At 55.4% G+C, this 56,859-nt stretch carries 57 protein-coding genes and 1 tRNA gene (2 of these 58 cut by a window edge); 26 read left to right on the top strand and 32 right to left on the bottom strand.

Annotated features, from left to right (window positions below; all coding sequences use genetic code 11):
• Window positions 1–147, top strand: partial view of an ATP12 family chaperone protein gene (locus PYL13_RS11655; RefSeq protein WP_275641489.1) — the end only. 648 nt of this gene lie to the left of the window's left edge; 147 of the gene's 795 nt are visible here — the last part of the coding sequence; its start codon lies off the left edge, out of view; its stop codon occupies window positions 145–147.
• 63 nt (window positions 148–210) lie between these two features.
• On the top strand, window positions 211–801 hold the full coding sequence (locus tag PYL13_RS11650; RefSeq protein ID WP_368077680.1) for a hypothetical protein: 591 nt from the start codon (window positions 211–213) through the stop codon (window positions 799–801).
• 299 nt (window positions 802–1,100) lie between these two features.
• Here PYL13_RS11650 and fghA read toward each other — a convergent pair whose 3' ends face one another.
• The 9 genes from fghA to lipB form a co-directional block, all read right to left on the bottom strand.
• Window positions 1,101–1,934: an S-formylglutathione hydrolase gene (fghA, locus tag PYL13_RS11645; protein WP_275641488.1), complete on the bottom strand. Its 834-nt coding sequence runs from the start codon at window positions 1,932–1,934 to the stop codon at window positions 1,101–1,103.
• A gap of 24 nt (window positions 1,935–1,958) precedes the next feature.
• Complete coding sequence (locus tag PYL13_RS11640; RefSeq protein ID WP_275641487.1) at window positions 1,959–2,621, bottom strand: DUF1345 domain-containing protein; 663 nt, start codon at window positions 2,619–2,621, stop codon at window positions 1,959–1,961.
• Between the two features lie 21 nt (window positions 2,622–2,642).
• The gene (locus tag PYL13_RS11635; protein ID WP_250981683.1) at window positions 2,643–3,083 is read right to left on the bottom strand and encodes a YaiI/YqxD family protein; all 441 of its coding nucleotides are present in this window, start codon (window positions 3,081–3,083) and stop codon (window positions 2,643–2,645) included.
• Window positions 3,080–3,538: a GNAT family N-acetyltransferase gene (locus PYL13_RS11630; protein ID WP_275642027.1), complete on the bottom strand. Its 459-nt coding sequence runs from the start codon at window positions 3,536–3,538 to the stop codon at window positions 3,080–3,082. The genes PYL13_RS11635 and PYL13_RS11630 overlap by 4 nt, the downstream gene beginning before the upstream one ends.
• Window positions 3,538–4,665: an S-(hydroxymethyl)glutathione dehydrogenase/class III alcohol dehydrogenase gene (locus PYL13_RS11625; RefSeq protein WP_275641486.1), complete on the bottom strand. Its 1,128-nt coding sequence runs from the start codon at window positions 4,663–4,665 to the stop codon at window positions 3,538–3,540. The genes PYL13_RS11630 and PYL13_RS11625 overlap by 1 nt, the downstream gene beginning before the upstream one ends.
• Before the next feature lie 162 nt (window positions 4,666–4,827).
• Window positions 4,828–5,535 (bottom strand): hypothetical protein, encoded by a 708-nt coding sequence (locus PYL13_RS11620; RefSeq protein ID WP_275641485.1) that lies wholly within the window; start codon window positions 5,533–5,535, stop codon window positions 4,828–4,830.
• A 388-nt stretch (window positions 5,536–5,923) separates the two neighbouring features.
• Window positions 5,924–6,835: a DMT family transporter gene (locus PYL13_RS11615; RefSeq protein WP_275641484.1), complete on the bottom strand. Its 912-nt coding sequence runs from the start codon at window positions 6,833–6,835 to the stop codon at window positions 5,924–5,926.
• Window positions 6,836–6,923: 88 nt separating this feature from the next.
• A complete protein-coding gene (locus PYL13_RS11610; RefSeq protein ID WP_275641483.1) occupies window positions 6,924–7,988 on the bottom strand; it encodes an NAD(P)-dependent alcohol dehydrogenase in 1,065 nt (354 codons plus the stop codon).
• Window positions 7,989–8,065: 77 nt separating this feature from the next.
• Window positions 8,066–8,788 (bottom strand): lipoyl(octanoyl) transferase LipB, encoded by a 723-nt coding sequence (gene lipB, locus PYL13_RS11605; protein WP_250981679.1) that lies wholly within the window; start codon window positions 8,786–8,788, stop codon window positions 8,066–8,068.
• 191 nt (window positions 8,789–8,979) lie between these two features.
• Here lipB and PYL13_RS11600 point away from each other — a divergent pair.
• Window positions 8,980–9,064 (top strand) — tRNA-Leu (locus PYL13_RS11600).
• 189 nt (window positions 9,065–9,253) lie between these two features.
• On the opposite strand, the gene PYL13_RS11595 is transcribed toward PYL13_RS11600, so the two are convergent.
• The gene (locus tag PYL13_RS11595; RefSeq protein ID WP_275641482.1) at window positions 9,254–9,700 is read right to left on the bottom strand and encodes a hypothetical protein; all 447 of its coding nucleotides are present in this window, start codon (window positions 9,698–9,700) and stop codon (window positions 9,254–9,256) included.
• Between the two features lie 34 nt (window positions 9,701–9,734).
• Complete coding sequence (locus tag PYL13_RS11590) at window positions 9,735–10,583, bottom strand: hypothetical protein (RefSeq protein WP_275641481.1); 849 nt, start codon at window positions 10,581–10,583, stop codon at window positions 9,735–9,737.
• Window positions 10,584–10,772: 189 nt separating this feature from the next.
• Between PYL13_RS11590 and recX the strand changes: the two genes are divergently transcribed.
• Window positions 10,773–11,342, top strand: coding sequence for a recombination regulator RecX (gene recX, locus PYL13_RS11585; RefSeq protein ID WP_275641480.1), 570 nt, complete (start codon window positions 10,773–10,775; stop codon window positions 11,340–11,342).
• Window positions 11,343–11,353: 11 nt separating this feature from the next.
• Here the strand turns inward: recX and PYL13_RS11580 are convergent, their stop codons facing one another.
• Entirely contained in the window at window positions 11,354–11,761 is a 408-nt protein-coding gene (locus PYL13_RS11580; RefSeq protein ID WP_275641479.1) for a c-type cytochrome, read from the bottom strand.
• A 192-nt stretch (window positions 11,762–11,953) separates the two neighbouring features.
• Here PYL13_RS11580 and PYL13_RS11575 point away from each other — a divergent pair, with 192 nt between their 5' ends.
• Window positions 11,954–12,850, top strand: a complete 897-nt coding sequence (locus PYL13_RS11575; RefSeq protein WP_192488767.1) for a LysR family transcriptional regulator — start codon at window positions 11,954–11,956, stop codon at window positions 12,848–12,850.
• 39 nt (window positions 12,851–12,889) lie between these two features.
• On the opposite strand, the gene PYL13_RS11570 is transcribed toward PYL13_RS11575, so the two are convergent.
• Both PYL13_RS11570 and PYL13_RS11565 read right to left on the bottom strand, forming a co-directional pair.
• On the bottom strand, window positions 12,890–13,765 hold the full coding sequence (locus PYL13_RS11570) for a methylenetetrahydrofolate reductase (RefSeq protein ID WP_441296637.1): 876 nt from the start codon (window positions 13,763–13,765) through the stop codon (window positions 12,890–12,892).
• Between the two features lie 84 nt (window positions 13,766–13,849).
• Window positions 13,850–14,662 carry a formyl transferase gene (locus PYL13_RS11565; RefSeq protein WP_275642026.1) on the bottom strand — a complete coding sequence of 271 codons (813 nt, stop codon included), beginning with the start codon at window positions 14,660–14,662 and terminating at the stop codon, window positions 13,850–13,852.
• 171 nt (window positions 14,663–14,833) lie between these two features.
• Here PYL13_RS11565 and PYL13_RS11560 point away from each other — a divergent pair, with 171 nt between their 5' ends.
• Window positions 14,834–14,995, top strand: coding sequence for an entericidin (locus PYL13_RS11560; protein ID WP_192488769.1), 162 nt, complete (start codon window positions 14,834–14,836; stop codon window positions 14,993–14,995).
• 96 nt (window positions 14,996–15,091) lie between these two features.
• Here PYL13_RS11560 and PYL13_RS11555 read toward each other — a convergent pair whose 3' ends face one another.
• Complete coding sequence (locus PYL13_RS11555; protein ID WP_275641477.1) at window positions 15,092–15,805, bottom strand: ParA family protein; 714 nt, start codon at window positions 15,803–15,805, stop codon at window positions 15,092–15,094.
• A 291-nt stretch (window positions 15,806–16,096) separates the two neighbouring features.
• Here PYL13_RS11555 and PYL13_RS11550 point away from each other — a divergent pair, with 291 nt between their 5' ends.
• Complete coding sequence (locus PYL13_RS11550) at window positions 16,097–16,780, top strand: phosphodiester glycosidase family protein (RefSeq protein ID WP_275641476.1); 684 nt, start codon at window positions 16,097–16,099, stop codon at window positions 16,778–16,780.
• Between the two features lie 9 nt (window positions 16,781–16,789).
• On the opposite strand, the gene PYL13_RS11545 is transcribed toward PYL13_RS11550, so the two are convergent.
• Entirely contained in the window at window positions 16,790–17,140 is a 351-nt protein-coding gene (locus tag PYL13_RS11545; RefSeq protein WP_192488771.1) for a hypothetical protein, read from the bottom strand.
• Window positions 17,141–17,837: 697 nt separating this feature from the next.
• Here PYL13_RS11545 and PYL13_RS11540 point away from each other — a divergent pair.
• On the top strand, window positions 17,838–19,241 hold the full coding sequence (locus PYL13_RS11540; RefSeq protein WP_259146063.1) for an L-serine ammonia-lyase: 1,404 nt from the start codon (window positions 17,838–17,840) through the stop codon (window positions 19,239–19,241).
• Between the two features lie 122 nt (window positions 19,242–19,363).
• Window positions 19,364–19,801 carry a DUF1489 family protein gene (locus tag PYL13_RS11535; RefSeq protein ID WP_192488774.1) on the top strand — a complete coding sequence of 146 codons (438 nt, stop codon included), beginning with the start codon at window positions 19,364–19,366 and terminating at the stop codon, window positions 19,799–19,801.
• A gap of 232 nt (window positions 19,802–20,033) precedes the next feature.
• On the opposite strand, the gene PYL13_RS11530 is transcribed toward PYL13_RS11535, so the two are convergent.
• From PYL13_RS11530 to PYL13_RS11520, 3 genes are all read right to left on the bottom strand, one after another.
• Complete coding sequence (locus PYL13_RS11530; RefSeq protein ID WP_405049399.1) at window positions 20,034–20,639, bottom strand: transglutaminase-like cysteine peptidase; 606 nt, start codon at window positions 20,637–20,639, stop codon at window positions 20,034–20,036.
• A gap of 573 nt (window positions 20,640–21,212) precedes the next feature.
• Entirely contained in the window at window positions 21,213–21,824 is a 612-nt protein-coding gene (locus tag PYL13_RS11525; RefSeq protein WP_275641475.1) for a PilZ domain-containing protein, read from the bottom strand.
• Window positions 21,825–21,937: 113 nt separating this feature from the next.
• Window positions 21,938–22,492: a PAS domain-containing protein gene (locus PYL13_RS11520; RefSeq protein ID WP_275641474.1), complete on the bottom strand. Its 555-nt coding sequence runs from the start codon at window positions 22,490–22,492 to the stop codon at window positions 21,938–21,940.
• 336 nt (window positions 22,493–22,828) lie between these two features.
• Here PYL13_RS11520 and PYL13_RS11515 point away from each other — a divergent pair, with 336 nt between their 5' ends.
• Window positions 22,829–23,578: a rhomboid family intramembrane serine protease gene (locus PYL13_RS11515; RefSeq protein ID WP_275641473.1), complete on the top strand. Its 750-nt coding sequence runs from the start codon at window positions 22,829–22,831 to the stop codon at window positions 23,576–23,578.
• Window positions 23,579–23,711: 133 nt separating this feature from the next.
• The gene (locus tag PYL13_RS11510; protein ID WP_275641472.1) at window positions 23,712–24,146 is read left to right on the top strand and encodes a CBS domain-containing protein; all 435 of its coding nucleotides are present in this window, start codon (window positions 23,712–23,714) and stop codon (window positions 24,144–24,146) included.
• A gap of 142 nt (window positions 24,147–24,288) precedes the next feature.
• Here the strand turns inward: PYL13_RS11510 and PYL13_RS11505 are convergent, their stop codons facing one another.
• The 3 genes from PYL13_RS11505 to folE all read right to left on the bottom strand — a co-directional run bounded on the left by PYL13_RS11505 (window position 24,289) and on the right by folE (window position 26,474).
• A complete protein-coding gene (locus PYL13_RS11505) occupies window positions 24,289–25,239 on the bottom strand; it encodes a patatin-like phospholipase family protein (RefSeq protein ID WP_250981669.1) in 951 nt (316 codons plus the stop codon).
• A 113-nt stretch (window positions 25,240–25,352) separates the two neighbouring features.
• Entirely contained in the window at window positions 25,353–25,808 is a 456-nt protein-coding gene (hisI, locus tag PYL13_RS11500; RefSeq protein WP_250981668.1) for a phosphoribosyl-AMP cyclohydrolase, read from the bottom strand.
• Window positions 25,809–25,847: 39 nt separating this feature from the next.
• Complete coding sequence (gene folE, locus PYL13_RS11495) at window positions 25,848–26,474, bottom strand: GTP cyclohydrolase I FolE (RefSeq protein ID WP_275641471.1); 627 nt, start codon at window positions 26,472–26,474, stop codon at window positions 25,848–25,850.
• Window positions 26,475–26,751: 277 nt separating this feature from the next.
• Here folE and PYL13_RS11490 point away from each other — a divergent pair, with 277 nt between their 5' ends.
• From PYL13_RS11490 to thrS, 3 genes are all read left to right on the top strand, one after another.
• A complete protein-coding gene (locus PYL13_RS11490; protein ID WP_192488783.1) occupies window positions 26,752–27,213 on the top strand; it encodes an iron-sulfur cluster assembly scaffold protein in 462 nt (153 codons plus the stop codon).
• A gap of 3 nt (window positions 27,214–27,216) precedes the next feature.
• Window positions 27,217–27,579 (top strand): membrane protein insertion efficiency factor YidD, encoded by a 363-nt coding sequence (gene yidD, locus PYL13_RS11485; RefSeq protein WP_250981665.1) that lies wholly within the window; start codon window positions 27,217–27,219, stop codon window positions 27,577–27,579.
• 122 nt (window positions 27,580–27,701) lie between these two features.
• Entirely contained in the window at window positions 27,702–29,717 is a 2,016-nt protein-coding gene (gene thrS / locus PYL13_RS11480; protein ID WP_275641470.1) for a threonine--tRNA ligase, read from the top strand.
• Between the two features lie 106 nt (window positions 29,718–29,823).
• Here thrS and PYL13_RS11475 read toward each other — a convergent pair whose 3' ends face one another.
• Window positions 29,824–30,801 (bottom strand): hypothetical protein, encoded by a 978-nt coding sequence (locus PYL13_RS11475; RefSeq protein WP_192488786.1) that lies wholly within the window; start codon window positions 30,799–30,801, stop codon window positions 29,824–29,826.
• A 108-nt stretch (window positions 30,802–30,909) separates the two neighbouring features.
• Here PYL13_RS11475 and PYL13_RS11470 point away from each other — a divergent pair, with 108 nt between their 5' ends.
• From PYL13_RS11470 to PYL13_RS11460, 3 genes are all read left to right on the top strand, one after another.
• Window positions 30,910–31,485 carry a nitroreductase family protein gene (locus PYL13_RS11470; protein WP_275641469.1) on the top strand — a complete coding sequence of 192 codons (576 nt, stop codon included), beginning with the start codon at window positions 30,910–30,912 and terminating at the stop codon, window positions 31,483–31,485.
• Between the two features lie 4 nt (window positions 31,486–31,489).
• Window positions 31,490–32,089 carry a flavin reductase family protein gene (locus tag PYL13_RS11465; RefSeq protein ID WP_275641468.1) on the top strand — a complete coding sequence of 200 codons (600 nt, stop codon included), beginning with the start codon at window positions 31,490–31,492 and terminating at the stop codon, window positions 32,087–32,089.
• A 272-nt stretch (window positions 32,090–32,361) separates the two neighbouring features.
• Complete coding sequence (locus PYL13_RS11460; protein ID WP_275641467.1) at window positions 32,362–33,501, top strand: DUF2336 domain-containing protein; 1,140 nt, start codon at window positions 32,362–32,364, stop codon at window positions 33,499–33,501.
• Window positions 33,502–33,524: 23 nt separating this feature from the next.
• On the opposite strand, the gene PYL13_RS11455 is transcribed toward PYL13_RS11460, so the two are convergent.
• Window positions 33,525–33,962 (bottom strand): hypothetical protein, encoded by a 438-nt coding sequence (locus PYL13_RS11455; protein ID WP_259146072.1) that lies wholly within the window; start codon window positions 33,960–33,962, stop codon window positions 33,525–33,527.
• A gap of 119 nt (window positions 33,963–34,081) precedes the next feature.
• Here PYL13_RS11455 and PYL13_RS11450 point away from each other — a divergent pair, with 119 nt between their 5' ends.
• Window positions 34,082–34,537, top strand: coding sequence for a GNAT family N-acetyltransferase (locus PYL13_RS11450; RefSeq protein ID WP_275641466.1), 456 nt, complete (start codon window positions 34,082–34,084; stop codon window positions 34,535–34,537).
• Window positions 34,538–34,585: 48 nt separating this feature from the next.
• Here the strand turns inward: PYL13_RS11450 and PYL13_RS11445 are convergent, their stop codons facing one another.
• The gene (locus PYL13_RS11445) at window positions 34,586–35,791 is read right to left on the bottom strand and encodes an AI-2E family transporter (RefSeq protein WP_275641465.1); all 1,206 of its coding nucleotides are present in this window, start codon (window positions 35,789–35,791) and stop codon (window positions 34,586–34,588) included.
• Window positions 35,792–36,023: 232 nt separating this feature from the next.
• Here PYL13_RS11445 and PYL13_RS11440 point away from each other — a divergent pair, with 232 nt between their 5' ends.
• Window positions 36,024–37,748, top strand: a complete 1,725-nt coding sequence (locus PYL13_RS11440; protein ID WP_259146074.1) for an ABC transporter ATP-binding protein — start codon at window positions 36,024–36,026, stop codon at window positions 37,746–37,748.
• A 397-nt stretch (window positions 37,749–38,145) separates the two neighbouring features.
• Here the strand turns inward: PYL13_RS11440 and parE are convergent, their stop codons facing one another.
• Window positions 38,146–40,227, bottom strand: coding sequence for a DNA topoisomerase IV subunit B (gene parE / locus PYL13_RS11435; RefSeq protein WP_275641464.1), 2,082 nt, complete (start codon window positions 40,225–40,227; stop codon window positions 38,146–38,148).
• A 175-nt stretch (window positions 40,228–40,402) separates the two neighbouring features.
• Here parE and PYL13_RS11430 point away from each other — a divergent pair, with 175 nt between their 5' ends.
• The 4 genes from PYL13_RS11430 (at window position 40,403) to PYL13_RS11415 (ending at window position 44,609) form a co-directional block, all read left to right on the top strand.
• Complete coding sequence (locus PYL13_RS11430) at window positions 40,403–41,284, top strand: alpha/beta hydrolase (protein ID WP_275641463.1); 882 nt, start codon at window positions 40,403–40,405, stop codon at window positions 41,282–41,284.
• Between the two features lie 237 nt (window positions 41,285–41,521).
• A complete protein-coding gene (tpiA, locus tag PYL13_RS11425) occupies window positions 41,522–42,292 on the top strand; it encodes a triose-phosphate isomerase (RefSeq protein ID WP_192488794.1) in 771 nt (256 codons plus the stop codon).
• Between the two features lie 103 nt (window positions 42,293–42,395).
• On the top strand, window positions 42,396–42,827 hold the full coding sequence (secG, locus tag PYL13_RS11420; RefSeq protein WP_275641462.1) for a preprotein translocase subunit SecG: 432 nt from the start codon (window positions 42,396–42,398) through the stop codon (window positions 42,825–42,827).
• 144 nt (window positions 42,828–42,971) lie between these two features.
• Window positions 42,972–44,609, top strand: coding sequence for a CTP synthase (locus PYL13_RS11415; protein WP_368077679.1), 1,638 nt, complete (start codon window positions 42,972–42,974; stop codon window positions 44,607–44,609).
• A gap of 912 nt (window positions 44,610–45,521) precedes the next feature.
• Here PYL13_RS11415 and PYL13_RS11410 read toward each other — a convergent pair.
• The 4 genes from PYL13_RS11410 to bcp form a co-directional block, all read right to left on the bottom strand.
• On the bottom strand, window positions 45,522–45,932 hold the full coding sequence (locus tag PYL13_RS11410) for an NUDIX domain-containing protein (RefSeq protein ID WP_275641460.1): 411 nt from the start codon (window positions 45,930–45,932) through the stop codon (window positions 45,522–45,524).
• A 59-nt stretch (window positions 45,933–45,991) separates the two neighbouring features.
• Window positions 45,992–47,491 carry a DEAD/DEAH box helicase gene (locus PYL13_RS11405; RefSeq protein WP_250981649.1) on the bottom strand — a complete coding sequence of 500 codons (1,500 nt, stop codon included), beginning with the start codon at window positions 47,489–47,491 and terminating at the stop codon, window positions 45,992–45,994.
• A 271-nt stretch (window positions 47,492–47,762) separates the two neighbouring features.
• Window positions 47,763–49,037, bottom strand: a complete 1,275-nt coding sequence (locus PYL13_RS11400) for a M23 family metallopeptidase (protein WP_275641459.1) — start codon at window positions 49,035–49,037, stop codon at window positions 47,763–47,765.
• A gap of 121 nt (window positions 49,038–49,158) precedes the next feature.
• Window positions 49,159–49,632, bottom strand: a complete 474-nt coding sequence (bcp, locus tag PYL13_RS11395; protein ID WP_259146081.1) for a thioredoxin-dependent thiol peroxidase — start codon at window positions 49,630–49,632, stop codon at window positions 49,159–49,161.
• Window positions 49,633–49,748: 116 nt separating this feature from the next.
• On the opposite strand from bcp, the gene PYL13_RS11390 reads away from it, so the two are divergent.
• Window positions 49,749–53,144 (top strand): DUF3971 domain-containing protein, encoded by a 3,396-nt coding sequence (locus PYL13_RS11390; RefSeq protein ID WP_250981646.1) that lies wholly within the window; start codon window positions 49,749–49,751, stop codon window positions 53,142–53,144.
• A 370-nt stretch (window positions 53,145–53,514) separates the two neighbouring features.
• Here PYL13_RS11390 and tyrS read toward each other — a convergent pair whose 3' ends face one another.
• Window positions 53,515–54,768, bottom strand: coding sequence for a tyrosine--tRNA ligase (gene tyrS, locus PYL13_RS11385; protein ID WP_250985854.1), 1,254 nt, complete (start codon window positions 54,766–54,768; stop codon window positions 53,515–53,517).
• A gap of 141 nt (window positions 54,769–54,909) precedes the next feature.
• Here tyrS and PYL13_RS11380 point away from each other — a divergent pair, with 141 nt between their 5' ends.
• Together PYL13_RS11380 and PYL13_RS11375 are read left to right on the top strand one after the other, a co-directional pair.
• On the top strand, window positions 54,910–56,031 hold the full coding sequence (locus PYL13_RS11380) for an anhydro-N-acetylmuramic acid kinase (RefSeq protein WP_275641458.1): 1,122 nt from the start codon (window positions 54,910–54,912) through the stop codon (window positions 56,029–56,031).
• A 35-nt stretch (window positions 56,032–56,066) separates the two neighbouring features.
• Entirely contained in the window at window positions 56,067–56,549 is a 483-nt protein-coding gene (locus tag PYL13_RS11375) for a hypothetical protein (protein WP_259146084.1), read from the top strand.
• A gap of 79 nt (window positions 56,550–56,628) precedes the next feature.
• Here the strand turns inward: PYL13_RS11375 and PYL13_RS11370 are convergent, their stop codons facing one another.
• A protein-coding gene (locus PYL13_RS11370) for an SDR family NAD(P)-dependent oxidoreductase (protein WP_250985857.1) crosses the window boundary here: on the bottom strand, window positions 56,629–56,859 show its 3' portion. The gene runs 522 nt beyond the window's last position; 231 of the gene's 753 nt are visible here — the last part of the coding sequence; its start codon lies off the right edge, out of view; its stop codon occupies window positions 56,629–56,631.

Here is a 56,859-nt window from a genome sequence, read left to right as displayed (position 1 = left end):
GACATCTGGACCTTTGCCCATCTGGACGAAGACTGGACCGCCGAACATTGGGGCGAAGACGAAGAGGCCACGCAGCGGCGTGCTCACCGCTTTGTGGATATGCAGGCCGCAGCCGATGTTTTTGCATCGCTGCGAAGCGGTTCTTAACGCTTCCGTAACCCTAACGGGAAATCATAGCGGCATATTCCCAGGGACGGGGTTGTCGTTATTATGAGACGTCAGTGGCAGCGCATCACAGCGTTCTGGTCGGTTTTCGTGTTCGGAAACCGGGCGGGAATTGCACGCGCGCATACTTCTGGTTCAACAGACGTTTTCGGTTTTTCCGTGCTGCGTTCCGGCGCGTTTCTGGTGTGTTGTCTGGCGTTGATGTCGTTTCGGCTAATGCCTGACGATGCCGATAAAAACAGGCTGGTCTATGATGTGCGCGGCGCCTTTGTTGCCGCCCAGCCGGAAATTTCGCACCGACTGATGCAGATGGTGCATTCCTACGTTTCTGAATCGATTGATGTCACCAGCCGCGCCACCGTGCGGCCGCGTGTGGTGCTGACCATTCGTCTGGCATCGGTGAAAAAAGAACCGTTCCTGCTGGGGGCACGCTCATCGGCACGGGTCGTGGTGCGGGCAGCGTCGGTGACGACGGGGGAAGTGATTGCCGAGGCGAAGTTTACCGCCACGGTTTACGGCCTGGACAAGGATAGCCTTGAGGGTGATCTGGCGTATGGCGTTGCCTCGCGGGTCATTCAAGAATTTCAGCTGGCCAAGCCAGCGCCGGCAACGCTGGCGACCGCACTTTTTCCTTGACATAATGGCTGCTTATATCGGGTTCATCGCACTTACGTTTTTGCATAACGTAAGGTTAGCTGCCTGTGAGCGCATATCTATGTGACGCATGCTCGCGCCACTCTTCGTCTTGCCTGTCCTCGGGTATGACCCGAGGGATGTCACAGGGATCCAGTCGCCGCGCAGACGCGCGATGAAAAGAGTATATTTTCCTTCCCAAGTCCTTGGGATGACTAGATTCCCGCAACACGTGCGGGAATGAGGGGCCTGGGTGGCGCAACGTCATTCAGGCGGAGGTGAACCAATCAGCTATTCGCCAATCAGCCCAAACGTTCAGCGTGCCACTTCAGGTGATCGTCCATGAAAGTCGAGATGAAGTAATAGGAGTGGTCGTAACGCTCGTGCATGCGCAGCGTCAGGCCGATATCCGTTCCCTTAATCGCTTCTTCAAACAGCCATGGGCGCAGGCCGGTTTCCAGGAAGCTGTCTGCCTTGCCCTGATCGATCAGGAATTCAGGGAAACGGGCGCCGTCCTTGACCAGTTCGCAGGCATCGTATTTGCGCCATGCCGCCTTGTCCTCACCGAGATACTTTTCCAGTGCCGGTGCCGACCAGTCAGCGCTTGTTGGTGCAACGATGGGTGCAAAGGCCGAGCAGCTCTTGAAACGTTCCGGGTTTTTCAGGGCGATGGTCATCGCGCCATGGCCACCCATGGAATGGCCAAAAATGCCCTGACGGTTCATGTCGATGCGGAAATGCTGCGAGACGAGGGCAGGCAGTTCCTCGGTGATGTAGGTGTACATCTGGAAATGTTCGGCCCAGGGCTTTTCGGTGGCGTCAAGGTAGAAGCCAGCGCCTTTACCCATCTGCCAGTTGGTCAGTTCGTCCGGTACGTCATTGCCGCGCGGGCTGGTGTCCGGGCAGACGACGATCAGGCCCAGTTCCGATGCCATGCGGCGGTATTCGCCCTTTTCCATGACGTTGGCATGGGTGCAGGTGAGGCCGGAGAGATACCAGACAACAGGGCAAGGCTCCGAGATCGCCTTCGGTGGCACATAGACCGCAAAGGTCATTTCGGATTTGCAGCTTTCGGAATCATGGGCAAATACGCCCTGCATGCCGCCGAAGGATGTGTTCTGGGAGATGATTTTCATGCAATTTTCCTTGGAGTGTAGGGATCAACCGGCCAGTGACACCGCAGCGTTGACGAAGGCTGCGACAAGCACGGTGTTGAAGAAAAACGAAACGATGGAATGGGCAAGCGTTGCCTTGCGCATTACCGTGGTGGTGACACCAACGTCGGAGGTTTGCGCCGTCATGCCAATGACGAAGGCGAAATAGAGAAACTCATAAACGCCGGGATCTTCCGTGTCTGGAAAATCCATGCCGCCCTTATGTTCGGTATGGCCAGCGCGACCGGCCGGCCGCCAGAACAGGTGGGCGTAATGCATGGCGGCCATGGTGTGGATGGTCACCCAGCCAAGCAGCACGGAAGCAAATGCCATGGCAAGCGCCGGCAGTTTTTCACCATCGGTGTGATTCAGTGCAATAAACAGGGAGACAACCGACACGGCAACGGCAATCAGCGTCACGGCAATGATGGCAATGGCTGGTGCATCATCACTATCGGCATGGGCCTTGAAATGGGCTGCCGTCAACAAATGCAGGCGTCGCGCGATCTGCGCCAGATAACTTAAGAAAAAGATCAGCGCGGCAATTTCGATGGCCAGTTCGGGGATCAGGTAAAGGGAGGCGGGCAGGGAGAGCGCCGCCAGCAAAAGCGCGATCAGGAACGGGCGATGACGCCTGTCTATGCCGTGCCGTTTTCCGCCTTCACGCATGGCTTTCCCCTGTTTGCAGGTTTATTTTTTGACCCTGCGGCAAAGACGGTCAAGTGTCTCGAGAAAAGCTGAGCGGTCACGCGGGCTGAAAACCGGGTTGTAACCCTTGCTTTCGCCGGTTTCGCGCAGGTGCTGGCCAAGGTCACGCATGGCGGTTGCCATGCCGATATTGGCAACATCAAATATCCGTCCGGTCGGGCCTGTCACCAATGCGCCTGCAGATACGCAGCGTCCGGCCAGTGGCACATCGGCGGTGACCACAATGTCACCATCCTTGGCGCGTTCGGCAATCCAGTCATCGGCGGCGTCAAAGCCATTGGACACAATGACATTCTTGATCATCGGATCACGCGACGGGCGCAGTCCGGAATTGGCGACGAATGTCACTTCCAGACCGTGCCGTTCGGCAACTTTGAGGATTTCGGGTTTGACCGGGCAGGCATCGGCGTCAACATAGATCATGGTACAGACCGTATCATGTCGACGTGCGGAATGCCGTCCTCGACATATTCTTCCGATGTGACTGTAAAGCCGAGCGACCCGTAAAAGCGCTGCAAATGGCTTTGCGCCGATATCTCAATGGCCTCGCCGGGATATTCGCGTTCGCAGGCGATGATGGCTTCCCGCATCAGTGCTTCGCCGAGTTTCTTGCCGCGATGATCGGGCGACACGGCAACGCGGCCAATGCGCGGCAGCACCTCATTTGAGGGCCGCCACAGCCGCGCGCAGGCCAGCAATTCGTTACCAGCCATCAACCGCAAATGCAGGCAGTCGATGTCATTGCCATCCAGCTCCGGGTAGGGGCATTCCTGCTCGACAACGAACACATCCACGCGCAGTTTCAGCATGGCGTAAAGTTCGATGGCGGAGAACTCGTTGAGCCTCCGCACATCGACTGTATAGGTTTGCGAGGTAATCAATAAACCACCACGCCGCGAATGCTTTCGCCGGAATGCATCAGCTCGAAGCCCTTGTTGATGTCTTTCAATGGCATGGTGTGAGTGATCATCGGGTCGATCTGGATCTTGCCTTCCATGTACCAGTCCACGATCTTCGGAACGTCGGTACGGCCACGGGCGCCACCAAAGGCAGTGCCCATCCAGTTACGGCCGGTGACCAGCTGGAACGGACGAGTGTTGATTTCCTGGCCAGCACCGGCCACGCCGATGATGACAGACTTGCCCCAGCCGCGGTGCGAGGCTTCCAGCGCCTGACGCATGACCTTGGTGTTGCCGGTGCAGTCGAATGTGTAGTCCGCGCCGCCAATCAGGTCGCCGTTACGCTTGGTCATGTTGACGAGGTAAGGCACGATGTCGTCGCCGACTTCCTTCGGATTGACGAAGTGCGTCATGCCGAACTTTTCGCCCCATTCCTTGCGGTCATTGTTGATGTCAACGCCGATGATCATGTCCGCACCGGCAAGGCGCAGGCCCTGCAGCACGTTGAGGCCGATGCCGCCGAGACCGAAAACGATCGCCGTCGAGCCGATTTCGACCTTGGCCGTGTTGATGACGGCGCCGATGCCGGTGGTCACGCCGCAACCGATGTAGCAGATCTTGTCGAACGGCGCGTCGGGGTTGACCTTGGCCAGCGCGATTTCCGGCAGAACCGTGTAGTTCGCGAAGGTCGAGCAGCCCATGTAGTGGTGGATCTTGTCCTTGCCGATCGAGAAACGCGAGGTGCCGTCAGGCATCACGCCCTGGCCCTGCGTGGAGCGAATCGAGGTGCAGAGATTGGTCTTGCGCGACAGGCAGGAGTAGCACTCGCGGCATTCCGGCGTGTAGAGCGGAATGACGTGGTCGCCCTTCTTGACCGAGGTCACGCCGGGGCCAACGTCAACAACGATACCGGCACCTTCGTGGCCGAGGATGGCCGGGAACAGGCCTTCCGGATCAGCGCCCGACAGCGTGAAATCATCAGTGTGGCAGATACCCGTTGCCTTGACTTCGATGAGCACTTCACCGGCGCGTGGGCCGTCAAGCTGGACGGTCATGACTTCGAGCGGTTTGCCTGCCTGCACGGCGACTGCTGCGCGTACATCCATCGGGTATCTCCTTGAGCGAATTGTTATATGTCAGACTTTTGCCTGAGCTTGTTATTCTAAACAAGGCGAAAAATGCAAAAAACTAATTCGTTATAAGGCAATAGCGGGGTTTCATGCGCCCCGTGCGAAGCTGGACCAAAGGATGTCGCACGGGGGTGGGTTTCAGGCTTTGGCGGCGTCGCCAAACAGCATGTCGGAATTGAGTTGCAGCCAGCCATTGCTTTGCATGCGGGAGGACTTGCGGGCTGACAGGGTTTTGACGGTTTCCATCAGTTCCACCCAGTCGGGATGGTTGCCATCCTCTTTGACGGCGTTATCGATATGGCGCAGCACTGCAAGCTCGGCTGCCTGGAGGGATGTTCCAGTTGTTTGCAATGGCAGGTCGATCAGGCTGGCAATATAGTCCATGTCCTGCGCGGTAATGACCGCATCATCAGAACGGAAATCTGCATAGGCGCCCTTGCGGGCAATAATGGCCAGCCGCAATTGGTTGAGCGCCAGCACCCGCAGTGACACCGGCGTATAACGGGCCTTGCGGATGATGTTTTGTAACAGTGCCAGTTTCAGCTTGTTGTGAATAATGCCTTCCGGCGCAAAGGTCGCAACAAACCAGTCGGCATTGTAAGTATCCATCGACCCTTGCGGATAGCTGTGAAAGACAATGAAGTCAGTCAGGCTATCGACAAAAAATCTGGCCCAGCCGTCCGAGTCGGGAGAAATCGTCCGGTTCAACGCAATAAGTGCCGTAACGTCTGCTGTTGTCTTGATGCCGTCTGGAAATGCTCGTTTTCGTAAAAAAGTCGTATCATCAATGTAACGCTGCCCTGTTTCCTCGCCGGGCAGCGGGAAAGCAGCACCCATATTATTCATCTTTCGTCTCTCCGTTTCATCATGAAACTGGGCAAAGCGTAGATGCGAACGGTTTACGAGATGCCAATAAAGACGGCTAATGAAGCCTTCACATTTCAGATAAAATTTGAATGATCTGTTGTTCTTGTGCCAGTCCGAGACGCGGGCTTCTGTGGCCGTAAAAGACTGTTTCAATGCCTGTGACATTGAGAGATCTAGGGCAGAAATGCACAAAGATATTTGAGAGAAATAGTACCGCACCTTTCTGCTTAATAGTTTGGATCGCCAGCAAACCGGATGATTTTTTCCGGTTTTTTCCTTGTCGAATCTTGTCCGTTATCTTGTGCAACAGCTATCTTGCTGGTGTCGGGAAATGAATTTTCCTCCCATTCATATGCCGATTTATCCTTCAGGTGGCGCGAACACGCTCCCGCCAGATGATGAAAAGGCCCGATGCAACGATGATAAGGATGCCGAGCCACTTGGACGGGCTTGGGAAATCACTGAACAGAACGAATCCCAGCGCCGTTGCCGAGATGATTTCGAAATACTGGAAGGGCGCCAAAAGCGAGATTGGGGCGAGTCGAAACGCTTTGACGACCAGCAGGTGCATATAACCGGAGATCGCGCCGAGCAGAATCAGCAGCAGCCATGCCTGGCTGTTACCAGGCAGTGATATTTCAAAATCCACGTCGCCAAGCGAATGGCCAATGCCAAGCGCCACCGCCATGAACAATGTCCCACCAATGCCGGCCATGGTCTGCATGGTCAAAGGCGTGTCGCCATCACCCATGGCGCGGTTAAGGAACAGGTAGAGTGTAAAGAGGAATGCGCATGCCACCGGCAGCAGCGACTTCAGACCGAAGATTTCAAAACTTGGCTGAATGACGATCATCGCCCCGCCAAAACCGATGACGATGGCGAGCCACCGCCGCCAGCCAACCTTTTCACCCAGAAACAGCGCCGACATCATGGTCAGCATGAAGGGCTCAACAAAGTAGATGGCAAACACGTCTGCCAGCGGCATGTATTTGACCGCCACGAAAAACATCAGGCTTGCGGCAGCATGTAGCACGCCGCGTAACAGGTTGAGAAACGGCCGGCGGGTGGACAACAGCGCTTTTGGCGACACGGCCAGCAACAGCGGTAGCGTGCAAACCAGCTGGAAAAAGAAACGGTAGAAAGTAACCTGACCCGGTGACATGCCGCCATAGGTGGCCATGTATTTGGCAATGGCATCCATGGCCGGCAAGACCACCATGCACCCGGCCATGATCATCATGCCACGGAAGGAATTGCTGCTGGAATTATCCTGCGTCATTGCCATATCTGCTGCCACCACATTTGCTGTTTGTCATCACCGAACAGCAGCGGCAGAAAAAAGGGGCGCTGGTCGCGCCCCTTGTTGCTTAAGCAGCCTGTTTGGGCAAACTCTTCATATCAATGACGAAGCGATAACGCACATCGCTTTTTATCATGCGTTCATAAGCATCATTGATCTGATCGATGTTGATCATCTCGATTTCGGCGGCAATGCCCTTCTGGGCGCAGAAATCCAGCATCTCCTGGGTTTCAGGAATGCCACCTATCATCGAACCGGCAAAGGTCTTGCGGCCGGGAATAAGGCTGAAGGCATGAACCGACAGCGGCTTTTCCGGTGCGCCAACCTGCACCAGCGCGCCATCGCGCTTGAGAAGCGCCAGATAGGCATTGATGTCGTGGTCGGCGGCTACCGCATCGATAATCAGGTCGAGGCTGGAAGCAGCCTTTGCCATCTGGTCTGCATCACGCGACACGATCACCTCGTGGGCACCAAGTTTCTTGGCGTCATCGGCCTTGGAAGTCGAGGTGGTAATCATGACAACCGTTGCGCCCATGGCATTGGCGAGTTTCACGGCCATGTGGCCAAGGCCGCCGAGACCAACAACACCAACCCGCTTGCCGGGGCCAGCCTTCCAGTGGCGCAGGGGCGAATAGGTGGTGATGCCAGCGCACAAAAGCGGTGCAGCAGCTGCTGCATCCAAAGTTTCTGGAATGCGCAGCACGTAACGTCTGTCGACAACGATATGGCCAGAATAACCGCCAAGCGTATGGGCATTGCCACCCATCGCCTTGTCCGGCGCATTATAGGTGCCGGTCATACCGTTTTCGCAATATTGCTCCAGACCTTCACGGCAGCTGTCGCAGGCGCGGCAACTGTCAACGATGCAGCCAACGCCGACGCGGTCGCCCTGTTTGAGGTTGGTGACCTTGGCGCCGATGCGGCCAACACGACCGATGATTTCATGGCCGGGCACGCAAGGATAAAGGCTGCCCGCCCATTCGCCGCGTGCCGTGTGGATATCGGAGTGGCAGACGCCGCAGAATTCGATTTCAATTTCAACATCGTTCTCACCGGGATCGCGGCGTTTGATCGAGGCGAGTTTCAGAGGGGAAGAACCGTCGTCACAGGCATAGGCTGATGTTGTGAACATGATTGTCTCTTTCCTTTTGGGGTTGTTGTAAAATCGAAAGGAGCGGGCCGGGTCCTCCACCCGTTATCAATCAGTCTTCAGGCAGTCTCGTTGATCGTCTCGCCAAATACTTCTTCAAAGGACTGGCGCAACAGCGGGTCAACATCGCTCACCATCAGAAGAAGACCGAGATCCACCAAGCTGGTGACGCCGAATTCCGAAATGCCACATGGCACTATACCGGAAAAATGTGACAGGTCAGGATCGACGTTAATGGCAAGCCCATGGAAACTTACCCACTTTCTCAAGCGAATGCCAAGGGCAGCAATCTTGTCTTCGGCAATACGTCCATCCAGCAGGCGAGGGCGCTCCGGCCGCTGCACCCACACGCCAACACGGTCTTCCCGACGTTCGCCGCGCACATTCATCTTGTCCAGCGTGCGGATAATCACTTCCTCAAGACAGCTCACATAGGCGCGCACATCCTGACGGCGGCGTTTCAGGTCCAGCATCACATAGGCAACACGCTGGCCGGGGCCATGATAGGTATATTCGCCACCACGCCCGGTCTGGTAGACGGGAAAGCGGCTTGGCTCCAGCAAATCGGCTGATGTTGCGCTTGTGCCGGCCGTATAAAGAGGCGGATGCTCCAGAAGCCAGACCAGTTCGTTTGCCTTGCCCTCTGAAATGGCGCCGACACGAGCTTCCATCTCGGCCATGGCCTCTTCATAGGGCACGGGACAGTCCGAGATTCGCCACTCAACAGGCGCTGACTCGACCGTTGGCAGCATTGTTTTTTCAAAATCGGTGCGTGTGAGCATAATATGCGTCCTTTCCACAGCCTTTTCGCAGAATGATTATAGGGCTGCAAGGCCCGGTTTCCGGGCTTCTTGAATGTAGGAATTCAGCTTCCGATTTTTAATTTCAAAAAACTGTCACGACACACTTGTGTACCGGAAATGCTTTTGCTACATGCTCGTTCGTCGCCGCAAGGACGACACTCTACCACGATGCGGTCGTGGCGGAATTGGTAGACGCGCAGCGTTGAGGTCGCTGTGGGGCAACCCGTGGAAGTTCGAGTCTTCTCGACCGCACCAGTTAAATCAACGACTTGTTGGTTTAAAAATAAAAATGGCGGCTCTGCCGCCTTTTTTATTGCCTGAATTTCAGAGGCCTTTTTTCTCCCGGAAATGATCATTATGCACTGCCGAAGGGCAGGGCGAAACGCAGTTGCGAAATCTGCCGAGCTAGTTAATGCGTTGATCAAATTGAAGCCATGTAGAGGTTCAGAGGTCACCGGCATGTTTGGGCTGTAAGTAGTATACCGTAGCCGCACCAAATTTTCGCTGTTTAGTGAAGCCTAATAACTCAAACCACCGTTGAAGCTGCTCATGAGTTCCATAGCTGCAAGCGACAACAGGAATGTTTTTATTATCGATCTGAATATGTCTAATATGACGTCGACAAAACCTAACAAAACTTGGGTTGAAGAACTCAGGCCTACCAGCAAATGTAGTGGCGATTCCTTGGCTATTTAATTGCCAAGCGATCACTGCCAATGGCTCTCCTTTTTCTGTGAGAGTGTGTGCCTGTCCGACTTTTATCGAAGCGTTGAATAGTTCTTTGATTTTGCGTGGATTGAAGCCTGCGGCAACATATTCGGTAGTCATTCGCTCATCGTTGCGTCGAAAGACCTTCGCCAAATCGCTCGCCGTTGCGATTTTGTATTCCACCTCATACCTCCAGGGTTCGTTACGGCTTTTTCGTCTAGCTATTCATCTCATCCAGTTTTGCTAACCAACGTATGTGGCCGCTTGCCTCACTGAGCATATAAATAGCGAGTTCCAAGGGAGGTTGAACTGGCTCTTCAGAACCCGGTTCGTGGCGGTAAAAGTGCGCTCCATCTATCCAGTCTTTGAGTGATGCGACGAGTTTCTGCGCCAAATTAATTGCAGGTTTTTGACCGTCATATAGCCGGTTCACAAGTGGCTCCAGATGTTTCTGTACTTCACTAGCACTTAACTGATGGGCGTTGGAAAACATCAAGCGGAATAGACATTCTGTGGCGTTGAATGAAGATCGAAGGGCAGATTTTGCGTCTGGTGGGGACTTGTCTAAGTGTAAATACGCTTCTTCATAGAGAGTTCTAACTGCAGTGTATCGTTTGGACGAGATAGTTAATATTGTTGAGGTTCGATGAGCTTCAAACTCGACATCTACGGAGAAGCGTACCCCGCCGCGGTCATCAATCTTGTAGCGAACTTGTTCTTCCTCAAAAATTCTGCGACAAGAAAATATGAAGTTATTTCTCTTATGTTGTAGCCTCTCTCGATTTGTGTCCGAAATGAAATTGAACACCACAGTAATCAAATCCAACACATCCCGAAGCTCGAACTTCTGCACTATGTTAGGCCAATAATCTTTGTAGCGCGCATTGTGTACGGGAATGCCATGCTCCCTTTCAATATGCTGACCAAGTTGCTGAAGAAAATCGGGGCCGCCTAGACTAGTTATGGCGATACCTAAGCGGTGACGCATACGTTTGCTGTCGGGCAACAGTTCAGGTTGCAGAAGGTAGACGTGGGAAAAACGCATTCCTTCTGTAGTTGCACTCATGATCCGATGATTCCCTGGATTTAATTAAGTCCGTCAAAATAAAACCCAAGAGGGTTTGCGGGGCAAGTCAGAATGTTAAAAGTTGCAATTGTTTTATCTCGTTGAGACAATCGTACTGTTTTTACTTGTTTGACCACCGCTGAACTCTAAGACTACTACCCGTCAACTCTTGAATGCCATGCGAATCCCGTGTTTGAACCTGAACCACCGCCAATCTTTGATAATGAACCAAGCACCGTGCCGACCAAGCGCATGTTGTCTTGGGCCAAGAACTCGACGCTTTATCGTTTGCAGCGGCAGATCATGTCCGAGCAGCAGTTGGCCACTGCCATCAAACGCAAGGCGCAGAAGAAGTTCGAGGGCATAACGCCGGAGCAGGTGCAGGCTTTGGCGGATGCAGCGGTCAAGATCGGCTATGATCTCAAGGCGCTGGATGATGAGGTCTTTGCCGGCATTACCACCCGCAATGCGGTGAGGAACGGCAAATCACGGCGGATGATTGCCCAGAAACTGTCGATCAAGGGTGTGGCATCAGAGACGGCAGCCGTGGCGCTGGATGAGGCGGATGATCTCTACGCCGCTGTGGTGTTTGCGCGCAAACGGGCATTTGGGCCGTTCCGGCGTGTCGATCTCGATGAAAAACGCCATGGCAAGGAAATGTCGTCCTTTGCGCGCAGCGGCTTCAGCTTCGATATTGGCAAGAAGGTATTTGCCATGAGCTTTGAAGATGCCGAAGAGGTTCTGGCCAACGGGCCGTGATCTGGCTCTGCTTATGGTTTCGGTGCCTGTTGTTCGGCGGACTGTTCTTTCAGATAGGCGATGAGGTCATCGACCTTGTCCTCAGTCCAGAAGCCGAAAAACCGCATGGATGTGCCCGGCAGGAATTTCTTCGGGCTCGCCAGGAATTGCGACAGTTGATCTTCTGACCATACAAGGCCATTGGCGCCTGCATCTTTCATTGCCTGCGAATAGGCTTTGTAGTCTTCGATTGATCCGGCAGGCCTGTCCATGATGCCGACCAGATGCGGTCCCATGCGGTTGCTTGGCTGTTCAATGGCATGGCATGGCGCGCAGATGCTGAACACCTGTTTGCCGCGGGCCGCATCACCTTCGGCATGAACAGGTATAGAAACACAGAGCAGACAAGCTGTTGTCACCAGCAGGGTACGGCGTGTCACGTCACGGTCTCCATTTGCGTTTCATCCTTGTCATATGAGAATTCCGGCCGGGATGGGAAGACGCTTCGGGGGCGTGCGACGTTTTACCACGAGTGGTTTTTAAAGTCGTGATGCCGAGTTGTGCCCGATATTGAAGTTCAGAAAAAATAATAGTAAGGTCGCTTCGTTCAAATTATTTTGAAGGCGCGCCTCATGACCGTTCCGTTTCGCCAGCCCTTGCCGTTGCTGGACAATGATATCCTGAGAACGTTTGTGGCCATTGCCGAAACGGGAAATTTCTCCACGGCGGCTGAGGTGGTGTTTCGCACGCCATCGGCGGTTTCCATGCAGATCAAGAAACTTGAGGAGCAGTTGCGCACCACATTGTTCCTGCGCGACGCGCGGTCCGTAACACTGACGGCGCATGGCGAAATGCTGCTGACCTATGCGCGGCGGATGATTGCGCTGTCCAACGAGGCGGTGTCGCGTTTCATCATGCCGGAACTGTCTGGCGTCGTGCGGCTGGGCGCGCCCGAGGATATTGGCGAGCGCGGGCTGCTGCCGGGTATCCTCAAGAGCTTTGCCGAGGTTTTCCCGGGCATCATGGTGGATGTGACGATTGATTCCAGCTCCAGCCTTTACAAGCGTATGGATGAAAAACGTCTGGATCTGGCGCTGGTCAACTGTGCTTCACACCCGCTGCGCAACACTGGTGAGGTGATGATGCGTGAAAGGCTCGTCTGGGCCGGTGCGAAATGTGGAACGGCGCATCTGCGTGACCCGCTGCCGATTTCCATCTGGGAAGATGGCTGCATCTGGCGTTCCGACGCCATTACCGCGCTCGATAAACGCAATCGCTCCTACCGCGTTGCTTATCTGAGCGGCCACACCATGGCGCAGCATGCGGCGATTGCCGCGGATCTCGCCATTGCGCCCTTGCCGCGCTCCTATGTGCAAAATGACATGGTCATTCTGGGCGATAAGGAAGGACTGCCGGAACTTGGCTGGTTCGATATTCGTCTGCTGGTTTGCGACAAGCCATCCCGGCCGATTGAGACGGTGGCTGAAAGCATTCGCAACGCCTTTGCCGAACTGGTGAAATCGGTCTGAGTGATCAAGCATCGCTTATGACGGCGATGCGCGATCATTTTATAGAGTTGCGGCGCCCTGGGTGGGGGAGAGAGAAGGTGGCCATGTGCCGCGCTCCCGCAACCACTGCGCAGAATTGACCAGACCACCAAATGGGAAAACATGCATTTGGCGGATGGCGCTGTCAGGATTGTTGAGCCAAAAATCCTCAATCGGTTTCACCACGCCTTCAGGAGAATGACGGGTGGCAAGCGCGGTCAGCGACAGGGCGTTCTTGCGCAGATAGGCAATGGAATTGCCGACGCCACACAAGGCTGCATATTTAATGAGTGTGGTCACCTTCGCCGGACCTGCCACACCAATGTGGACGGGCAGGGTAATGCCCTGTTGTTTCAGCGTTTCAGACCAGGTGATGAATTTGTCTGGTGCAAAGCCGAACTGGGTCAACAGGCGCAGTTCGGTGCCGCTGGTGTCAGCATAAAGTTGTTTCTGCTGCAGGGCCTCCTGCGCAACCGCGTCATTAAAGTCCGGGCTTCCCTCGGGGTGGCCGGCAACGGCAATGCGGTTGATGCCGTATTTTTCAAACAGGCGGCTGTTGATCAAATCCATGGCGCTGGTGAATTCACCCAGGGGTTTTGGCACACCGCCCCCGATGATAAGCACATCCTTGACCCCGGCTTCACTGGCAGAGCGTTTGATGCGGGTTTCCAGCAGTTCGCGGGATGGCATGCGGCGCGCTGCAAAATGCGGCACAGGTTCATAGCCCAGATCGCGCAGCCGCTTTGCCGCATCGATCATGATGTCCAGCGGCTCGGTGCCGATATCCGTCAGATAGACCGACGTCCCCTCGGGAAACAGGCCGGGCAAGTCTTTCGATTCGACTGCCTGTTTGGGGGAAACTTCGATTGAGGCTGCGATTTGTTTCAAAGTGTGCACATTCCTTTTTGTGAAACATGCCTGTTTCTATTGGATGCTTCTTTAATTAACACGACACTTCTATTGTAGAAATGCGACTGGCGACTACCAGATATTCCTTTTTATGCCGTGCCACAGCCAAATCCACACCGGTGGAGGGAAACGCAGCACGGACTTCCCGGCTGGATGATACGGTTTCAGGGTGCCCGACAGAGCATCTTCGATCGCAGAAATGGCGATGCCCGTGGAAACCGCCGTCAATAAGAGCGGGTAGGTGGCCATGGTATCGGCCTTATCAGGTGTGGTGCGCTGCTCATACAAAGTGCCGCCGGTGTCCACGCCCTTGTCGACCAGATGCACCGTTGCGCCAAAATTGCCGGCATCATTTTCGACCAACGACCAGTAACCACCCATCTGGCCACGATACATCGGGTTGATGCCCGCATGAAAATTGATGACCGGGCAGGGTATGGCGGCCAGGGTTTTTTCCGAAAGAATACGGCAGGAAATGGTGAAGGCCACATCGGGTTTCAGTGCTACCACCGCCCTGCGACATTCGTCACTGTTAAGTGACAGGACGTTGATGACAGGAATATCAGGGGTTTCCTCAGCTTTCAGGCCGTGCTGCGCAATGATGTGTGCCGAGCGTTTGGCAGCGACATTCTTGTAAAGCCGCGACGCAATCATCGTTGCCAGTTGGCCAAAAGCGTTGATCCAGCCAAGACGTCTGGCGCGACGTTTTACAATCTCACTTTTTGATTCCGGCCGTTCCTGGATGATGTGAATATCGGCAAAGCGATCTGACAAGGCGTTGATCATCACCTGCGGGTTGAGACCGCCGGCGGTGAATATAACGATCCGGCCCTGCACGGCTGCGGGTTGCAGCTTTTGCACGTCATCTGTCTCATTATCCGGCATCCAAATGCTCCACTGTTTGGCCAGCAGATTGCGCATGTTGTTTCAAAAATGAATTAAGCGCGCAGAGGTTTTATTTTTTCTTGTTGCCGCGGGAACCAAATGCACATCGCGACGTTACGCTTCCGCAAGTTCCAACGTTCCTTTTGAACGTCCTACACGGGGAGACATCTTATGACATCACGTAAACTTACCGCCATCGTTACTGTTCTCGCTGCCGTCACCATGCTGAGCGCCTGCGGCAATACAATTCGCGGCGTTGGCAGAGACACAGCAAATGCTGTTGATGCAACTCAGGATGCCGGTCGCAGTGTAGACCGCGCAGCATCGCGCTAAAATCTCCAGGAGATGCGGCAAACAAAAGCACCGCCCGACGTCTTTCGAGGGAACGTCGGCGGCGTTTTTGAAGTCACGGTCAGGCCGTCTGAGAAATCAGGCGGCTTTTTTCGTTGTTCTGGAAACAGCAGGCACGGACTTTGCGGTGGCTTTTGGTACAAGGGCCAGGATTTCGCTGGCGAGTGCAAATGCGTTGTCCCTGGCTTTGTCCAGATTGCTGACGCGCTCCGGGTCCATGCTATCAAGCGAACCGCCGGATACAAAGATGTCGCGGTAGGCAGCACGTTCAATCAACGGAGTGTCGAGAACATGGACCTGGCGCTCGGCCAGCAGTCCTTTGACCGCCTGCATGGAACGGGTGGTGATGATGGGGCTGATGCGCGTCAACACAACCGAATGTGGAATGTGGATGTCGCATTTTTCGGACAGGTCTTTCATCAGTTCAAGAATTTGCGCGCCGCCAATGGCGTCCATGGCGCAACCCTGAACCGGCACCATCACGTGGTTGGCAAAACCGATTGCCTTGGCCAGCAGTGGCGAGCGGCCACCGGGCAGGTCGATCAGGATATAGCCGCCGCGTTTCTTGGCGCTCTTGATGCAGTCTTCAATATTGTCGTCGGTGATACCGGATACCACGGAAAGATTCTTGGGTGCTTTTGCAAGGGCATGCCAGCGCGATACCCACTGCTGAGGGTCCGCGTCCATTAGGGTTACACGGTGGCCAAGCCGTGCAAGTTCACTGGCCACAATAACGGCAACTGTTGTTTTTCCAGCGCCACCCTTTGTATTTGCAATAGTAATGATTGGCATAATATCTGAACCTCTAGATGTGTTCGAGCCTTCTCATCGCCCGTTAAAGGCACCTTGTTCATTCATGGTGCTGAAGCGGAGTAAGCATTAATCATGGTTAACGGCTGGTTAATTTTGGTGCCTCGAAACCCGCAGATTTTGCTTTTGTTAACCACTATTGACGCATTCTTACCGCCAACCCGCCAGATTTGGCGGGTATCACACAGATGAAATGGGAGGTTTGGCGCGTTGGTTTGGTCGAGACTGGCAGTTGTTGCAGGGTGTTTTTTACTGGCGGGTGGAGTGAGTACGGTGGCCGCATGTGAAGATATTGAACATACGGGCGCAAATTACACCGTCTGCACCTTTGACCCGCGCACTGATTCTATCCGCATTTTTGACCGCGACCCGATAACAGGCCAGTTTTTTGGCTCCTTTGCCAATCTGTCGTCCTCCCTTTGGGGACGTGGACTGTTCACCAGATTTGCCATGAATGGCGGCATGTACCACCGCAACCTGTCCCCGGTCGGTCTGTATGTGGAGTATGGGCGGGAGCTGAAACGCATCAGCACCGGTTTCGGCTGGGGCAATTTTCACCTGAAACCAAACGGCGTGTTTTACCTGCAAGGCGATAAGGCAGGGGTGCTGGAAACAGATGCCTATGTGAAGAGTGGCATAAAGCCTGATTTTGCCACCCAGTCCGGGCCGATGTTGCTGATAAACGGTAATGTGCATCCGCGCTTTCTGCCGGAAAGCGACAGCTTGAACCGTCGTAACGGTGTGGGTGTGTCAGACGACGGCAAGGTGCATTTTGTCATCGTTGATGCGCTGGTGCGGTTCTATGATTTTGCAACGCTGTTCCGTGACAAGCTGAATGTGAAAAACGCGCTGTATCTGGACGGTTCTATTTCCAGTGTCGAAATACCCGAGCGCAACCGGCGCGATGATCATTCGCCGCTGGGGCCGATCATCGCGGTGGTCGAAAAGATGCCCTGAGGTTTGGGATCAGAGTGCAGATTTCGGGTAGGCTTTTTCAAGTCCGCCCGATTTGCCAAGACCTTTCTTGAAGGCGGCAAAGGCCGGATGCTGGCTGGAGCGCGAAACTTCGTTCAGGCGGATCTGCAAACGGGCGGGTGCATTGGTGCCAAGCCACTCCCCACCGGTTTCTAGTTTCAACGAGTTCAGGAAGCGGGCCGCCGACTGCTGCTCAAGGTAAAGCTGCAAACCGCCAAGCAGGCTTTCGTCCTGCTGGGCATTCTCCATCAGCAGTTTCAGCCATGCCTGATCCTCGCCCGACAGGCTGGTCAATTTCGCTGCAACGGTGTCGCGGTCTGGAAAAGAAGGGGAAGCCTGCATGGGAATGCCTCTGATGTTTAAGCCAACGAATCCGAATTAGAAAATACCGGACGCTCTGGCAAGTGCGGGAATTGGCAACGACTACAGGTGTATCACAACGATGCGTTATAAAGTCTCTGGTTGTGCAAAACTGGTCGCCTGTCACAAAAAGTGGGTCGGTTGGTTACACTTTGGACCAAAATGAGACATTTTCACTCTCATAAGGCGAGCGCAAAAGCCCCTGTAACGGCTTGATTTTTCTTATACCCATGCGCCAAGGGCATGGCTGCTTTTCAAAATTGCCTCCATTTCGCCTTCTTTTGCAATTGCATCTGTCGTGAGATTTTAATAAATGCTTCACCAACGGCGACCGCAGTGAATGCGGGCCGGAGAGTAAACAAGCTGGAGTAATCATGGAAGAAACCGCTCAGAAATCCTGCTGGGGTGTAACTATTCGCGCACTCGCAGGTTTTGCCGCTTTTCTCGCATTGACGTACATTTTTGGCAGCCCGTAATAGTCTCTCGTATTTTAGTTCTTTTAAAAAACAGCATGGCCCCAAGCCGTGCTGTTTTTGTTTTCAGAGCCATGTTGTCTGCGGCCACGCCGCTTTGGCGCTGATATGTCGCCACGAACACAGCGTCTGACGCTAATCGATGGCGAATGTCTTCGCTTTGCGCTAAAATGATTGCCGTCAATGCAATTGAATAAGGCGTAGCAATGTTTCTTTCGGTCTTCGACGTCTTCAAGATCGGTATCGGTCCGTCCAGTTCTCACACCATGGGCCCGATGTCGGCGGCAAACCGTTTTCTGGCGCTGCTGCTGACGGATGACTGGCCCAAACCCGCCACCGCAGTTGTCAGCCACATCAAGGTCAGCCTGCACGGCTCACTGGCCTTTACCGGTATTGGCCATGGCTCCGGTCGTGCCGTCATTCTGGGACTGGCGGGTGAAAAGCCCGATACGGTGGATCCTGACGCCATGGACGGCATCATCGCCAAGGTCGAGGAAACCGCGCAGGTCTGTCCGCCCGGTCACCCGGCCTATGGCTTCAAGCCGGATGAAGACCTGGTGTTCGACAAAAAGAACCCGTTGCCCGGCCATGCCAATGGAATGACGTTTTCGGCGCTCGACAAGCAAGGTCGTGTGCTGTTGAAGCGGATCTATTATTCGATCGGCGGCGGTTTTGTCGTCACCGACACCGAACTTGAGGCGCTGCGTAACGGCGGCAGTGATTCTACTAAGACCGTGCGCGTGCCGTATCCTTTCTCTTCGGCGCGCGAAATGCTGGAGATGGCACGCAGTTCCGGCCGCACCATTGCCCAGATGAAACGTGCCAATGAAGAGATCATTGTGTCGCGTGATGAGCTGAATGCCCGTCTCGACCAGATCTGGGATGCAATGAATGGCTGTATCGACCGTGGCTTGCGCAATGAAGGCATCATGCCTGGCGGCCTGAAGGTAAAACGCCGTGCCCATGACATTCACGAAAAGCTGAATGTCGAATGGCGCAGCAACCGGCCCAATCCGCTGCTCGCCAATGACTGGCTGAGCGTTTATGCCATGGCCGTGAATGAAGAAAACGCTTCCGGTGGCCGGGTGGTGACAGCCCCCACCAATGGCGCCGCGGGTGTGGTGCCGGCGACCGTGCGTTATTTCCGTCATTTCCACGAGGATGCGTCGATTGATGACGTCAGGGACTTCCTGCTGACGGCAGCGGCGATTGGCGGCATCATCAAGCACAATGCCTCTATCTCCGGTGCCGAGGTTGGTTGCCAGGGTGAGGTTGGTTCGGCATCGGCAATGGCAGCTGCCGGTTTTGCTGCCGTGCTGGGTGGTTCGCCTGAACAGGTGGAAAATGCTGCTGAGATCGCGCTGGAACACCATCTGGGCATGACCTGCGACCCGATTGCCGGTCTGGTGCAGATACCGTGCATCGAGCGCAATGCGCTCGGTGCGGTGAAGGCGGTTACTGCCGCTTCGCTGGCGCTCAAGGGCAATGGCGAACATTTCGTGCCACTGGATGCCTGCATTGAAACCATGCGTCAGACCGGCAACGACATGAGCGAGAAATACAAGGAAACCTCGACCGGCGGTCTTGCCGTCAATGTGGTGGAGTGCTGAGTTTAAAGGGACGGCACTGCCGACCTTTCCTGTCGCACGCCATGGGGCGTGCGGCCAAAGGCTTTGTTAATAAGATGCCGACATGTCTTGACGACTGCGCCAAATAGGCATTGATGAAGACCATGGCACTTCATCTTCTCAAATTATGCGTTGGCGCAGATTCGCTTCAGGATTTGCGGGATTGGGTTTCTCAGCGGTCGCTGCTGGCCATTGCTGCCGGGCTTGAGCCGCACAGCATTCACACCACACGCATGATCCCCAAGCGCGTTGAAGAGCTGCTGGATGGCGGCTCTCTTTATTGGGTGATCAAGGGGCAGGTTCTGGCGCGCCAGCGTTTTCTCGATATCAAGACCTTCAAGGGCGATGACGGCATTTCCAGATGTGATCTGGTGCTGGGACCGGAGGTCATTGAAACATCGCCAGCACCAAAACGGCCGTTTCAGGGATGGCGCTATCTGACATCAGAAGATGCGCCGCGTGATCTCGGTGGTTCGGATGGCGGTGCGGATGATCTGCCCTCTGATCTGAAGCGCGAACTGGCCGAACTCGGCCTGCTTTAAAGCCTGTCACCAGAAGACGACACGCGGCTGAAACAGCCTGCGATCGTACCGTCGTGCCCAGATTACCCAGTGATTTCGGCAGTTGACTGAGCCAAAAAAGAGTGAGCCGGTTCCGGGGCAACGGAACCGGCTCATGGCTCGGTCAGGGGACGGGGTAGGGGGACGGACCGGGCCAATTCCTCTCAAGTATAGGTATCATCCCAAACCGGCCTGCGGTCCGGGATGACATTGTTTAGTTGATACCGCCAACGGCTGTTGCGCGGCCATCCTGGATCTTTTCCCAACGGGCCGGATTGCCGGCCGACTGGCGCTTCAGATAGGTGTATTCGGTTTCCGACCAGTCCATGACCCGGTTGCGCATGTTGTCGAGAATGAAGTCACCATGGTCTGTCCGCACGGTCAGCACGGCATGGCCTTCGCCATTCGGCTGCAGAACGACTGTGATCAGCAGGTTGGAGGCTTCGATGCCCTTGTTCATCAGCATCTTGCGCTTCAGAAGAACAAAGTCTTCGCAGTCGCCCACTGTCGTCGGGTAGGCCCAACGTTCTTCCACACCATAGACTTCCATATCGGTCATCGGGGTAATGGTGGTGTTAACGGTGTAGTTGACGTCCAGAATCATCTTCCAGAGGTCTTTGTTCAGTTTGAGCGGTCCGCGATCAGCCGATGTGGCGACGCATTCGCTTTTGTAGGTCTGGCAGAATTCGTAGTGGCCAATCGGCGGATTTGCTTTTCCGATAATACGCATTGCGGCGGCTGGCGAAGCATATGCCTGAGATGTGAAGGCCATCATAAAAAGTGTAGCGGCCAAGAAACCAAGTTGTTTTTTGTTGTTCATTACCTGTCTCCCGTGTTGAGGAGACAATCGCATGCAAATTTTTAGGTCACGCAAATATTGCCGCGTAAATTTGATGTTGTTTTTCTGAAATTCTTCGACTTATTTGAATTTATATTTAAGCGTATTTGAGCTTTATTTTATGCGTATTTGACTAAAATTTTAGCGAAATTCAAAGCCCGTATTGCAAATTTTCCTTTGTTTATCTATCTGAAAATGAATGATATTTGCCTTTTTATTGCCTTGGTGTCCGGGCGGTGATGCCTGACCAGAATGCGCCAAAATGGGTCAATGTGATGGTGTGCGTTTCTGTTTTTTGCGGAAATATACTTGCAAAAACACCCCGTGGCACAGGCAAGGTGAATTTTGACCGCAAAAAATATTTTGATGTTCTCGAAAAAAAACATCAAAGGCCGTTCATTGGATGTGTGGGGTAAAAACGGTCTGTTTTCTGCCAAAACTGCATCAGACTGGTACAGGCGGACACAGTTCGGCATCGCGCGTTAGGTTATCGGCAAAAGAAAAGGCCGCATTGCGGCGGCCTTGATGTGGTCAGATCTGGTGAGTTCGGGTCTCTTAAAGGAACTCCAGCAGCGCATCGCGCGACTGTACCCGATCGAATTCGATCGCGACACCTTCCATGAAGTGGCGCACGATGCGGCCCTTCATGGCGCCAAGTCTGACGATGGTGCCCATGGCCGGGCGATCGTCAACTTCGATGGCGGCACCGGACAGTGAAAGGTCGATGATGCGGCATAAAACGACGTTGCCATCTTCCAGAGTCAGTTCGGCGCGTGATTTGCGCGGCGCCAGACGATCGTGGCGACGATCTTCCGGCAGGCCGAGCTCCTGGCGCTTGGCAATCCATGCCAGCTGCGCAGAAAGTTTTTCCCGTTTGCGTTCGGTCGCGGTAATCGAAATCGTAAAACCGGACGCGTAAATCGCAGTAATCTTGCCTTCAAGTCTACCAATGTGCTGCAGGTAGGCGATAACGCGATCGCCCTGATGTCCCATCGCCACGCAGGTGAAGTGCGCGATTTCCGAGGTCATGTCCGTGATGGTGCAGTCATATTCCTCATAGTCCGGCAGCATGATGCGGCCCGACAGATTGACGGATACAGTCTGTACCTCGCGCACCGGGTGCGCGGGTTCTGCATGTGCAAAGCTGGTGGATTTAACTGAAAACATCAATATCGCACTATGGTGATTGAACAGTGCATCTCTACTGCTGTCGAGTTAACAGACCGTTCTACTTTTCGACATGAATGCAACTGTTATGCAATAAAACCAAAATTCTCGCCTCATGCGTGGTTTTTCAGGGCATTTTCCGTCGAAACGCTCTCCAAAATACGACAGGTTTCCGGGATTAGCGTCGCCACTGGCCTAATATAGACATGCTTGCGATTTTGCGGAAACAGGCCACCGATCAATCGTGGCTCGGACGGCTGGGATGATCTGAGCGGTAACAGCAGCATTTCATAACTGATGTCATCATCCGGTGACTGATTTTTGGATAGCTCGGTTGGGTCCTGCTGTTCCACGCCGCGTACCGTGAGGATGGCAGGTATTTCCCGGTGCATCACCGTCTTGGCAATTGTCACCATGGTTTGCGCATTTTGCGGCAACCAGAGTTTGGAAAATTCAGTCTTGTGCAGTTCCCGTCCGAAAATCGAATACAGACGTGTTCCGGTAAGCCGGAAAACGGGTGATGTCTCAGCCTCGTCCGACAGGATGAAAAGATCCGGCAACAGATGGCGGATTTTTTCAGGTTCAATGTTTTGACGTACCGGGGCGGGTGTGTCACCGCGCAGGTCATTCCAGTACGAATATAGCTCCATGCTTGCTACAATGTTCATGGATCGCCTCCATATGTCTCATTCCAGCACAGGGGACACTGGTTCTGGTGGTCTTAAGGATAGCGATGCCAGTTTCGTGCCACGGGGAAATTAAGGTTAATGAATGGTTTAGATTGAGTTCGGCTGTCCGACGTGGCATTGAGATCCTGTCATTTAAGGGGAAACTCTTTCAGCACAGATTTACGGGGCGGGTTAAAACCGGGGGCTCCGAAGCCGTCCTGCCAGTCAGGGCGGCTTTTTTTTCGTCCAATGGTCCTGTATGCCGTTGATGAACCGACAGTTTTGTTGCCGACGCACCGGTTTTTGACTGGGCGGTTCGGGTAAAAGGGTGAAGTGATGACAGATAATCGCGACGATGTTCCTTCCGCAGACCAGGCGCCCGCTGAAAGACCGTCAGAACCTGTCTTCAATCTGCCGGGCTTGCTGGTCATGACCCTTGCGCTTCTGGCCGTTGTTTATCTGGTTGGTGAGTACCTGCTGTCGGACGATGGTTATGCCTGGTACCTGTTCACCTTCGGTTTTATCCCCATGCGCTACGTCGTTCCGTTTTCACAACAGGGCATGGAGTGGCTGTGGACACCGATCACCTATTCGCTGATGCATGGCAGCACCATGCATATCGTGTTCAACGGTCTGTGGTTGGCCGCCTTCGGCACCCCGGTCATGCGCCGCATCGGTGCTGTTCGTTTCATTCTTTTGTGGTGCCTCAGTGCTGCGGCGTCGGCTTTCGGCCACGCGGCCCTCAACTGGCATGACATGACCGTACTGATTGGTGCATCGGGTGTGGTTTCTGCGCTGATGGGCGCTGCCTGCCGGTTTGCATTTCCACCGCATGGTGGCGGTTTTAATCCGGCGCTTGGCCATCTTTATCCACGCCAGAGCATCATCGCGGCCTTCAAAAACCGCACGGTGGTGATCTTCACGGTCATGTGGTTGCTGGGTAACGTGCTGGTGGCGGTTGGCGTGCCGATTTTCGGCGATGCTGCAGGCGCTATTGCCTGGGACGCGCATATTTTCGGTTTCGCGTTCGGCTTCCTGCTGTTTGACCTTTTCGATCCGCTGCCACGGCAAAAACACCGCCTCTGAGATCACAGACTGCATACGTATTGTTGGAAGTTGTGTCTTGCATTCCACCGCATGCAAGCGCAGCATTGCTGTGCCGTGGGTATGGAATAGGGGAGCTTCCATATCGGAACCGGTGGATTTTGAGGAGGAATATATGCCGATATTCGTGAAGGATTTGCTGGATGCGAAAGGTCGCGACGTTGTAACCGTATCGCCTGATGTGACGATTGCTGAAGCAGCCAAAACATTGAATCATCACAAGATCGGTGCTGTCGTGGTTGTGGATGCCAAAGGTGCCATCAAAGGCATTTTCACCGAGCGCGATATGGTGCGCGCCATTGCCGGCAAAGGTGCTGCGTCACTGGAAGAAAAGGTTTCCGGGGCGATGACCAAAAACGTGATTCGCTGTCAGGAGACATCGACCACCGACCAGCTGATGGAAATCATGACCGGTGGCCGCTTCCGCCATCTGCCGGTGGAAGACAATGGCAAGATTGCCGGAATTATCTCGATTGGTGACGTGGTCAAGGCGCGCATCGGCGAAGTCGAGGCTGAAGCTGAACAGATCAAGGCTTATATAGCCGGGTAAGTAGTGGCCCGAAACATACTCTTGTCGTCATCCTCGGGCTTGTCCCGAGGATCTAGTCACACCTGCGCAAGTGTAAGGTTTGTGGCAGATTGGGTTAGGTACTCGGGACAAGCCCGAGGATAACGGCTGACGCTGAACCCAATCACCGCATCAAAACCTGCTGCATGCGTTGCAGTTCTGGAATTCGGGCACGTGTTTCCTCGTAACCACGGGTTATGGCTTCGCCGGCCCGGTGGAATTCCGACAGGCCAATATCATTGATCCGTGGATGCAGTGTCAGGTCCGGCGGATCGCCTGCCAGACGAGAACGGGAAATACGGTCCTGAATGATGTTGAAAGCCTGCACCATTACGCCGGGAAGGCCGGGGCGCTGCGCGGAGGCCGGCACGGGCAGTGGCGTCGCACCGGGTGCGCCCGCACCATGTTTGACCACGGCCGAACGCCCGAAAATGTCGTAGTTGAGGTTGACGGCAATGACCAGCGGTTGCTCATGGGCGCGGCAGACTGACACTGGCACCGGGTTGACCAATGCGCCATCAATCAATGTGCGACCGTTACAATAGACCGGTTCGAAAATGCCGGGCAGTGCGTAGGATGAGCGCAATGCGGTGATCAGATCGCCTTGATGGATCCACACCTCGTGGCCGGTCGTCAATTCGGTGGCGACCGCCACGAAAGGACGGTCCAGGCCTTCAATCGTCAGTCCCTCAAGATGCTCCTGCATACGTTTGGTCAGGCGCATGCCACCAAACAGGCCGCCGCCGCCAATCGTCAGGTCCAATAGGCCGGCAATGCGGCGCATGGTCAGGGAGCGGGCAAAACTTTCCAGCTCATCCAGTTTGCCAGCCAGATAACAGCCGCCGACCAGCGCGCCGATCGACGTGCCGGCAATCATGCCAATCTTGATGCCTGCCTCATCAAGGGCGCGCAGAACGCCAATATGCGCCCAGCCGCGGGCAGCACCGCCGCCCAGCGCCAGTGCAATACGTGTATCGCCCCGCAGTTTGGCTTCGTTTTCGGGAAATGTCGGCTCATTACCATCAATTGTGGATAATGTGCCGGTGTTGCCGCGATTGATACCCCACCCCAACATCGCTACGACACTCCTCCTGCACATTGCGAACAAGCGTCATTAAACGCTTCTGCGGTTTCAAAACGGTTATCGCATCGAAACCGGGCAGCAGAATGGAAAAATAACGTCGGGTGTTATTTGTCGCTGTAAACGGTTGCCGGATCGAAATGCCGTTCATTATCGGTAATTTTTGTAACAGCCTCGCCATTTTCAAGGGAGACAGTACGATAAAAACACGATCGGCGGCCAGTATGGCAGGTTGCGTCATGACCAGCCACGGAAACCTTGAGCCAGATGGCGTCCTGATCGCAATCGGTGCGGATTTCGCGCACGGTCTGCAGGTTGCCGGAGGTTTCACCCTTTTTCCAGATCTTGCCACGTGAGCGGCTGAAATAGTGGGCGACACCGGTTTCCAGTGTCAGGGCAACGGCTTGCGCATTCATGTGGGCAACCATCAGCAATTCGCCATCGGTCGCATCGGTGACAACAGCGGTCACCAGGCCATGGGCATCAAACTTCGGGGTGAAGCTGCCTGCGCCTTCAAGAATGGTTTTGTCGCTTGCGGGCAGGGGGAATTGTGTGCCGGTCATGTTTATACCACTGTTCAGGAAGGTGGCGAAAAGCCGCGTTTAGCGGCTGCGCACCATTGTCATGAAACGAACCTGCTCGGCAGGGTCTGTCTTGAAAGTGCCGGTGAAGCTGGTGGTCAGGGTTGAAGAACCCTGCTTCTGCACACCGCGCATGGACATGCACATATGCTCTGCATCAATCATCACGGCCACGCCGCGCGGTTTAAGAATGCCATCAATCGCGCTGGTGATCTGTGCAGTCATGTTTTCCTGCGTCTGCAGGCGGCGACCAAAAATCTCGACCACGCGGGCAATCTTCGACAGACCAAGAACGCGACCGTCGGGCAGATAGGCAATATGGGCCTTGCCGACGATTGGCACCATGTGATGCTCACAGTGGGAGAAGAATGGAATGTCGCGCACCAGCACGATGTCGTCATAACCGCCGACTTCCTCGAAAGTCGTACCGAGAACCTCTTCCGGTTCCTGTGCGTAGCCCGAAAAGAGCTCGCCATAGGCTTTGGCGACACGGCGTGGGGTGTCCAGCAGGCCTTCGCGGTCCGGGTTGTCACCGGCCCAGCGCAGGAGAACCTTCACTGCTTCTTCGGCTTCTGCCTGTGTCGGACGCGTGATTTCAACGTCAGACGTTGCGCCGGCAGCAGGAAAATTCTTCACAATGGCATCCATCTTCTATCTCCCGATGCGGTTAAAGGCCGCACCTGAACTATGCAACGTGCGTGGCCATTTCCCGCGCACTGTCTGCTATCTGGTTGTTTTGCACCGTTTTGGCAAGCGCTAACCCTGTTTTTCGATCAATTCAGCGGAATTTCACGACGGCTTGATGATGACGGGGCAAAATAACATATAATGTATTTGGTTGGGCAGAAAAGCCGTGCCAAGGGTGACGCTGTGTTTGAAAAAGATAACCGGTTTGACCTTGGGGCGTGCTGATACAGGTTGGTTGATGGACGATATTTACAACAACAAGATACTGGCTTTTGCCGGAAACATTCCGCTGACCGGCCCGATGGCCGATGCGGATGCGAGTGCGCAGAAACATTCGAAACTGTGTGGCTCCCGGGTAAAAGTGTATCTGAAAGTGGAAGATGGTGCCGTCAGTGCCTTTTCGCACGAAGTGAAAGCCTGTGCGTTGGGGCAGGCATCTTCCTCCATCATGGCGCATCATGTGGTGGGTGCCAGCGTTGATGAACTGCGTCAGGCGCGGCTGGATATGCTGGCCATGCTGACCAATGGCGGTGACGGCCCGACCGGCCGATTTGAAGACATGCGGGTGCTAAAGCCTGTCAAGGATTACAAGGCCCGCCACGCATCCACCATGCTGACTTTTGATGCGGTGGTGGATTGCCTCGACCAGATCGCGGCTCATCAGCCCGAGGCTGTTTCAGCCGCCACTGTTGCGGGCTGAGCCATGTGTGGCGCGCCCGGCTGCAACCACGAACCGCAGCCAACTCCACGCAAGACTGCCTCGCGCAACTGGCAGGGACCGTTTCGCAAGACACCTGGACGCCTGCTCGGCATGGCGTTCATCCGCTTTTACCAGCTGACCTTTTCCGGTTTCATCGGCAATTCCTGCCGCCATATCCCCACCTGTTCGGAATATGGTTATGAGGCGATTGCCCGTCACGGCTTTTGGGCCGGGGGATGGCTGACGCTGTTTCGTGTGGCGCGCTGCGGGCCAGGTGGCACCAGCGGTCTTGATCCGGTGCGCGAAACGCTTGGGGCAAACCAGCACTGGTGGGCACCCTGGCGATATTGGTCGCGTCGCCACTGATCGCATCTTTACCCTTTGCATGAACGGCGCTAAAAGGCCTGCCAGATAAGTAAAGACTTGCTTATCACACGTAAAAACCACCCGCATTGGTTGGCGGGACTGGATCAAGGAGCATTGATATCATGTCAGCAGCTATTTCCCTTACATTTCCCGATGGATCGGCCCGCGAGTTTGCGCCTGGCACCACAGGCCGTGACGTCGCAGAATCCATCTCCAAATCCCTGGTCAAGAAAGCGGTTGCCATCACCATCGACGGTGAGTTGCGCGACCTGTCTGACGTTGTGACTGCTGGCAAAATCGAGATTGTGACCCGCACCGATCCGCGTGCGCTTGAGCTTATCCGCCACGACGCAGCCCACGTGATGGCTGAAGCTGTGCAGCAGCTGTGGCCCGGCACGCAGGTGACGATTGGCCCGGTTATTGAAAATGGCTTCTATTACGACTTTGCCAAGAACGAACCTTTTACGCCTGAAGATCTGCCGAAGATCGAAGCGAAGATGAAGGAAATCATTGCGCGCAATGCTGCCTTCACCAAGCAGGTCTGGTCGCGCGACAAGGCGAAGGAAGTGTTTGCTGCCAAGGGCGAAAGCTACAAGGTTGAGCTGATCGACGCGATCCCGGAAGATCAGGATCTCAAGATCTATTATCAGGGCGACTGGTTTGACCTTTGCCGCGGCCCGCACATGGCCTCCACCGGCCAGATCGGCACGGCTTTCAAGCTGATGAAGGTTGCCGGTGCTTACTGGCGTGGTGACAGCAACAATCCGATGCTGACACGTATCTACGGCACGGCCTGGGCAACACAGGAAGAGCTCGACCGTTACCTGCATATTCTGGCCGAGGCTGAAAAGCGCGACCACCGCCGTCTTGGCCGCGAAATGGACCTGTTCCATTTTCAGGAAGAAGGTCCGGGCGTGGTGTTCTGGCATGGCAAGGGCTGGCGCATGTTCCAGGCTCTGACAAGCTATATGCGCCGTAACCTTGAGGGCACCTATCAGGAAGTCAACGCACCGCAGGTGCTGGATGCGTCGCTTTGGGAAACCTCCGGTCACTGGGGCTGGTACCAGGAAAACATGTTTGCGGTGAAGTCGGCCTATGCCTTCACGCACCCGGAAGACAAGGAAGCGGACAACCGCGTCTTTGCGCTGAAGCCGATGAACTGCCCGGGTCACGTGCAGATCTTCAAACATGGCCTGAAGTCCTACCGCGAACTGCCGGTACGTCTGGCGGAGTTTGGTACCGTTCACCGTTACGAGGCCTCTGGCGCTCTGCACGGCCTGATGCGTGTACGCGGCTTTACGCAGGACGACGCGCACGTTTTCTGCACGGAAGAGCAGATGGCAGCCGAATGCCTGCGCATCAACGATCTCATCCTGTCGGTCTACAAGGACTTCGGTTTTGATGAAATCGTCGTGAAGCTGTCGACACGCCCTGAAAAGCGCGTTGGTTCCGACCATCTGTGGGATCGCGCCGAAAGCGTGATGACGGATGTGTTGAAGACCATCGAGGAACAGTCCGAAGGCCGCATCAAGACTGGCATTCTGCCGGGCGAGGGCGCGTTCTACGGTCCGAAGTTCGAATATACCCTGCGCGATGCGATTGGCCGTGAATGGCAGTGCGGCACGACACAGGTGGACTTCAACCTGCCGGAACGTTTTGGCGCGTTCTACATCGACCAGAACTCGGAAAAGACCCAGCCTGTGATGATCCACCGCGCGATCTGCGGTTCGATGGAACGCTTCCTTGGCATTCTGATCGAAAACTTCGCCGGTCACATGCCGCTGTGGTTTGCACCTTTGCAGGTTGTTGTTGCGACGATTACCTCCGAGGCTGACGATTACGGCCGCGAGGTTGCCGAAGCGCTGCGCGATGCGGGCATGACGGTTGAAACCGACTTCCGCAACGAGAAGATCAATTACAAGGTGCGCGAACATTCGGTCACGAAGGTTCCTGTCATCATCGTTTGTGGTCGAAAGGAAGCCGAGGAACGCTCGGTCAACATTCGCCGTCTTGGCAGCCAGGCGCAGACATCCATGTCGCTGGAAGAGGCAATCACCAGCCTCGTTGATGAGGCAACACCGCCAGACGTCAAGCGCAAGCGCGCAGCCAAGGCTGCCCGCGTAACCAGCGCAGCATAAAACAGAAACGGCGCCGAAAGGCGCCGTTTTCATATCTGCTGTTAGTGTCTGGATTTGATGGTGCTTTGGGCGGTGATGCCGCAGGAAACTTGACGTTACGTCAGGATCAGAAGTCGCCGCTGCCGTCGTCGGTGTTTTCAGGCTCCTTCATCAGCACTTCCACGTCGGTATCGTGGCTTGCCTCAACGGTGAAGTTGCTCTGGTAGACCTTGTCCTTGTTACGGGCGATGGCGGTATATTCGCCTTCAGCCAGCACCATGGTGGAAAAGGCGCTGACGCTTTCGCTGACGATATCACCGCCGCTGGTCAGAACCGACCATGCGGTATCGGCAATGGCTTCGCCGCCTTTTTCAGACACCAGTTTCAGCGTTGCCTGTGCTGCGTGGTGCTGCAAAGTTGCTTCGGTCAATTTGCCAGCTTCAACCTGAATATCGGCACGGACAACGGCGTTGATGCCGCCATATTCCGACACGACATGATAGGTGCCGGCATTCAGGCGGATGATGGTGTTTGGCTTGACGTCGTTCATGACCAGCTTGCGCTCGCCATCGTCGCTGACATCGGATGAGTAGACCGAAAATTTCAGCAGATTGCCGGGGATTTTGCGGTCTGTTCCAGCCGTTGCATTCAGCACGAAGCCGCCGGCATCCAGAATGAGAACCTGCTTGTCGACCTTGCCGGACATCGGGACAACCAGCTTCTTGGTGACGCCAGCGCGGCCGAAGGTAACATTAATGAAATAGTCGCCGGGCAACAGGTGGAAGGTGGCAGTGCCGCCTTCGGAACTGGCCAGCATCGGCAGCTTGCCATCTTCACCGGGAATAGGGCTAAACACGCGCCAGGCAAGGCCTTGCTGCATGGCCTCACCATCACCGGTCAGCTTGGCCTCGAGAATGACATCAGATGCGGTTTGTGCCGGTTCGCTGGCCGATGGCGGCGTGAAGGCATTGAGCTTTGGCATCTTGGCGGTGCCGCCAAGCTGCTTGAAACCCTGGAACGCATCATTGGCAAAAACGGCATGAGACGGCATAACAATTGCGCCGACCGCGATTGCCAGACTTGCCGCAAATTTGATGGCTTTCATGATTGTTACCAATTGACTTCTGTATTTCCGGGGACCACTTGAAACCGAAGGTCATGGCTATTTCAAGACCCATACCCTTACATGCCACAGCAATGGAAGACCGTTATCATGAAAAGTGACATCACGCTTCTGGATTATCTCAATGTCCGTCGCTCAATTCCCGCTTTCCAGCTTTCAGAACCTGGCCCGGAAAAGGCCGAGATTGAAGAAATCTTGCGCCTTTCGGTGCGTGTGCCTGACCATGGCAAGCTGGCCCCTTGGCGTTTTATCGTTTACCGCGGCGAGCAGCGTGAGAAACTGGGACGTGAGATGCTGGAGCTGGCGCTGGCTGACAAGCCGGAGATGACCGACGAACAGAAGCAGGTGGAACTGACACGCTTTACCCGCGCCCCGGTTGTTGTTGCTGTTATCAGCACCGCCGGTCCGCATGTGAAAATCCCTGAATGGGAGCAGATCATGTCGGCTGGTGCAGTGTGCCTTAACCTGATCATGGCGGCCAATGCCCATGGTTATGCGGCCAACTGGTTGACCGAATGGATGGCATTTGACGCCAAGGCATGGCCGGCACTCGGCATTGACGCCAGCGAAAAAGTCGCGGGCTTTATCCATATTGGTTCCACGACATTCCCGCCGGTTGAACGTCCGCGCCCCAACGTATCAGATGTAGTGACCTGGGTGGGCTAAGGGTATGTTCTACGAGACAGCAGCGAATGCTCACGGCCTGCGACATGATCCCTTCAAGGCGATTGTCGCACCACGGCCGATTGGCTGGATTGGTACCAAGGGTAATGACGGGTCTTTTAACCTGTCTCCCTATTCCTTTTTTAACGTTGTCTCGGACAATCCCAAAATCGTAATGTTCTCGTCCAGCGGTCGCAAGCACAGCCTGCGCAATGCCGAGGAAACAGGTGTGTTTACCGCAAGTCTCGTCAGCAGAGATCTGGTGGAAAAGACCAATCTTTCCTCACGTGCTGTCGACTACGGCGTCGATGAGTTCCAGCTTGCAGGCCTGACCTCTAAAATGGGCCGTGTGGTGGAGGCGCCTTTTGTCGCTGAAGCTCATGCGGCGCTGGAATGCCGTGTCACGCAAATCCTGCAGCCGGTTGGCCTTGATGGCGAGGCGGCGGACAGCTGGATGGTGTTCGGGCAGGTGGTTGCCATTCACATTGACGATTCGATCATCCGGGATGGGCGTCTCGATATGGGCCTTGCCCGGCCGATCGGCCGCATGGGTTACATGGATTATTGTGATGGCGGTTCGGATGTTTTCGAGCTGCAAAGACCATAGGATGTTCGCGATGCACTGAAACCCTTTGGGGGTCAGTCTGTTGCGCTCGATGCCTTCCATGAAATCAGGACGCCGGGATGCTTCACCGCATTGCCGGTGTTTTTGTTTTCTTGCGCAAATTCTTATGGTTTTGCAGCCGTTAACAAGCATGGTGAACCAAACGTAAACCATTTGCTCCTAGGGTGCATGAACGGGCAGAGATGAGGCGGGACCGTTTTTCGTACGCTTCTCCTGTTCGGCCTGAAATGTGGTGATGTATTCAAGAGGCTGCTGTGATCGTTAAGGCATTCCTTCGCTGGTCTGAGACGGCAAAAGTTGCAGATAGAGCTAGTGCAGCCAATGCTCTTGGTCGCGCCTATCTCGTCGAAGGCATGAACAAGGAACAGCATGAGGCCGCCTATATGGCGTTGACCTATCTGCTGGATGATCCGTCGCCACGCGTGCGTCTTTCGCTTGCGGAAGCCATTTGTGATTCTCCTGTTGCGCCACGCGCCATTGTTTTTGCGCTGGCCGAAGACCAGCCGGAGATTTCCGGCACTGTCATCATGCGCTCGCCGGTTCTGCGCGACATGGATCTGGTTGATCTTGTCGGCCGTGGTGATGTGGCAACCCGTTCCTTTATCGCAGCACGTCCTTATCTGACCCGTGGCGTGTGCGCCGCGCTGGCGGAAGTCGCCGATCTCGGCGAACTGTTCATTCTGCTGGAAAACGAGCTGATCGATATCTCGCGCATTTCACTGCGCCGTATTGTCGAGCGTTTTGGCGAACAGGCCGAAATCCGCAATCTGCTTCTGGAGCGTGATGACCTGCCAGCTGACGCCCGCCATGCGCTGTTGAACCATGTCGGCAGTGCGCTTGCCTGTTCTGATCTGGTCAATGCCTTTGTCGACCGCTCGCGCATTGATTACGTCATTCGTGACGCCGGTGACACTGCAACCGTTGAAATTCTTGCTTCGGTGCCACAGGCCGATATGCCCGCCTTTGTCGACCATCTGCGCAAAAGCGGTGAGTTGAACCCGGCATTGCTTATTTATGCGCTGTGTGCCGGTCGCCTGAGCTTCTTCAGTGAAGCCATGTCCAATCTGTCACAGTTGGATGAAAAGCGCGTACGCTCCATTCTGGCAACTGGTCGCGTGCCCGCGGTGCAGGTGCTGTTCCATTCTGCCGGGTTGTCGAAAGACATCTGTGCCGTGTTTGTGGATGCAACGCTGTTGTGGCGTGATGCGGCGCAGTCGATTTCCGGCGTGGCGCTGGAGGATATTTGCGGCAATCTGGTTGCCAAGTTCCGTGCCCGTCACGGATTGCCGGCCGTCGTCGATGAACTTCTCGATATGCTGGAAAAGCTGCAGATGAATGAGCAGCGCCAGAGAGCGCGCTCTTATGCCAGCGGCCTGATGATTGACGCTGCCTGATCCAGGCCTTCTGGGGAAACGCCTTACTTCGTAAAGCGTTTCGCCATCCAGGAATAACTGTCCTCGACAATTCGCACCGGTTTGACAAACAGGTTTTTGACGCCTTCCGTTGATGGAAGAATACGTCTGACGCGGGTAATGGCCTGTGCGGTCAGGGACTGTTCGTGTTCAGCCGTCATCGGTGCCTGTCCGTCAGCCTCGACATGCGCTTCTGCCGTCGTTGCGGCATCTGTGGCCTTTGGCTCGCTTGTCGGAGCGCTGGCTGTCTGGGCATCCGGTGTCTGGCACACGGCAACGACAACCGGGTAGGGCGCATTGGCGTAATTGCCCAGTTCCTTTTCGGAAGCGGCATCACACAGCTCGATACTGGTCCATTGCTGCTGCAAGGTCGCCACGTGATGGCAATCGACGGCGCTGTCGTCGCAGCCAAGAATGGTCATGAGGACAAAGGCTGTTTTCATATCTCTGGCTGCCTTGAATGATGAAATCGCACCGTAGAAACTGCATTTTGGAAATTGCACGCCAATTGCAGTTACAATAGGGCAGATGAATTCTCACAAAACAGACGTGGCATAATTTTATGACGATCTCAATTCAGCTGGAACAGGCCGATCAACCGGATATCATCACGCTGCTGGAAAAGTCGGACGCCTATATGGCGTCGCTCTATCCCGCGGAAAGCAATCACCTGCTTGATGTCACCACCCTGATGGAGCCGGAGGTTTCGTTTCTGGTGGCGCGCAAGGAGGGGCAGATAGTCGGCTGCTGTGCGCTGGTGTCGCATGGTGACGGTTTTGCAGAGATCAAACGGATGTTTGTCGACCCCAATGCACGTGGTCTGAAAATCGGGCAGAAGCTGATGGACGCTATTGAAACGCTCGGTCGTGATCTTGGCCTGCGGGCCATTCGTCTGGAAACCGGTATCAGCCAGCCAGAAGCGATTGGTCTTTACCGCAAGGCGGGTTTTGAGGATGTGCCGGCCTTTGCGCCTTACAAGCCTGATCCGCTCAGTCTTTTTATGCAAAAGACCCTCTGAATGACAAACCCCGCTAAATCAGGTTTAGCGGGTTTTCTTTTGGGTCGTTCAAGAGGCCGCTTTTCGAAGTGGCGGCGGTGGTGCCTGTGTGCCGTCAGTCGATGCGGATATGTCTACTGTCTCTGTCGGGGTGGATGACAGTTCCACCTCACGCACCCATTCACGCCAGATGGCAACCAGAAGCGCCATCAGCACCGGACCGATGAACAGGCCGAGGAAACCCATGGTTTTCACGCCGCCAACCAGACCGAAGAAGGTTGGCAGAAAGGGCAGCTTGATCGGGCCACCGACCAGACGCGGACGAATGGTCTTGTCAACGATGAACAGTTCCACCGAACCCCAGACGAACAGGCCAACACCGGCTGCGACCGAACCGCTGGCCACCAGATAGATCGACACCAGCGTAAAGGACAGCGGTGCGCCACCAGGAATAAGCGCCATGACGCCGGTCAGGACACCGAGCGTGACAGGCGAGGGTACACCGGCAATCCAGTAGGCGATGCCGAGAATGATACCTTCACCGATCGCGATCAGTGTCATGCCTGTGACAGTCGAACTGATAGTGGCCGGTACAACGCGCGAAATCCGCTCCCAGCGGGTTGGCAGAATGCGCTCGCCGAGCAGGTCGACCTGTTTGGAGAAGGAAGCGCCGTTGCGATAGACGAAGAACAGCGCAATCAGCAGAAACAGCAGCGTCAGGATAAGGTGGAAGGCGCCATTACCGGCGGCCAGAACGGCGCGGTAGATGTTGCCGATGTTTGCGCCACTGACCAGTTGAATGACCTCACCGATCGCACCTGGCGTGCCGATATATTTTGTCCATTGTTCTGTCAGCCATACGCCAACACCCGGCATGCCGGAAATCCATGCCGGTACCGGTGCGCCATAACGGTTTGCCTCAACCGCCCAGCCAAACCATTCGCGAATTTCACTGGCCGTATAGGACGCGGCAATGACGATTGGCACGATCAGGAAGGTGATGATGAGAATGATGGCAATGGTGGCGCCAACGGTTGTGTTGCCGCCGACATTCTTCAGCAGCTTTCTGTACAGCGGCCAGCTTGCAAAGCCGATGACCAGTGCGGCCAGCACCGGCACTAAAAAGCCGTGAAAGAAGTAGATACCGGCAGCGACGATCAGAATTAGAAGCCAGCGAGCAGCGGATATGGAAGGTATGAGCGCCATACGGGACGGCGTGACAGGGCCGAGCCATTTCTGCTCGCTCTGTGGTCTATGGGTGTCTGCGCTGCTCACAACGAATGTCTCTTTCGCATTTCGAAATGTTTCCCTTCAGTGTCACACGGCGACGTTGTTTTGTGCAAACCTTAAAGGGTCATTCCATCGTTTTTATTGTCCTCACTTAATATAGTGAAGGATTTTGGTAAAAATAACGCAACACCCTTGGCTCAAATATATAAATATGACAATTACCCATCACTTTTCGCATGCTGCGATGTGATTGCGGCGACTACCGGAAGTAGATGAGATGCTGAAGCGGTTCTTTTCCTATTATCGCCCTTACCGGGGTTTGTTCATAATCGACTTTTCCTGCGCCGTGTTATCCGGCGTGCTGGAACTCGGCTTTCCCATGGCCGTCAAAGCGTTCGTGGACATTCTTTTGCCGCAGGGTGACTGGCCGGTTATCTTGCTGGCGTCGATCGGATTGCTGGTGGTTTACGTGGTCAATACAGGCCTGATGGCCATTGTCACCTATTGGGGACATATGCTGGGCATCAATATCGAAACCGATATGCGCCGGCTGGCCTTTGACCATTTGCAGAAACTCTCCTTCCGCTTTTTCGACAATCAGAAGACCGGCCACCTTGTTGGCCGCCTGACCAAGGATCTGGAGGAGATTGGCGAAGTGGCCCATCACGGCCCTGAAGACCTGTTCATTGCCATCATGACCTTTATCGGCGCCTTGTTGCTGATGATGTCGGTCAATGTGCATCTGGCGCTGATTACTGCCGCTGTGGTGCCAGTGACCGCCTGGGTGACCAGCCGTTACGGTGGCCGCATGACGCAGAACTTCCGCGCACTTTACGGCCGGGTTGGCGACTTCAATGCGCGTATTGAAGAAAATGTCGGCGGCATGCGCGTTGTGCAGGCTTTTGCCAATGAGGACCACGAGCGCAAACTGTTTGAAACCGACAACCAGAACTACCGCACCACCAAGCTGAATGCCTACCGCATCATGGCGGCCAGCACGTCGCTGAGCTACATGAGCATGCGTCTGACGCAGATGATCGTCATGATTGCTGGCGCCTGGTTCGTGCTGAAGGGCGACCTGACCAATGGTGGTTTCGTTGGCTTCCTGCTGCTGGTGGGCGTGTTCTTCCGTCCGGTTGAAAAGATCAATTCGGTAATTGAGACCTATCCCAAGGGCATTGCCGGTTTCCGTCGTTTCCTGGAGTTGATGGAAACTGCGCCGGATATTGAAGATGCACCCGACGCCATTGATGCACCGGCGCTGCGTGGCAATATTTCCTACAGCAATGTCGGTTTCAGCTACAGCGACAAGCGCGACATTCTTCGTGGCATCAATCTTGACATCAAGGCCGGGGAAACCGTTGCTTTTGTTGGTCCCTCGGGTGCCGGTAAAACAACGCTTTGCTCGCTGCTACCGCGTTTTTATGACGTAACGTCAGGTTCGATCTCGATCGATGGCATCGACATCAGAAAGATGAAACTATCGTCTCTGCGCAGCCAGATCGGTATCGTGCAGCAGGATGTGTTCCTGTTTGGCGGTACGGTGCGTGAAAACATCGCTTACGGACGCCTTGGTGCGACCGAGGCCGAGATCAAGAGTGCGGCGGCGCGCGCCAAGCTCGACACGGTCATTGCCGCCATGCCGAACGGGCTGGATACGGTGATTGGTGAGCGCGGTGTGAAACTGTCCGGTGGCCAGAAGCAGCGTCTGGCGATTGCCCGCATGTTCCTGAAAAACCCGTCCATCCTTATTCTGGACGAAGCGACATCGGCGCTGGATACGGAAACCGAACGGGCCATCCAGCAATCGCTGGCCGAGCTTTCCAAGGGCCGCACCACCCTGGTTATCGCCCACCGCCTTGCAACCATCCGTGATGCCTCGCGCATCGTGGTGGTGGATGAAACCGGCATTGCCGAAACCGGTAACCACGAACAGCTGATCGAGGCAAAAGGCCCTTACAGCCGTTTGCATGCGGCACAGTTCGGTCTGGCTGGCGCGTAAAGTCGGGACGACGACACTACCTTAATGACAAAAGCCCGGTCGTTTTATCGGGCTTTTTTCTGATGTTTATCACAGTTGTGGGGTTCGGCTCCAACCTAGCGCGTGGAGTGTGAGGAGCATAAAAAGGGCTTTGACCACGGTGTTTCAGTCAAAGGTTTGCTCCGTCTGCGCGACGAAAGAGTCTCTTCAGCCCAAAGACTTGGGCTGGCCTGGATTCCTGTGACCGATCCTCGGGGCAAGCTCGAGGACTGGAAAGAGCGAACCTTGAAGCTAGCACTCGCGCAAGCGCAGCAATACGCACCCGAAAAAAAGGTGTGGCGGATGGTTTTTTACAGAAAAAACGAAGTAAGCCGCAGCGGCTGTTACCCCGAAGCGGTGGCGCTTCGGGGCATATGACTTAGATGTCGAGGTTTTCGGCGAAAGCGGCGCGTTCCTGAATGAAGCGGAAGCGGGCGTCAGCCTTGGTTCCCATCAGGTTATCAACGGCCTCCCTGGTGCCTTCGAAGTCGACGTCATCGATGACGACCCGCAGCAGGGTACGCTTGGACGGATCCATGGTGGTCTCCTTCAACTGCGCAGGCAGCATTTCACCAAGACCTTTAAAGCGGCTGATTTCCACTTTGCCACGGCCCTTGAACTCTGTTTCCATCAGTTCGGTACGGTGGGCATCATCACGCGCATAGGCCGATTTTGAGCCCTGCGTGATTTTGTAAAGTGGTGGCACGGCCAGATACAAGTGGTTGCCACGGATCAGTTCCGGCATTTCCTGATAGAAGAAGGTAATCAGCAGCGATGCGATATGCGCGCCGTCGACGTCAGCATCGGTCATGATGACGATACGTTCGTAACGCAGGTCTTCATCACGATATTTGGTGCGTGTGCCGCAGCCGAGTGCCTGAATGAGATCGGCAATCTGCTGGTTGGCGGACAGCTTTTCACGGCTGGCGCTACCGACGTTGAGGATTTTACCACGTAGCGGCAAAATAGCCTGATTGGCGCGGTTACGGGCCTGCTTGGCGGAACCGCCAGCCGAATCACCTTCCACGATAAACAGTTCAGCGCCTTCGGCGGTGTTTTGCGAGCAGTCTGCCAGCTTGCCCGGCAGGCGCAGCTTGCGCACGGCCGTCTTGCGGTTGACTTCCTTTTCCTTGCGGCGACGCAGGCGCTCTTCCGCACGCTCGATCACCCAGTCGAGCAGTTTTGCTGCTTCATTCGGGTTGCCAGCGAGATAATGGTCGAACGGGTCACGCAGGGCGTTTTCAACGATACGCTGCGCTTCGACGGTTGCCAGCTTGTCCTTGGTCTGGCCGACAAATTCCGGTTCGCGAATGAACACCGACAACATGCCGACGGCCGAGATCATCACGTCATCTGTGGTGATCTGCGCTGCACGCTTGTTCTGCGTCAGTTCGGCATAGGCTTTCAGACCCTTGGTCAGCGCAATACGAAGACCGGCTTCGTGTGTGCCGCCCTCAGGGGTCGGAATGGTGTTACAATAGGAATGGATCTGTGTATCGCCACCATACCAGGTGACCGCCCATTCCATGGCGCCATGGCCGCCGGTCTTTTCCGTCTTGCCGGAGAAGATTTCGCGCGTAACGGTGAAGTCCTTGCCAAGTGTTGCGGACAGATAATCCTTCAGACCGCCGGGGAAGTGGAAAACAGCCTTTTCCGGGATCTCGCCACCGGCCTGTACCACGCCGGGATCGCAGCTCCAGCGAATTTCCACGCCGCCAAACAGATAGGCTTTCGAGCGGGCCATGCGGAATATGCGGGCCGGATCAAACCTGGCGTGATCACCAAAGATCTGTGGGTCGGGGTGAAACTTGACGCGTGTGCCGCGACGGTTGTGCACATCGCCCAGCTCTTCCAGCGGGCCCTGTGGCACACCGCGAGAAAAACGCTGACGGTACAGTTTGCGGTTACGGGCAACTTCGACCTCAAGCAGGTCGGACAGTGCGTTGACAACGGAAACGCCCACGCCGTGCAGACCGCCCGATGTTTCGTAAGCCTTGCCGTCGAATTTACCACCGGCATGCAGCTTGGTCATGATGACTTCAAGCGTCGACTTGCCCGGCACCTGCGGGTGGTTTTCCACCGGGATACCACGGCCGTTATCGCTGACAGTCAAGTTGCCCTGCGTATCCAGATGCACTTCAATGAAGTTTGCATGTCCTGCAACCGCTTCGTCCATCGAGTTGTCGATGACTTCGGCAAAAAGGTGATGCAGCGCCTTTTCGTCGGTGCCGCCAATATACATGCCCGGACGCATACGGACCGGTTCAAGCCCTTCCAGAACACGGATCGACGATGCACCATAGTCATCGCCGGATGACGATGCCGGAGGTGCAACGGACACCGCTGACGGCTTGCTGTTGGTGTTAGCAGCAGGTGAAGGCGTTTCATTGACTGTAGTGCCGGTATCGGATGGCTCTGTCACCACCGGGATACTTGAGAATAGATCGTTACCGTTATCCATGTTGCCTAATCGTTGTCGTGCGCCATCTTATGGCCATCCGAATCAGCGCGATTTTGCCACAAATGCCAATCGAGCGCGATTCCGCGCAATTTATCAGGGTTTTTCCGGATGAGGATTGCGCTGCCTTACCGTCAATGGCAAGGGAGTGGCTGTCAATCAAAATGGTTTTCGCTGCATGTCCACAGTTCATTTCGCATTTTTCGTGTTTCTTGTCACGGTATTTGGGGCTTCAACCTCCTCGGCGCAAGGCTCTGATGGTCCGCTGAAACCCTATAAGGACAACCTGTTTTCGCGCCAAAGCGTGCTGGAACAGGCCGATGGCGGTCGTTACGAAACGATCGATTACCAGGAATTACGCGACATCAACGAGCGCGATGAAATCCCCGAACGACGCGTCAAGCGCAGCTATGTCACGCCGATTGCCAGAAAGGCGCAGGCGCTGGAAACGGTGCAGGCTGACGGCCGCACCATCGAGGTGGGGCGCACCGGGCAGGCGGCGGGACAGGCCTTTACGGTAATCTTCATTCACGGTCGTGGCGGTGACCGCAGGCTTGGCATGAATGATTACAGCTTTGGCGGCAACTTCAACCGGCTGAAGAACCTGGCGCTGGACAATGGCGGCACCTATTACGCACCCAGTGTCAAAAGCTTTGACGCGCAGGGCGTGGCCGATGTTGCGGCGCTGATTTCCCATGCGCGTCAGCAATCTGGTGGTCGTCCGGTTATTCTTTCCTGCGCCTCGATGGGCAGCTTCATTTGTTATGGCATCAGCCGTGACGCGCAGGCGGTGGCCAATCTGCAGGGCATGGCACTGTTGGGTGGGGCGCCTGACCCGGAACTGCCGACCAGCGCTGCGGCAAAGGCAAAATTGCCGATCTGGTTTACGCACGGCGCCAATGACAGTGTCTATAAATCCGGCGACCAGGTGTCGATCTACCGGCAATTGCTGAAAGCCGGACAACCGGTTCGTTTCACCATGTTCCAGACGGGTTCGCATGGAACACCAGTGCGCATGAGCGACTGGCGGGCAATTCTAAACTGGATTTTGGTGCAATAAATCGCCGCAGGGCGTTTTTGACATTAATTTGAACGCGCCAGAGGCAATTTTAACCAATGTTTTGAACCAAATTTCTTATTTCCTGTACCAATTGTTTCCCGTTACAGCTAATGGGAGAGATGAGGGGGAGGCGGTACTGGATTTCATGCGCTTTACACCCCTGAATTGGTTCGTATGTGACGTTTGGTTGCCCTCGATTTTTGCTTGAGGGCGTACAAGAGCAGGAATGGAAATCTCATGACCCCTGATGTTCGCCCGCTTGTTGCGGGAAACTGGAAAATGAATGGAACTCGTTCTTCGCTGGATCAGATCAAAGCGATGGCGCAGGGCGTTAAAGGTCCGCTTTCTGAAAAAGTGGAAACACTGATTTGCCCTCCCTCTACGTTACTTTACGTTGCGACAGCTCTTTGCGACGACAGCCCGCTATTGATTGGCGCGCAGGATTGCCATGAAAAGGAATCGGGTGCCCATACCGGTGATATCTCTGCCGAGATGATTGCCGATTGCTTTGGCACGCATGTCATCGTTGGCCATTCCGAACGTCGCATCGACCACGCGGAAACCGACCATCTGGTCCGCGCCAAGGCACAAGCCGCCTATGCAGCCGAGCTGGTGGCCATTGTCTGCATCGGTGAAACCGCAGATGAGCGCAAGGGCGGCCAGACGCTCGATATCTTGAAGCGCCAGCTGTCCGGCTCTGTTCCTGACGATGCCAATGCACAAAACACGGTTATTGCCTATGAGCCTGTCTGGGCCATCGGTACCGGCCTGACGCCAACTGTGGATGATGTGCGTGACGCCCATGCCTTCATGCGTAACGAGCTTGTGGCGCGCTTTGGTGACGAAGGAAAACGTGTTCGTATTCTCTATGGCGGTTCGGTAAAACCCTCCAATGCATTGCAGCTGATGGGCGTTGAAAACGTCGATGGCGCATTGATTGGTGGTGCAAGCTTGAAAGCCGATGACTTCCTCTCCATCTACGCTGCTTATGAGCAATTGACCGCCTGATGTTCTTTAAGGTGTGTTGGGGGCTTGGAATACGCGCCTAGCTCATGTAAAGAGCGGCCAACATGTTTTTGACTGTGTCCGTTAAGGGCAAGACTGGATTACCATGCAGACCGTTTTGATTGTCATCCATCTCATGATCGTGCTGGCGCTTGTTGGCGTGGTGCTGATTCAGCGTTCAGAAGGCGGCGGCCTTGGTATTGGCGGCGGTTCCGGCTTTATGTCGGCCCGCGGTACGGCCAATGCCTTGACGCGCACAACCGGCATTCTTGCCGCTTTGTTCTTCCTGACGTCTCTGGGCCTTGGCCTGTTGACCCGTTATGAAGCGCGTCCGACCGACATTCTCGATCGTATTCCTGCAACGCAGGGTCAGGGCAACGGCATTCTCGATACGCTCGGCCCGGCAACGACACCTGCCGCACCTGCACCAGCTGGTAACGGCGTTCCTAACAGCTCTGAAGGGTCAGCAGCTCCGGCGCAATCGACACCAGCGCCTGCGGCACCAGCCGACCCGACAGCAGTTCCGACCGGTCAATAATCCCGGTCAGCGCATAACACTCCGGCAGGCCAAAACCTGCCGGTTTTCTTTTGTCCATATTCCGGCCGGTTGCCTCGTTTTCCACGTGTGATTTCGGGGTTCGAAAAATTTGGGCTGGCGGAATCAATAAAATGAAGGTATCCGGTGAATCCCATGGCGCGATATGTATTCATCACAGGCGGCGTGGTCTCTTCCCTTGGTAAGGGCATTGCAGCCGCAGCACTCGGAGCATTGTTGCAATCCCGTGGATATCGGGTGCGGCTTCGTAAACTCGACCCCTATCTCAATGTCGATCCCGGCACCATGAGCCCGACACAGCACGGTGAAGTGTTTGTGACGGACGATGGCGCAGAGACCGATCTTGATCTTGGTCACTATGAACGTTTTACCGGACGTTCGGCCACCAAGACCGACAACATCACCACGGGTCGCATTTATAAAAATATCATCGACAAGGAACGTCGTGGTGACTACCTCGGCGCGACAGTGCAGGTCATTCCGCACGTTACCAATGAAATCAAGAACTTCGTGATCGAAGGCAATGACGAATATGATTTCGTCATCTGTGAGATTGGCGGCACGGTGGGCGACATCGAAGCCATGCCGTTCATGGAAGCCATTCGTCAGCTTGGTAACGACTTGCCACGTGGCACTGCCATTTACGTTCACCTGACATTGATGCCGTATATTCCGGCAGCAGGCGAGTTGAAGACCAAGCCAACCCAGCACTCCGTCAAGGAGTTGCAGGCGCTCGGTATTCATCCTGACATTCTGCTGGTGCGTGCAGACCGCGAAATTCCGGAAGCGGAACGTCGCAAGCTTTCCCTGTTCTGCAATGTGCGCGAATCTGCCGTTATTCAGGCGCTGGATGTGGCAAACATCTATGACGTGCCGATGGCCTACCACAAGGAAGGTCTCGACAATGAAGTGCTGGCTGCCTTTGGCATCGAGCCTGCACCGAAGCCACGCCTTGAGCAGTGGGAAGAGGTTTGCAACCGTATCAAGACGCCGGAAGGCGAAGTTACGATTGCCATTGTCGGCAAATATACCGGCCTCAAGGATGCCTATAAGTCCCTGATCGAGGCCCTGCATCACGGTGGCATTGCCAACCGCGTCAAGGTCAAGCTGGAATGGATCGCATCCGAAGTCTTCGAAAAGGAAGACCCGGCACCATACCTGGAAAAGGTCAATGCGATCCTGGTTCCAGGCGGTTTTGGCGAGCGTGGTTCGGAAGGCAAGATCCGGGCGGCACAGTTTGCGCGTGAGCGTAAAGTTCCTTATTTCGGCATCTGCTTTGGTATGCAGATGGCGGTTGTGGAAGCTGCACGTCATCTGGCTGGCATCGAAAACGCATCCTCGACCGAGTTTGGCCCGACAAAGGAGCCGGTTGTTGGCCTGATGACCGAATGGGTCAAGGGCAACGAACTGGAGAAGCGTTCATCCAAGGGTGACCTTGGTGGCACGATGCGCCTTGGCGCATACAAGGCTGCGCTGAAAAAAGACACCAAGATTGCCGATATCTATGGTTCGACCGATATCTCCGAGCGTCACCGCCACCGTTACGAAGTGAATGTGGACTACAAGGAACGTCTGGAGAAATGCGGTCTGGTATTCTCGGGCATGTCGCCGGATGGCGTTCTGCCGGAAACGGTTGAATATCCTGACCATCCTTGGTTTATCGGCGTTCAGTACCATCCGGAACTGAAGAGCCGCCCGCTCGATCCACATCCGCTGTTTGCCAGCTTCGTTGAAGCGGCGCTGGAGCGTAGCCGTCTGGTCTGATTTTCACAGACAGATATGACATTTAAACGCCGCCCGACAGATATGCCGGGCGGCGTTTTTGTTTTTGATTTTTTGGGGGAGGGAGAGGTTGGGGCGTCGGTTTGGAGTTGCTGAGCTTACGCTGCGCCCACCCGCTATTTACCAACGCTCACGGTCTGGCTATGGACGCCGATCATTTGGCTCCAGCAGGCCCAACAAGTTTTCCTCATGCCTTGTGCTTGTCACAGGCATCCAGTCGACGCGCGTCTGCGCGGCGGGAAGGGTCTTTTCCATCCCCAAGACTGGGGATGACTGGATCCCTGTTACAGGCACAGGGAAGAGGGAGGTCGTAGTTGGCGTCGAAGTCAAACAATAACCGGTGAAACAACCCCTAACTTGCGATTTCTAACACTTAAGGGCTTTACGCCTTAAGATGTTGAAATCGCTTTCTCTCCCACAAGGGGAGAGATGGGTGGCGCCGCGCCTTTTCAGCAAGTCAGCGCCAATTGCAATACACCTCGAGCACTGCTGGTGAAATGGAAGAGCGTAACTTGGCGCCCCTAACCTCTACCCTTGTGGGAGAGGAAGAAAAATCATGGTCTTGGCTTTAGCCAAGTCATAGATTTTTCAGGTGAGGGGTTGGTGTACCTGCACACCGTCAATTGTTTGATGCGGACGCTTCTCACCAAATATCCCTCAACGCTGATTGTCTGGCTCCAACCGTTCCCACACGCGGCCCTCATGCCTCGTGCTTGTCGCGGGGATGCAGGTCAGTCCCAGTCCTGGAGCTGTCTTTTGACGCGCAGACGCGCGTCTGCTGGATCCCTGTGACGGGCACGGGAAGAGGGTGGTTGAGGTGACTGTCGCGGCAAATGACCCTGCCAAGCGATAAACGTCAATGCAGATGTACGACGGCCTGCAAGGCAATAAACCTCAACGCAAATGCGCGAAGGCCTGGGCGGCAAAGACCGACATGGGTTGCGGCGGGTTGTCGAGATCAAACCAGCCGATTTCAGACAGCTTGTCCGGTTCCGTCAGTATGGCGTCACCAGAGGCGTCATCGGTCACGTAGATAAACGCGACCCAGTGCTGTTTTTCGTCGGGAATGATCTGTTCGGTCACGCAGAGGAAGGAAACTTCGCCGATTTGCAGGCCGGTTTCTTCGTTGGCTTCACGCCGTGCCGCTTCAAAGGCCGGTTCGAGGTGATCCACCTTGCCACCGGGAATGCTCCAGTGGCCGGATTCCGGTGCTTTCATGCGACGGCAAAGTAAAACCTTGCCGTCACGTCTTATAACAAGCCCACAGCCGACGCCGGGAAAATTAATGCCGGGAAGACCGTTCATGCCATTCTCACTTACATGTTTTCCAATCAGCCCTGAGGCCGAAGGGATAATGCGACCAATCAGGCCTTGGCGTTGGCCACAATCAGCATGAAGGCGGGAATGTCGTCGCCGAAACCGACAGGTGTCGGGCCATCATCATTGTCACGATAGTGGCGGCGGCGGTCGCGGTTGTCATTATTGGCGTTGTCGCCATTATTCTGACGGTCAAAATGACGGGGTGCCCTGTCAGTTCTCTGTTCGGATTTCACCCTTGTCTCTCCCGTAGGTTCTGGTGTTGTAACAACGACTGCTGCCGGTTGTTCGGCTGGTGCTGCTTCGCTCGGACGGCGGGGTTTCTCGCGGCTCTTGCTGCGATCACGGTCCTTGCCACCACGGCCGCGCTTCTGGCGGTCGTTGTCGTAGCTTTCCATCGGCTCGGGCAAAGCGGTCAGGTCACCGCTCATCCATTCGAGTTTTTGACCGGTCATCTTCTCGATGGCATCGAGGAACTTGGTGTCTTTTGCTGTCACAAGGCTGAATGCCTTGCCGGAACGACCGGCGCGGCCGGTTCTGCCGATACGGTGTACATAATCTTCAGAATGGATCGGCAGGTCGAAATTGAAAACGTGGCTCACATCAGGAATGTCGAGACCGCGTGCAGCAACGTCGGATGCGACGAGCAGCTTGAGATTGCCTTCCTTGAAGCTGGCCAGCATATTGGTGCGCGAACGCTGGTCCATGTCGCCGTGCAGGGCACCCACGGAAAAACCATGACGGTCCAGCGAACGGAACAGATCTGCAACGTCTTTTTTGCGGTTGCAGAAAATGATCGCGTTCTTCAGGTCGTCTTCTTCGCTCTTGATCAGATCGCGCAGCACAGCGCGCTTCTCGTAATCCTTGGCGTTGGCCGCAACGATACGCTGCGTCACCGTCGTGGCGGTCGAAGAGGGCTTTGCCACTTCGATGCGGACTGGGTTCTGCAGGAAGCGATCGGCCAGCTTCTGGATTTCTGCCGGCATGGTGGCCGAGAAGAACAGTGTCTGGCGTGTGAACGGGATCATCTTGGCGATGCGTTCGATATCGGGGATAAAGCCCATGTCCAGCATGCGGTCGGCTTCGTCGATAACCAGAATTTCAACGCCGGTCATCAGCAGCTTGCCGCGCTCACAGTGGTCGAGCAGACGGCCGGGGGTGCAGATCAATACGTCTGCGCCGCGCTCCAGCTTACGGTCCTGCTCTTCAAAGGAAACGCCACCAATCAGAAGCGCAATGTTGAGCTTGTGATTCTTGCCGTATTTTTCGAAGTTCTCGGCAACCTGTGCTGCCAGTTCGCGTGTCGGCTCGAGAATGAGAGTGCGCGGCATTCTTGCACGGGCGCGGCCCTTTTCAAGCAGTGTCAACATAGGTAGCACGAAAGACGCTGTCTTTCCTGTTCCTGTCTGCGCAATGCCACAGATATCGCGGCGCTCAAGCGCCGGAGGAATTGCGCCAGCCTGAATCGGCGTCGGTATTGTATAACCGGCATCCGTAACGGCGGAGAGGACTTTCGGGCTCAGGCCCAGATCAGAAAATGTTGTCAAAGGAAAATTGTTTCCATTCGAATTGGCAGAACGCTGCGTCACATCGCCGGAACGTTAACGGCGATTGGGCGCGGCTTAGGCCGAAATTGGCTGAAAGTCAAGGAATTCGCCACAATTGGCGGGACTGAAGGTCACATATGTTAACGCTTCGCAACTGTATTTGTGAAAAACAATTTGCAAGCACCGCATTTGGCGCGTTGACGGCGTTTTTCAGCCTGTCACCATGCGGAGAGATTTTGCCGGGAAACCGCCAGCATAGCCGGCGGAATAGTTAGTTCAGGTAGGATTGCAACTTCACGCCCGCGCTCAGGAAACGCATCGGGTCGATCGGGCTGTCGTTGCGACGTACTTCGTAATGTACGTGCGGGCCGGTGGAGCGGCCAGTGCTGCCTGCGCGGCCAACAATGTCGCCGGCTTCAATAGTGTCGCCAACCTTGACGAGAATGGCTGACATATGTCCGTAGCGGGTGGTGATGCCCTGTCCGTGGTCGACCTCGACCATGTTGCCGTAACCGCCGGAATTGGCGGCAACCGTCACGGTGCCCGCGCCGGTCGACCGCACGTTTGCACCGGTCTCTGCCTGAAAATCAATGCCTGCATGCAGGGCCGGGCGACCAAGAAACGGGTCCATGCGGTTGCCAAAGCGGCTGGTGATGTTGCGGCCCGGGGCAGGGTTGCCAAACGGCAGCTCACCTGCAGTACTGCGCATGATCTCAAGCCGATTGAGGGCCACATCAAGATCATTCATCGAGTTTTCGAAGATGGTGCCATTGGCGTCCTGCGGTTCGACGAAGGGACCACCGATGCCGGATGGCTTGAGGTCATCGATCTTTATGCCGGTGCGGGTCATGATCGCCGCCATTTCCTCGGTCTTCTTGTCGGCGCCACGGGTCAGTTGGGTGATTCGGTGCAACTGGTCCTGTTCGATTGTCTTGAGCGATAGCGTGACCTTGGAAAATACCCGGTCGGCTCGGTCCGACGAGTTTTCGCCAACAGGGGCATAACCAAGGGCGGCGACTGCTGCAGGCGTTGCTGCCTTTTTCGATGTGCCGAGAAGGTTATCAATGGCGTTTACGCCGCCAGACAGGCTGGCCTGTTTGCCCGGTGTTGCTGTTGTAGATGGTTCTTCCGTGCTGAGGCCGGATTCTTCGGCGCGCTCCAGCAATCCGCCAAGGCGGCCGTGGCGCGAGGTGAGGGCGGCCTGCTGCTCGAAAAGCTTTTCCACTTTCTGTTCAACAACTTGCTGGTCCAGCAGCTGGCGTGATGTGACGCGGTCGATCTGGGCGCGCAGTGCAGAAATGCGGTCTTCATAGTCGTGTTGCATACGCGCCTGATGGGCAATGGTTGCGCCAATCAGGTCATCGCGGAAAATCAGATAAGCGGTGGCAGCAAGATAACCGATGCCGAGAACGCAGACGAAACACAGTGTCATTGCTGCCATCCACGGGCGGATGGTCAGGTGGCGCACATGGTCGCCACTGGCAAGGATCAGCACATGCTGCTTTTTTTGCTTGCCGAATGTACGGTGCTCTGCGGGATGAGCCAAAATCACGTCCTCAGCGGTTTCGTTATGCTGAAGGATGGTATTTTGTTATGGTTAATGAAGTTTTGATGCTGCCGGTATTTATGGGTTAAACACCGGCAGAAATGCTTATTTGAAGGACCTTTTAGGCGCTCAGGCCCTGTGCTGCTTCAAGCACTTGCTGGGCGTGGCCAGCCACTTTCACCTTGTTCCAGACGTGGGTGATCTTGCCGTCAGGCCCGATCAGGAACGTGGTTCTTTCCACGCCCATGTACTTTTTGCCGTACATGCTTTTTTCTTTCCACACGCCATAGGCTTCAAGCGTGGCTTTGTCCTCATCGGAGGCCAGCATCACGGTCAGCGCGTGTTTGGCGGCGAATTTGTCGTGGCTTTTGACCGAATCAGGCGAGATGCCGATAACCACGGTATTTGCGGCCTCAAACTGCGCCGCAAGGGCGCTGAAATCGATTGCTTCGACCGTGCAGCCGGATGTGTCGTCTTTGGGATAAAAGTACAGGGCCACATTTTTTCCCGAAAGAGCCGATAAAGTAACAGTTCCGGCCCCGTTTTTAGAAAGCGTGAAATCGGGTGCCTTGTCGCCGACAAGCAAATCTGCCATGAGCTTAACCTTATGTTTCGCCTTGGTGTTGAGGATTATTCCTATCAACCGTTATAGACTGCAACGAAAACCGTCCAGTGCCTGGACACGATGTTTCAGGAGACGAGCGCGGACGAATGGCTGAGATTCGCGGCGAAAAAGTAAAATTTCGCAAGCAGGATATTATTCCGCTGCACGATCTGCCTTCTGCGAAAGCGGAAGAACCCCTTATCGTGCATTGCCCGCCGCCACGGTCCGTCAGTCGCGTCTGCCTGAAATTTGTCACCGGCATTTTTGTTGTGGTGTTTCTGTTCTTGGGCGGCGTTGTCGCCGCCATTGAAACCGGCTCGGTCGACGGCATCTTGTCCTCGCAGGCTGAAATGGCGCTGAAGCGGGCGATTGACCCGCGTTACGAGGCGCGCATCGGCTCTACGGCCATTCGTTTTGTCAAAGGGTTCCGGTTGGCGCTTGAGGCGCGTGACGTCGATATTGTCGATACGCAAGGCCAGAAACACCTCAGCCGCGCTGCTGTCATTCGTATGGCGTTAAACCCGATGGCGTTGCTGACCGGCCAGATTTCGCTTGAGAGCATCGATGCCTCGTCGCTGTCGCTGGACGTCGCGTCACTACCGGCTGGCAAACCGATCGATATCTCGACTTGGCGGGTGGATGCCATTCCTGAGGTGCTGGAAACGGCATTTGGTTCGCTGGATGGCATGTTGTCCAATTTTGAGCGGGCAGGCACCGACCGCATCAGTATCGACGGAATCTCGATCACCATTCCAAAAAAGGACGGCGGAAAACCGCTGTTGTTTGACGTTCGACAGATGGCGATGACCCGCAATCCACAGGGCGGCTATAATCTGGACGGTGAATTGGCCTTCAATGGTGAACTTGCCGCCTTCTCTTTGTCGATTGAGAGTGCGGGTGGCAAGATTACCGCGTTTGAGGCCAATCTGGACGGACTTGATCTCAATCCGCTGACCATCCGGCGCGATCCTGAAGGTTTCATGCATGAGGGGGCCGACCTCAAGGCTGGTGTTCGCATTATCGCAAAACGCCAGAGCCCCGAGGTGGCGCCGCTTTTGAGCGTGATGTTGGGTGTCGGTAATGGCAGCCTTTATATTGGCGGTGAAGAACAGCTGGTTTCCACCGGCCGCATGACCGCACAGTATGATTTTGAGAAACGCGAAATCGAGATTGCGAAGTCGCGGCTGGAGCTGGAGCGTACCGTCGTTCCGTTTGAAGGCAGTATCAAGGATACGGCAGACGATCAGGCGCAGCAGGGTTTTGATCTGGCGCTTTCTGTTACCGACGGTATTGCGGCGGCCGCTATGTCTGGCGAAGCTCCGGTACCCTTCGGGCTGACTGCAAATGGCCAATATCTCAAGGCGACCAAAGAGCTGAATGTGCCGTCGCTTTATGTGGCGGGGCCGCTGGGTGATATGGCCGGATCGCTGAAAATCCGCTTTGCCGAGCAGGGATCGCCGGAAATCAGCTTTGGCGGACAGATTCCCAAGATGGAGGCAACCGCAGTCAAGCAGCTGTGGCCGTTCTGGATGGCGCGCAAGGTGCGCCCGTGGGTGGTTGGCAATATTTTTGGTGGCACCGTTACCAATGGTTCGATTGCGGTGTTTATCCCGCAGGGCAGAATGTGCGGCATCGGTTGCCCGCTGGAACTGCATGACGACGAAATCCAGATCCAGTTCGATATCGAAAATACCCGGCTCAACATAACAGGTGATATTCCGCCGCTGCGTGATGCGGTGGCGCATTTCAATCTCAAGGGCGAGAAGGTTGATGTAACGGTTGCCAAGGCAACGTCCTACTTCCCGTCCAACCGTTCGCTGGCGGTGGAAAGCGGCCGTTTCACCATACCGTCGACCTATGCCAAACCGCTGATGGCTGATCTTGACCTGTTCGTGTCCGGCAGTGCCGATACGATCGCGGAAATGGCCAATTTCAAACCGATCAATGCCTTGAAGGATACGACCTTTAAACCCGAGGATTTCAGGGGCAATGTGAAGGCGCAGGTCAACGCAACCTTCGGTCTGCTTAGCAGCCAGAATCCGCCGCATCCGGCATGGGCGGCCAGCCTGACGCTGGACAATGTCTCGTTGGCAAAACCCTTTGCCAACCGTCAGGTGGCCGATCTGAACGGTGCGCTGAACATCGACAACAATGTTCTGCGCCTGCAGGGCAACGGCAAGGTCGATGATGTGGCGATGGACATCAACCTGATCGAACCCCTGAGGGACAGCAGCAAGATTGCCCGTGAATTTTCGTTGAAGGCGGTGATTGGCAATGATCAGATTGCCAAATTTGCGCCGGGGCTTGGCAGTATCGTCAGCGGACCGATAACGATGCAATTGGATGGCAAGGGTGAAACCGACCAGACCATCCGGCTTGATCTGACCAAATCGTCGCTGACCGTTCCCGGTATTGGCTGGAGCAAGGGTCCGGGCGTCAAGGCGGACGCGACCTTCCATATGCTGTCGGATCAGGGGCGGGTGTCGATCCGCGACTTTGAGTTGAAGGGCGATGGTTTCGGTGCCAAGGGCGATCTGGAACTGGCGCAGGGCGGGCTGGTTTCCGCTGACTTCTCGCATATGAAACTGTCGGCGTCTGATGACTATGCCGTGCAGATCAAGGCCGCCAAACGTGATTATGTGGTGACGGCCTCGGGCAAGTCGGTTGATATCCGGCCGCTGATTGCGCGTATTCGCAGTTCAGAAAAATCCGGTTCTGACGACGGTGCTGGCGACATAAAGATCAATGCGCGGTTTGACCGGGTGATCGGGTTCAACAATGAGGCCCTGTCCAACGTCACATCCAACGTCTTCCTGCGCAACGGTAAACTCAACTCCCTGCAAATGGACGGTGTCACCGACAGCCGTCAGGCAATTGTCGCGCAAACCAGTGCCGGTGGCGGACGCCAGACCATCAACCTGACCAGCAGCGATGCCGGTGCCATTATCCGTTTCGCCAATATCTACACCCGCATCAATGGCGGCCTGCTGAACATCGTGTTCAACACCGTCAATGGTGATGACTGGTTCGGCTCTGTCGATATGCGCAACTTCTCTGTGTCGAACGAACAGAAGCTGCAGGACATTGTTGCGACGCCGGTTGGTCAGGACGGACGCAGCCTCAACAAGGCGGTGCGTCGGGACATCGACGTCAGCTCGGAAAAGTTCCAGCGTGGTTTTGCCCGCGTCATTTATGGCGGCGGCGCGCTGAATGTCGAAAATGGCGTTGTGCGTGGCGAGCAGGTGGGTGCGACCTTCCAGGGCACGCTGAAGGACGCCAATGGCAATATGGACATGACCGGCACGTTCATGCCTGCCTATGGCCTCAACCGGCTGTTTGGCGAACTGCCCTTCATCGGCGTCATTCTGGGCAATGGCCGCGACCGTGGTCTGCTGGGCATCACCTTCAAATTGTCTGGCCGTTCCGACACGCCACGGCTGACGGTCAATCCGCTTTCGCTGATTGCACCTGGCGTTTTCCGGCAGATTTTCGAGTTCCAGTAAACGAGAGTTTCAGGCCTCACCCGCATTTCCAGCAGTTGGGCTTTGCTTCAAGATGTTGAAATCGCTTCCTCTCCCACGAAGGGATGATGGGCGGTGCTGCGCCGTTTTATTATCCCGTTACGCTCTCTGTCTGGCCTCGGCGGCCCAGCCCCCCACTCCTCATTCCTGTACTCGTTACAGGAATCCAGTCGATGCGCGTCTGCGCGGCGGAAAGGGGCTTTTCATCCCAAGGACTTGGGATGGGCCTGGATTCCCGCAACAAGTGCGGGAATGAGGGAGGCTGGGGTGAGCGTCGGTTTTCAAACTGTGCGTCCCAAACAAAAAGGCCGCTTGCGCGGCCTTTGCATCCATCATTCATGGGTGCTAACCATCAGGCCGGGCGAACCAGAATGTGCTTTTTCTTGCCCAGCGACAGCTTGATGACATTGTCTGCCGTCACGTCGCCCGTGCCGATGATCTGACGTTCGTCGGACACGGCGTTGTCGTTGATGCGCACCGCACCACCTTGAATGTGGCGGCGGGCTTCACCATTCGATGTGGCAAGGCCAGCGCGAACGATCAGCGACAGCAGGCCAAGACCGGCTTCCAGCTCGGAAGCAGGAACCTCGATCGACGGCAGATTGTCGGCCAGCGCGCCTTCTTCGAAAGTCTTGCGCGCGGTTTCTGCCGCTTCTTCGGCTGCCGTGCGGCCATGCAGCATGGCAGTGATTTCGGTTGCGAGGATTTTCTTGACCTCGTTGATCTCGGAACCAGCCAGCGCCGAGAGGCGAGCAATCTCATCCATCGGCAGCGTGGTGTAGAGCTTGAGGAAGCGGGAAACATCCGCATCCTCGGTATTGCGCCAGTACTGCCAGAAATCATAGGCCGACAGCATGTCCGGGTTCAGCCAGACAGCACCGTTCAGCGACTTGCCCATCTTGGCACCGGAGGCGGTGGTCAGAAGCGGCGAGGTCAGCGCGTAAAGCTGCGGTGTACCCATGCGGTGGCCGAGGTCGATACCGTTGATGATATTGCCCCACTGGTCGGAACCGCCCATCTGCAAACGGCAACCGTAGCGCTTGTTCAGCTCCACGAAGTCATAGGCCTGCAGGATCATGTAGTTGAATTCGAGGAAGGACAACGACTGCTCGCGGTCAAGGCGTGTCTTGACGCTGTCAAACGACAACATGCGGTTGACCGAGAAGTGACGGCCGACATCGCGCAGGAATTCCAGATAGTTGATGTCACGCAGCCAGTCGCCGTTGTTGATCATCAGCGCAGGCTTGCCGGACTTATCGTAATCGAGATAGTTGGCAAACACGCGCTTTATGGAGGCGATGTTGCTCTCGATGGTGTCGATGGTCATCAGCTGGCGGGCATCATCCTTGAAGGACGGATCGCCAACCATGCCGGTGCCGCCACCCATCAGCGAGATCGGCTGGTGGCCGGTCTGCTGCATCCAGTGCAGCATCATGATCTGGATCAGGCCGCCGGCGTGCAGGCTAGGTGCGGTCGGGTCAAAGCCTATATAGGCGGTCACGGTTTCCTTGGCGAACAATTCGTCAAGACCTGCCTCGTCGGAGATCTGGTGAATGAAGCCGCGCTCATCGAGCGTGCGGAGGAAATCGGACTTAAACCTGGACATAACCTTTTGTTCTCTCTGGTGTCATGTTTTCAAGTGCTGGCAAGCAGCAAACGCCGGGGCTTTAGCATTGTTTTTTGAATTGTGCACCAGTTTCAGCCATGAATGTTAAAAACGAATCCTTGATCAGGCAGGAGTAGCGGTGTGGGCACTATAAAAACGGCAATTGGCCTGATGAGCGGCACGTCGATGGACGGCATCGACATTGCCATGCTGCGCACCGATGGCGACTCATTCGTCGAGCGTGGACCAAGTGGTTATTTCCCCTATGACGCCACCTTGCGGGCCAAATGGCAGCAGACACTGGTCACTGCGAAAAAGATCAATGAGCGTCGCGAACGGCCGGATGATTTGGCCGAGGCCGAGGCGGCGCTGACGCTGTGCCATGCCGCCGTCGTGCAATCCTTTCTCAAGCAGAATGGTCTGGTGCCCTCGGATGTCGATGTCATCGGTTTTCACGGGCAGACGGTTTTGCACCGGCCTGACGATGCGCTGACGGTGCAAATTGGCGACGGTCCGCTTCTGGCGCGTGAAACCGGTATCGATGTGGTCTATGACATGCGCGCCAATGACATGGTACATGGCGGGCAGGGCGCTCCGCTTATCCCGGCCTATCACGCTGCCCTTTCGGCCAATCTGCCGGAGGCTTTTGAAACACCTGCGGTCTTCGTCAATATTGGTGGCATTTCCAACCTGACCTTTATCGGCAATGGCGGCGCACTTGCGGCTTTTGACAGCGGTCCCGGCAACATGCTGATCGACCAGTGGATGGAGGCGCATACCGGCCAGACCTTTGATAAGGGCGGGCAGGTTGCGGCCAAGGGCAGTGTCAATGCGGCGCTGAGTGAGCGTTATATGGCAAGCCCGTTCTTTTCGGCTAACCAGCGGCGGTCGCTTGACCGCGGTGATTTTCTGCCGCCCCAAAAGGGTGAAATCTCGCTGGAAGATGGCGCGCGCACGTTGTCTCATGTTACGGCAGCCGCCATTCTCAAATCCGCGACCTATCTGCCGGACCACGCCAAGACCTATATTGTCTGCGGCGGCGGACGCCTGAACCCGGTGATCATGGCGGAGTTTGCCACGCTTGCTGCTGAAAAGGGTGCCAAGGTTGTTTCGGCAGAGGCGGCCGGTTTTGATGGCGGCGCGATGGAGGCTGAGGCCTGGGCCTACCTTGCCGTGCGCTCGCTGCGCGGTCTGCCGCTGACATACCCTGGCACAACCGGTGTCAAGGAACCGGTGAGTGGCGGGGTTCTGGCAAAGGCATGAGGTTCTGGCCGTTCCAAAGACGTGAGAAAGTCCCGATGCCCAAAGACCGTATCGATGATTTGCAGCTGCACATTGAGACCCTTTGGGCCAGTATCGGTATGACTGCGGCTGTGCCGATTATGCGACGCCCTCAGGATGATGGCAGCCCGCATGTGGAAATGCGTGGTGACCTCTATGATATCGTTATTACCGAACGTGGATCGGAAAATAAGCGTATTGCCGGTCTTACACTCAACGATGCAGCGCGCTGGTTTGTGTTCGTCATGGCGGTTGGCCACGGCCAGAAAGAAGAACTGGAAAACCGCCACGTACCTGACGATGCGCCTTTGCTGGCATCTGGGCTGAAGGATCACGGTTATTCCCGCTGGAACTGGATGGCACCAGCAATCGAGATCATGGCTAAAATTTCACCGGAGTTTGGCGTATGGGCTGAGGATTATTACGGCCAAGTGCTGAAGCTCGCTCCGCTTGAGGCGTATGAGAAACGCAATTCCCGCTACCCATTGCCTGTTGAATAGTGCTGTGCCTGTCGAATAATGCGGTCGAGGAGGGCGTTGCCACTCTCCTCGTAACCTGTTGCTCAAATTCATGATGTGGTCAAATCTGCGCCTGACCACCATCAACGAACAGTTCGATGCCGTTGACGAAGGAGGTTTCGTCGGAGGCCAGGAACAGCACCGCCTTGGCGATTTCTTCCGGCTGGCCGATGCGACCGGCGGGAATGAGGCTGGACAGGTAGTTCTTGGTGTTTTCGGCACTTTCGCCATTGCCGAACAGTTCATTGAGGCCGGCGGTGTCGGTCAGACCTGGGCTGACGGCGTTGACGCG

The organism is Agrobacterium sp. Azo12, assembly GCF_029193765.2.
Taxonomy (GTDB): domain Bacteria; phylum Pseudomonadota; class Alphaproteobacteria; order Rhizobiales; family Rhizobiaceae; genus Agrobacterium.
The sequence above is the reverse complement of the archived record's forward strand: the minus strand, read 5'-3'. Positions and strand labels throughout refer to the sequence as shown.

Bases quoted from the DNA above. Each gene is read 5' to 3' on its own strand.
- PYL13_RS11650 (WP_368077680.1), top strand. From the start codon at position 211: ATGAGACGTCAGTGGCAGCGCATCACAGCGTTCTGGTCGGTTTTCGTG.
- fghA (WP_275641488.1), bottom strand. From the start codon at position 1,934: ATGAAAATCATCTCCCAGAACACATCCTTCGGCGGCATGCAGGGCGTA.
- PYL13_RS11640 (WP_275641487.1), bottom strand. From the start codon at position 2,621: ATGCGTGAAGGCGGAAAACGGCACGGCATAGACAGGCGTCATCGCCCG.
- PYL13_RS11635 (WP_250981683.1), bottom strand. From the start codon at position 3,083: ATGATCTATGTTGACGCCGATGCCTGCCCGGTCAAACCCGAAATCCTC.
- PYL13_RS11625 (WP_275641486.1), bottom strand. From the start codon at position 4,665: ATGGATGTACGCGCAGCAGTCGCCGTGCAGGCAGGCAAACCGCTCGAA.
- PYL13_RS11620 (WP_275641485.1), bottom strand. From the start codon at position 5,535: ATGAATAATATGGGTGCTGCTTTCCCGCTGCCCGGCGAGGAAACAGGG.
- PYL13_RS11615 (WP_275641484.1), bottom strand. From the start codon at position 6,835: ATGACGCAGGATAATTCCAGCAGCAATTCCTTCCGTGGCATGATGATC.
- PYL13_RS11610 (WP_275641483.1), bottom strand. From the start codon at position 7,988: ATGTTCACAACATCAGCCTATGCCTGTGACGACGGTTCTTCCCCTCTG.
- lipB (WP_250981679.1), bottom strand. From the start codon at position 8,788: ATGCTCACACGCACCGATTTTGAAAAAACAATGCTGCCAACGGTCGAG.
- PYL13_RS11590 (WP_275641481.1), bottom strand. From the start codon at position 10,583: ATGAGTGCAACTACAGAAGGAATGCGTTTTTCCCACGTCTACCTTCTG.
- PYL13_RS11575 (WP_192488767.1), top strand. From the start codon at position 11,954: ATGACCGTTCCGTTTCGCCAGCCCTTGCCGTTGCTGGACAATGATATC.
- PYL13_RS11565 (WP_275642026.1), bottom strand. From the start codon at position 14,662: ATGCCGGATAATGAGACAGATGACGTGCAAAAGCTGCAACCCGCAGCC.
- PYL13_RS11560 (WP_192488769.1), top strand. From the start codon at position 14,834: ATGACATCACGTAAACTTACCGCCATCGTTACTGTTCTCGCTGCCGTC.
- PYL13_RS11555 (WP_275641477.1), bottom strand. From the start codon at position 15,805: ATGCCAATCATTACTATTGCAAATACAAAGGGTGGCGCTGGAAAAACA.
- PYL13_RS11545 (WP_192488771.1), bottom strand. From the start codon at position 17,140: ATGCAGGCTTCCCCTTCTTTTCCAGACCGCGACACCGTTGCAGCGAAA.
- PYL13_RS11540 (WP_259146063.1), top strand. From the start codon at position 17,838: ATGTTTCTTTCGGTCTTCGACGTCTTCAAGATCGGTATCGGTCCGTCC.
- PYL13_RS11535 (WP_192488774.1), top strand. From the start codon at position 19,364: ATGGCACTTCATCTTCTCAAATTATGCGTTGGCGCAGATTCGCTTCAG.
- PYL13_RS11530 (WP_405049399.1), bottom strand. From the start codon at position 20,639: ATGAACAACAAAAAACAACTTGGTTTCTTGGCCGCTACACTTTTTATG.
- PYL13_RS11525 (WP_275641475.1), bottom strand. From the start codon at position 21,824: ATGTTTTCAGTTAAATCCACCAGCTTTGCACATGCAGAACCCGCGCAC.
- PYL13_RS11520 (WP_275641474.1), bottom strand. From the start codon at position 22,492: ATGAACATTGTAGCAAGCATGGAGCTATATTCGTACTGGAATGACCTG.
- PYL13_RS11515 (WP_275641473.1), top strand. From the start codon at position 22,829: ATGACAGATAATCGCGACGATGTTCCTTCCGCAGACCAGGCGCCCGCT.
- PYL13_RS11510 (WP_275641472.1), top strand. From the start codon at position 23,712: ATGCCGATATTCGTGAAGGATTTGCTGGATGCGAAAGGTCGCGACGTT.
- PYL13_RS11505 (WP_250981669.1), bottom strand. From the start codon at position 25,239: ATGTTGGGGTGGGGTATCAATCGCGGCAACACCGGCACATTATCCACA.
- hisI (WP_250981668.1), bottom strand. From the start codon at position 25,808: ATGACCGGCACACAATTCCCCCTGCCCGCAAGCGACAAAACCATTCTT.
- folE (WP_275641471.1), bottom strand. From the start codon at position 26,474: ATGGATGCCATTGTGAAGAATTTTCCTGCTGCCGGCGCAACGTCTGAC.
- PYL13_RS11490 (WP_192488783.1), top strand. From the start codon at position 26,752: ATGGACGATATTTACAACAACAAGATACTGGCTTTTGCCGGAAACATT.
- yidD (WP_250981665.1), top strand. From the start codon at position 27,217: ATGTGTGGCGCGCCCGGCTGCAACCACGAACCGCAGCCAACTCCACGC.
- thrS (WP_275641470.1), top strand. From the start codon at position 27,702: ATGTCAGCAGCTATTTCCCTTACATTTCCCGATGGATCGGCCCGCGAG.
- PYL13_RS11475 (WP_192488786.1), bottom strand. From the start codon at position 30,801: ATGAAAGCCATCAAATTTGCGGCAAGTCTGGCAATCGCGGTCGGCGCA.
- PYL13_RS11470 (WP_275641469.1), top strand. From the start codon at position 30,910: ATGAAAAGTGACATCACGCTTCTGGATTATCTCAATGTCCGTCGCTCA.
- PYL13_RS11465 (WP_275641468.1), top strand. From the start codon at position 31,490: ATGTTCTACGAGACAGCAGCGAATGCTCACGGCCTGCGACATGATCCC.
- PYL13_RS11455 (WP_259146072.1), bottom strand. From the start codon at position 33,962: ATGAAAACAGCCTTTGTCCTCATGACCATTCTTGGCTGCGACGACAGC.
- PYL13_RS11450 (WP_275641466.1), top strand. From the start codon at position 34,082: ATGACGATCTCAATTCAGCTGGAACAGGCCGATCAACCGGATATCATC.
- PYL13_RS11440 (WP_259146074.1), top strand. From the start codon at position 36,024: ATGCTGAAGCGGTTCTTTTCCTATTATCGCCCTTACCGGGGTTTGTTC.
- parE (WP_275641464.1), bottom strand. From the start codon at position 40,227: ATGGATAACGGTAACGATCTATTCTCAAGTATCCCGGTGGTGACAGAG.
- PYL13_RS11430 (WP_275641463.1), top strand. From the start codon at position 40,403: ATGTCCACAGTTCATTTCGCATTTTTCGTGTTTCTTGTCACGGTATTT.
- tpiA (WP_192488794.1), top strand. From the start codon at position 41,522: ATGACCCCTGATGTTCGCCCGCTTGTTGCGGGAAACTGGAAAATGAAT.
- secG (WP_275641462.1), top strand. From the start codon at position 42,396: ATGCAGACCGTTTTGATTGTCATCCATCTCATGATCGTGCTGGCGCTT.
- PYL13_RS11410 (WP_275641460.1), bottom strand. From the start codon at position 45,932: ATGAACGGTCTTCCCGGCATTAATTTTCCCGGCGTCGGCTGTGGGCTT.
- bcp (WP_259146081.1), bottom strand. From the start codon at position 49,632: ATGGCAGATTTGCTTGTCGGCGACAAGGCACCCGATTTCACGCTTTCT.
- PYL13_RS11390 (WP_250981646.1), top strand. From the start codon at position 49,749: ATGGCTGAGATTCGCGGCGAAAAAGTAAAATTTCGCAAGCAGGATATT.
- tyrS (WP_250985854.1), bottom strand. From the start codon at position 54,768: ATGTCCAGGTTTAAGTCCGATTTCCTCCGCACGCTCGATGAGCGCGGC.
- PYL13_RS11375 (WP_259146084.1), top strand. From the start codon at position 56,067: ATGCCCAAAGACCGTATCGATGATTTGCAGCTGCACATTGAGACCCTT.